The following is a 53,545-nucleotide window of genomic DNA, read 5'->3' as shown; positions in this document are numbered from 1 at the left end:
GCAACAGGATCCCGAAGCCTGGTTCCGCCAGGGCAATCCGGGCGAGGCCATCGATGCCGAGGCCATCGAGGCCTTGCTGGAGGAACGCCGCGCGGCACGCGCAGCGAAGGACTTCGCGCGTTCCGACGCCATCCGCGACCAGCTCAAGGAATGGGGTATCGCGATCGAAGACGGCGCCCAGGGGACGCGCTGGAGCGTGGTGAAGGCATGAACGCACCCGTCGAAACCAGCGCCCTCGAGGCACAGGCCGCAATCGCGGAGGAATTCGCGTTCTTCAGCGACTGGACCGAGCGCTACCAGTACCTGATCGACCTCGGCCGCCAGCTGCCGCCCTTCCCGGACGAACGCAAGACCGAGGAATACCGGGTGCATGGCTGCCAATCGATGGTATGGCTGATCCCGTCCGGCGACGCGTCGCGGATGCATTTCGACGCGGCCAGCGACTCGGCCATCGTCTCCGGGCTCATAGCCCTGGTGCTGCGGGTCTATTCGGACCGGCCGGCCCGGGAGATCGTGGAGACGGAACCGAGCTTCATCCAAGAAATCGGCTTGGCGAAGCATCTCTCGCCGACCCGGTCGAACGGCCTGGCGGCGATGCTTGCGAAATTGAAGGCCTACGCGGCCGAGGCCCTGGTGTAGGAGCGCGCAAAGCGCGCGACATGTTTTGGGGCCGAACCCCCAAGCTGACGCGCCAGCTCGGGGACGGGGGCTAAAAGCTGTCGCGCGCAGGCGCGCTCCTACAACGCGGCGTCAGTCGCCCATCTGCTTCTGCAGGTGTTCGCGGCGCTCCTGGGCGTCCAGGGACAGCGTGGCGATCGGGCGGGCGTCGAGGCGGTCGACGCCGATTTCCTCGTCGGTCTCCTCGCAGTACCCGTAACGGCCTTCCTCGATCCGGCGCAAGGCCTTGTCGATCTTGGAGATCAGCTTGCGGTAGCGGTCGCGGGTGCGCAGCTCCAGCGAGTTTTCGGTTTCGCGCGTGGCGCGCTCGGCTTCGTCGCCCACGTCACGGACTTCCTCGCGGAGGTTGTCCATGGTCTGGCGCGATTCCTCGACCAGCTGCTCGCGCCATTCCTTCAGCTTGTTGCGGAAGTAGGCGAGCTGACGGGGATTCATGTATTCCTCGTCGTCGCTCGGCCGGTAACCCTTGGGGAGGTCGATGACGGTGGAAGCAGGCAGGGCGTAGCGGCCGTCTTCGCGCGTGATGCCGTTGTCGGCGGTAGGGGTGGCAGTGCTGTTCATGCTGGCTTGAGCGGACTTCTCGTTTCTGGATGAGTTGGTGCCGGCCACCGCGGAGGCAGTCCGTGGCGGCGCGGCGGCGACGGCCGATGCCGTGCGCCCCTTTTCGGACGCGGCGGGTGCGGCCGTCGCGGTTTTCTTAGTTGCCGCCGGCGCGGGCGCCGGAGCGGGTGCGGCCTTTACCGGACCCGCGGATGCTTTCTTCGCCGCGGCAGGTGCGGGCTTCGCCGCCGCCTTGGGTGCGGGCTTTGGTGCAGCCGTCTTGGTCGCGGGCTTGGACGCGGCAACCGGCGCCTTGGCAGCCTTCGCCGGCGCCTTCTTGGCCGGTGCAGCCTTCACGGGCGTCTTGGCAGCCGGTTTTGCGGCAGCCGTCTTCGCGGGCGCGGGCGTGGCTTTCTTCGGAGCGGCCTTGGCAGCCGTCTTCGTGGGCGATTTCACCGCTGCGCGCGCCGCCGTCTTGACCGGCGCCTTCGCGGTCTTCACTCCGGCCGTTACCGTCCTGGCCTTCTTCACGTCGCCGGCTCCGCCCTTCTTGGCGGCTCCCTTGGCGGTTGCGGAACTACGAGCATTTTTCGCCATTTCCTTCACCTCGGTGGCCGTGGCGGCGGGGTGTTATAGCCCAGATGCGTTACCCCAGCAACCCGTCTTCTGGGATACTGTCGACTGGCCTACGCCGGTCGATACCGGACACACAGTGACCCGCCTCCTCCTATTCCTGCTGTCTCTCTACAAACGGTGGTTGAGCCCGATGCTCGGGGCCCGCTGCCGGTTCCATCCATCCTGTTCCGATTATGCACGGGTTGCCATAGCGCGCTTCGGGCCGCTGCGTGGCGGCATCCTCGGTGCATGGCGCATCCTGCGCTGCCAGCCGTGGTGCGAAGGCGGCATCGATCCCGTTCCCGAACATTTCGTCCTGCGCCGCTGCGGCGCCCAAGGAGCACATACCCATGACTGACGCCTGGCTCATCAAGAACGCCGAACTGGTCAACGAAGGACGGCGCTTCACCGCCGACGTCCGCCTGCGCGACGGAAAAATCGAGACGATCTCGCAGAGTCTGGAAAAAGTACGTGACGAAGAGGTTATCGACGCCACCGGCCTGTGGCTGCTGCCGGGCATGATCGACGACCAGGTGCACTTCCGCGAGCCGGGCCTCACCCAGAAAGCCGACATCGCCCATGAATCGCGCGCCTGCGCCGCAGGCGGCATCACCAGCTTCATGGAGATGCCCAACACGAAGCCGCCCGCGCTGGACAGCGCTTCGCTGGAAGCCAAGTACGCGCGCGCCGCCGAGACCTCGGTGGTGAACTACGCCTTCTACATGGGCGCGAGCAACGACAACCTCGAGGCGATCCGGGCACTCGATCCGAAAAGCGCCCCGGGCATCAAGGTGTTCATGGGCGCCTCCACCGGCAACATGCTGGTGGACAACCCGGAAACGCTCGACCAGATCTTCCGCGACGCGCCCACGCCGATCATCACGCACTGCGAAGACACGCCGATGATCGACGCCAACCACGAAAAGGCGCGGGAAAAGTACGGCGAAGACATTCCCGCCTGGGAGCACCCGCACATCCGCTCCCGCGAAGCCTGCATCAAGTCGACCAGCCTGGCCATATCGCTGGCAAGAAAGCACAACACCCGCCTCCACGTACTGCACATTTCCACCGCCGACGAACTTGCGCTGTTCGAGCCGGGCCCGATTGAGGGCAAGCGGATCACGGCCGAAACCTGCGTGCACTTCCTCCATTTCGGCGGCAAGGCCGATTACGACGAGAAGGGTTTCCTCATCAAGTGCAACCCGGCGATCAAGGACGAGGCCGATCGGGAAGCCATCACGAAGGCGCTGGCCGAAGGCCGCCTGGACGTGCTCGCCACCGACCACGCGCCGCACCTTCTGGAAGAGAAGCAGCAGAAGTACGACAAGGCACCCTCGGGCCTGCCTCTGGTGCAATTCGCGTTGCAGGCGGCGATCCAACGCGTGACCGAAGGAAAGCTCACGCTGGAACGCGTGGTGGAAACCGTGTGCCACAACCCGGCGAAGCTCTTCGATGTAAAAAACCGCGGCTTCCTGCGCGAGGGTTACGCCGCCGACCTGGTGCTGGTGGATCCGAACAAGCCGCACACCGTCACCCGCGAAGAAGTGCTGTCGAAATGCGGCTGGTCGCCGTTCGAAGGCATCACCTTCAGCAGCAGCATCGCCTCCACCTTCGTCAATGGACAGCGCGTGTTCGACGGCCGGAAGGTCGACGATTCCATTCGCGGGCAACGGCTGGCTTTCGATCGATGAGAAGATTCTTAGGCGTGCTCGTCACGCTCATGGGGTCCACCACGGCGATGGCCGCCACGGCCGCCCTGCCCGCCGCCGTATCGCAAGGCGCCCTGGTGATCGGCCACGCCATGCCCGGCACGCGGGTGGCCGTCGCAGGCAAGCCGGTGCACGTGGGTGACGACGGCGTCTTCGTGTTCGGCGTAGGGCGCGACGAGAAGGGCCCCGTCGTGGTGACGCTGGGCAACGACCGTCGCAACGTGCCAGTCACGCCACGCGACTGGCCCATCGAACGCGTGGAAGGCGTACCGCCGAAGACGGTGAACCCACCGCCGGCCCTCGCGGCGCGCATCGCCCGCGAGCAGGCCGAGGTGGTTGCGGCGCGGGACCGCGACGATGCCCGGGAAGATTTCGCCAAGGGTTTCATCTGGCCGGTGACGGGCCGCATCAGCGGCCGCTTCGGCAACCAGCGCATCTACAACGGCGATCCGAAGGCGCCTCATTCGGGCATGGACATCGCCGTGCCCGAGGGCACGCCGGTGAAGGCCCCGGCGGATGGGGTGATCACCTTCGCGAAGCCGGACCTCTATCTCACCGGCGGCACCTTGCTGCTCGACCACGGCTTCGGCCTGTCGTCGAACTTCCTGCATCTCTCGCGCATCGACGTGAAGGTGGGCCAGCACGTACGCCAGGGCCAGGTCATCGGCGCCGCGGGCAAGACCGGCCGCGCCACCGGCCCGCACCTGCACTGGGGCTTCAACTGGTTCGGCGTGCGGCTGGATCCCTTGCTGCTGCCCGGCATTCGCTGAGACTGCCTGCTGCCGCCCGGTACTGTAGGAGCGCGCACAGCGCGCGACAGCTTTTGGGGACGAGAGCTACAGGGCCTGCTGCTCTTGGCGAAAAGCGGTCGCGCGCAGGCGCGCTCCTACAGGGCGCCTGCGCATTTCTCTGTTCGTTAGCGGACTTTGGAGGCGAAGGCCACCGCGTCGTGCGGGTGCAGGCTTTCGTGGTGAGAGACGCGCAGGTGGAAGTCGGCGATGTTCGGATCGTCCGACAACGCCTTCTGGATGCGCCGCGCCGCGTCCTCGCAGAACATCAGGTTCTGCCCGTTGGCGAGCGCGAAGGCCTGCTCGTCGGCGCGCTTCACTGCCGTCTGCACGGGCGTGCCGAGGGCGGCTTCCACGTTGTCGATCATGCCGATCAGCGGGAACACGCCCTCACCCGCCGGCCGCACGCGAATGGTGGCGGTGCTGCGCTGGGCATGGGGCGTGGCGACGATGCCCTGCTCCGTGCCGAGCCACGCGAGGATCGTCTCGCGATCCAGCGGCTGGTCGGCGGAGAAGGTCTTCGCGAAATTGTCCTGGATCAGCTGGCGCGACAACGCCGCCGAAGCGGGACAGGTGGACGAATACACGACGTCGGTCGTGATCTCGATGCGGAAGGTACTGCCCGTGAGCGTGGCGTCGATCGTGATCGGATACGCCCGCCAGCCGCTGTTGTCGCTGCGCAGCGACTTGCGCCGCACCAGGTGCTCGAAGCCCACGGTGAGCCGCGCATGGTCGGAGAGGCCTTCATGCGAGGCCAGGAACGATTCCAGCAAGGCGCGAATGCCCGCAACGGTGAGCGGGCCGGCCGACAGTGCCTCCGAGACCAGGAGGTATAGCCGCGACATGTGGATGCCGCGCACCTCGGGCTTCACGAGGTTCACGAAGGCACCGACCCGGGCGCCGGTGGATCGGACGTCGCCGTCGCCGGCGTCGAACGCCACCGGCATTTCCATGCCATCCATGCCCACCCAATCGAGGGTGCCGATGGCCAGGGCATGTTCCTGTGAGGCGACATCGGGCAGAAGGCGGGTGGGGGAATCGTGGATGTACATCAGGGAATATCCTTGGGACGTGCCGTTATCCGGCTTACCGTGACCCACATGGGGTCCTGGGGAACTGGCTCAATGCTTAGTGCCGGGAAACGGTCCGTTCAGCCAAATCGTCCTGCATGACGCGCGGCCAGCCAGGCCCGGACCGCCGTGGCGGGTCCGGACAGCGATTGGCGCCGGTGCAGTTCGGCGAAGGGTTCAGCGGCCTTGGCGGCTCCCGTGGCCGTGGAAAGCGCGGTGCGGCCTTCGAGTCCACGGAAGGTGCTGAGCGGCTCGCCCAGCGCCAGCGCCTCGCGCAGGCCACCCGCCAGGTCCCGCAATTGCTCCCGCAAAGCTTCCCGGCGTGCGGGGGAATCGTCCTTCAACTGCGCGCGCGAAAGACCGTGACGGGCCAGGCGCGCCATCGGCAGGGGCAGGCGCTCGCTTTCCGCATCCAGCTCCAGCCGGGACAGGGCGAACACCAGGTGCGCCAGGGTCGCGATGCGCGCGGCGGATTCCGCCGGGGCGGCCTCGCCGAACCACCACGCGTTCTCGAGTACGGCCAGGGCCGCATGGAGCCCGCGCGAAGCCGCCACCTGGGCCGCGAAATCCGACGCCGTGCCCTGCTCCAGCTGGGCCATCGCCGCCAGGACGGGTGCCAGCCAGAGGGCCGCTGGAATGGCGCGGGCGCGTTCGCTCGCGAAGAGTGCCTGGGTGAGCGGATGCCGGCCGCCGCTTGCCGCCGCGCCGGACAGTTCCTCGGCCCACCATTGCAGCTTGGCCGCGGCCACCTGCGGCTCGCGGATGCCGTAGGCCGAGGCCACCAGTTCCTGTTCCAGGGCCGCCAGGGCGATGCGCTCGTCGCGCACCCGCTCATCGACGAAGCCAAGGGCTATCCGTTGCTGCGGCTGCACCGCCAGCCACTTGTCCACGAAGCTGCGGGTCGCGCCGTCGCTCACGCCGCGACCTCACCCACGCCCAGCAAGGCGGCGAGTTCGTCGGCACTGTCGAGCACGGCATCGGCACCCCAGCTCTCCGGATCGCCCCCGTCCAGGTAACCCCAGCGCACCGCCACGGTGAACATGCCCGCGGCGTTGCCGGCGAGGATGTCGCGGCGATCGTCCCCGACGAACACCGAGCGTGCGGGGTCGCAACCCGCGAGCGCGGCGGCATGCAGCACGGGCGCGGGATCGGGCTTCTTCACCGGCAGCGTATCGCCCGACACCACCGCGGCGGGCTGCCAGTGCGGCACGGCCAGCGGCAGAAGGGCATCGGTAAGGAAGCCCGGCTTGTTGGTCACGATCCCCCAGCGGATGCCCGCGGCGTCGAGCCCGGCGAGCATCGCCTCGATGCCGTCGAACGGCACGGTATGGCTGGCCATCCCCGCCTCGTAGATGGCGAGGTAACGTGGCACCAGCTTGAGCAGGTCGTCCGGATCGATGCCGGGAAACCCGGCGCCGATGATCGCACGCGTACCGCGCGAGACCACGGCACGCACGCGTTCGTACGGCGGCGGCTCGAGACCTTGCTCGGCGCACAGCACCAGAAGCCCGGCGTACAGGTCCGGCGCGCTGTCGAGCAGCGTGCCGTCGAGGTCGAAGAACGCGCCTTCCGGCTTGAACGGCAAGGCACTCACGCGGCCTTCCTCGCCGACAGCACGTAGTTCACCGAGGTGTTCGCCGAGAGGCTGGCGTTGCGCGTGAGCGGGTTGTACGAGAGGCCCTGCAGGTCTTCCAGCTCCAGCCCGAAACGGCGCAGCATCGAGGCGACTTCCGACGGCTTCAGGAACTGCGCATAATGGTGCGTGCCGCGCGGCAGCAGGCGCATGAGGTATTCCGCGCCCACGATGGCCGCACCGAACGCGGCCGGGGTGCGGTTGAGCGTGGAGAGGAACAGCTGGCCGCCCGGCTTGAGCATGGCCGACAGGTCGCGCACCAGCGCCAGCGGATCCGGCACGTGCTCGATCATCTCCATGCAGCACACGGCGTCGAACGAGGCCGGCTCGGCCTCGGCCAGTTCCGTGGAGGACTGCACGCGGTAATCGACCTGCAGGTTGGATTCGAACAGGTGCAGCTTCGCGATCTGGATCAGCTTCTCGCCGAGGTCGATCGCCGTGACGTTCGCCCCGGCGCGCACCAGCGCCTCGCTGAGCAGGCCGCCACCGCAACCCACGTCCACCACCTTTGCGCCGCGGAGGTTCGTGCGGCCGGCGATGTACGCGGCGCGCACGGGATTGAGGTCGTGGAGCGGGCGCGATTCGCCGTCCGGATCCCACCAGCGCGCGGCGAGCTTCTCGAAGCGCGCGATTTCTTCCGCGCTGACATTGCCCTGGTTCTGCATGGCGTTCACTCCTCCTTGCCGGGACGGCGTGCGCGCCACTCGTGGACGGTGAGCGTCGACGAGCCGGTGATGTGCAGCGGATCGCTGTGCACGATCTGCATGGCGGTCTCGAGGTCGGGCGCGCGCAGGATGTAGGCCCCGCCGCTGCTGTCGGTGAAGGGACCGGTGAGTTCGAGCAGGTCCTGCTCGATCAGGTCCTGGAGGAACGCCTGGTGCGAGACCCCGGCCTCGGCCTGGAATCCGGGCGTGCGCATGGCGAGCACGAGGTAGAGATGCAAGGGCTGGTTCATGCTGCGTCCTCCGCGGCGATGCGTTCGCGCCAGGCGCGCGCCTTCGCGCGGACGGCGGCGGTATCGATGTCGATCAGTTCCCCGGCGGCGAGCTTCCGCCGTCCGTCGATCCAGACGTCGCTGACCTGGTGCCGGCCCGTGGCGTACACCAGTTGCGATGCCACATGGTAAAGCGGCTGGGTTTCCAGCGCATCGAGACGCACGGCGGCGAGGTCGGCGCGCTTGCCCGGCTCGATCGACCCCACGCGCTCGCCAAGGCCGATGGCCTTCGCGCCGTTCAGCGTGGCGGCGCGCAGCGCGTACGCGGCGTCGAAGGCGGCGGCGTCGCCCGCCACGGCCTTCGCCAACAGGGCCGCGGTGCGCATTTCGCCGAACATGTCGAGGTCATTGTTGGAGGCGCAACCGTCAGTGCCGATGCACACGTTCACGCCGGCGGCGCGCAGCTTCTCCGCGGGACAGAAGCCCGAAGCCAGCTTGAGGTTCGATTCCGGGCAGTGCACGACCGAGACGCCCGCCTTCGCGCAGGCCGCGATTTCAGCGTCGGTGAGCTGGGTCATGTGTACGGCGACGAGGCGGTCGTTGACGAGGCCGAGCTTCTGCAGGCGCTGGAACGGACGGATGCCGTCCTTCGCCACGGCCTCTTCCACTTCGTGCGCGGTCTCGTGCGTATGCAGGTGCACGGGGATGTCGAGCTGGTCCGCGAGCACGCGGATGCGTTCGAAGTTCTCGTCCGAGACGGTGTATGGCGCATGCGGCACGAAGGCCGTGCTGAGCAGCGGCTCGCCACGCAGGCTGTCATGCACTTCCAGCGCGCGGCTGAAGTACTCGTCCGAGGTTTTCGCCCAGGCGGTGGGGAAATCGATCACCGGCAGGCCGATCACGGCGCGGAAGCCCATCGCGCGGTAGGTCGCGGCGATCACGTCCGGGAAGAAATAGTTTTCGTTGGCGCAGGTGGTCCCGCCACGGATCATTTCCGCCACGGCCAGTTCCACGCCGTCGCGGATGAAGTCCGGACCCATCACGCGGCCTTCGGCCGGCCAGATGTGGTCTTGCAGCCAGGTCATTAGCGGCAGGTCGTCGGCCAGGCCGCGCAGCAGCGTCATGGGGTTGTGCGTGTGCGCGTTGATCAGGCCCGGGATCAGCGCGTGTTCGTCGAGCACCACGCGCTCGCGGGGTGCATAGGCGGCACGCGCCTCCCCGATGGGCAGCAGGGCGACGATGGCCCCTTCATGCACGGCCACGGCATGGTCTTCGAGAACCACGGCGTGCGGTTCCACGGGGACGACCCAGCGGGCCTCCACGAGGAGATCGATTTCGGTGCGGCTGGCGGTCATCCGGGTCTCTCGGTGGGGAAGTCGGGAGCCTCAATGCAAGAGCGGCACGGCGCCCGAGGGGCTGCCGTGCCGCGAGAGAGGGGCGAATTGCTGGCCTTACTTGACGCGGCTGTCGTACTCGCCCGTGCGCGTATCGACCCGGATCACTTCGTCCTGATTGACGAAGAGCGGCACGCGGACCACGGCGCCCGTTTCCAGTTTGGCCGGCTTGCCGCCGCCACCCGAGGTATCGCCGCGCACGCCCGGATCGGTCTCGACGATCTTGAGTTCGACGAACTTCGGTGCCTGGACGGCGATGACCTGCGTTTCGTTGAACAGCGTGATGACGCACTCCTCGTCGCCCTTCAGCCACTTCCAGGCATCGCCCATAGCGGCCAGGTTGGCGCGGTACTGCTCGAAGGTTTCCGAGTGCATGAAGACCCACTCGCGATCGTCGCCGGAGCCCTCGATGTACGAGAAGGTGGCGTCGGTATCGACGGCGTTGGCCTCTTCGTACGAATCGCTGGACTTCAGGGTGAGCTCGGTGGTGCGCCCGGTCTTCAGGTTGCGCAGGTTGATGCGGGTGAACGCCTGGCCCTTGCCCGGCTTGATGAAGTCGGCCTCGGTGATGATCCACGGATCGCCGTTGTGAAGGATCTTCTTACCCGTTTTGACGTCATTGAGGCCAAGGGTCGCCATGCGAATCTGCTCCAGAGCTAAAATAGAGGCTGTCACGGGCCTCCGGGCCCGATCCAAGGTCCGCAATGATAACCGCAAGCCCCTCTTCCCGCCTATCGCCGCCCGTCCGGGACTGGCGTGAACTCTGGCGGGAATCCATCACTGATGCAGGTGAACTCCTCGCCGCCGTCGGCCTGGCCGAGCGCACCGACCTCCTGCCGCTGGACGATGCCGGCTTCCCGCTGCGCGTGCCGCGCGGGTTCGTGGCGCGGATGAGCCAGGGCGACCCGGCCGATCCGCTGCTGCTGCAGGTGCTCCCGAGAGCCGCGGAGCACGCGGTGACCGAAGGGTATGCGGTCGACGCCGTCGGCGACATGGCCGCCCGGGCCGGCCACGGCGTGCTGCACAAGTACGATGGCCGGGCCCTCCTGATCGCCAGCGGCAGCTGCGCGGTGAACTGCCGCTATTGCTTCCGCCGGCACTTCCCCTATGCCGAGGAGATCGCAGCGGCGGCCCAATGGCGCGAGGCGCTGGCCCACGTGCGGGGCGATACATCGATCCGCGAACTGATCCTCTCCGGTGGCGACCCGCTCTCGCTGGCGACGCACAAGCTCGAGGAACTGACCCAGGGGCTGGCCGAGCTGCCCCACGTGATCCGCCTGCGCATCCACACGCGCCTGCCGGTGGTCCTGCCAGAGCGGGTCGACGAGGCTTTCACGGCCTGGCTGAGCGCCGTGCCGCTGCAGAAGGTGGTGGTGCTCCACGCCAACCACGCCAACGAGTTCGACGCCGGCGTGGACGCGGCCTGTGCCCGCCTGCGCGCGGCCGGCGCCAGCCTGCTCAACCAGGCGGTGCTCCTGCGTGGCGTGAACGACGACGTGGGCGCGCTGGCGGCACTGGGCGAACGCGCCTTCGCCGCGGGCGTCCTGCCCTACTACCTGCACCAGCTCGACAAGGTCCAGGGTGCCGCCCACTTCGAGGTGGACGACGACCGGGCCCTCTGGCTCATGGAGGCCCTGCGTGCCCGTCTCCCGGGCTACCTGGTGCCCCGGCTGGTGCGTGAAATGCAGGGCGACCCCGCAAAGCGACCTATTGCTGATTTCGCGCGTTAGTATGGGCGGCGTCCGGTCAGCATGACCTGTCCGGGCCGCGCCATGGGGGGAACGAGCCGGTCATCCGGTTCGCGGGATGGGCAAGCAGCAACCGGAACGGCATGAAACACGACAACGTCATCAGGATCCTCTTCATCGAAAGTTCGGTGGAAGACGCCGAGCTCTTGATCAATGTCTTGCGCAACGGCGGCATCGCGGTGCGCCCCGCCCGGGCCACCAATCCCGATGAGATCAAGGCCTGTCTCGACGAGATCGTGCCGGACCTGGTGCTGATGAGTCCCACTGTCCCCGGCATCGATCCAGTGGCGGTGATGCGCCAGCTCGATGCCAGCGGACGCGACCTCGCGCTCATCGCCGTGGTGGAGAGCCTGCATGACGACGCCACGGCGGACCTGATCACCAGCGGCCTGCGCGGCGTGGCGCTGCGCAAGCGTCCGGACCAGGTGCTTGCCGTCGTCCAGCGCGAATTCGAGTCGCTTTCCACACGTCGCGCCGTCCGCCGGCTCGAAACCGCGCTGCGCGAGACCGAGCGCCGCTGCGACGCCCTGCTCGATTCCTCGCGCGATGCCATCGCCTACGTGCACGAAGGCATGCATGTGCGCGTCAACCAGGCCTACCTCGAGGCCTTCGGCTTCGCCGAGTTCGACGATCTCCTCGGCCTGCCCATCCTCGACCTGGTCGCCGGCACCCATGCCGATGAATTCAAGAACACCCTGCGCAGCCTCTCCAGGGGCGAGAAGGTACCGCCCGCGATGGAACTGCTGGCCCGTCGCGACGACGGCAGCACCTTCAAGGCGATGGTCGATTTCGCCCACGCCACGTTCGAAGGCGAATCCTGCCTGCAGATCGTGTTCCGCCAGCAGACCGTGGACGCGGCCCTCGTGGCCCAGCTGCAGCGCGATCCGGTCACCGGCCTGTTCAACCGCGCGCGCACCCTCGAGTACATCGACGAGGCGGTGGCCGCCGCCGCCGCGGGCAGCGCGGGCCAGGCCGTCATCCTGCTCGAGCCGGACAACTGGAAGGACATCGTTGCCAGCACCGGCATCGGCAACGCCGACCACCTCCTTGCGGCGCTTGCCGCGAAGGTCACGGAGTCGATCGACGAGGACGATATCGCCGGCGTGGTCGGCGACCATACGCTGGGCCTGATCCTCTCCTCCCGGGGCGACCTGGAGCACGCGGCGCTTACCGAGCGGCTGCGCACCACCATTGCCGAGACCATCTTCGATGCGGGTTCGCGTTCGCTGACGGTGACGATCACCATCGGCGGCACCTTGCTGGCCGAGAAGAACGCCAACACCGAAACCGTGCTCGACCAGGCGAGCGCGGCGCTGCGTGCGGCGCAGAACCAGGGCGGCAACCGCGTGGAACTGCACGACCCCAGCGCGCGCGAGAAGGCCGACGCGGAGCGCGAGCAGTACTGGCTGGACCTCGTGCGCGAGGCGCTGGCCAAGGACGGTTTGCGCCTGTACCACCAGCAGATCATCAGCCTGCAGGACGCGGCCGGCGAGTACTACGAAATCCTGGTCCGCATGCGCGGCCCGAAGGGCGACGTGCTGCCCTCGTATTTCTTCCCCGTGGCCGAACGCAACGGCCTGCTCCCCGCCATCGACCGCTGGGTGCTGGGCCATGCCATCGACGCCCTCGTCCATCGCGAGAACGACGGGCTAACCACCACCTACTTCGTGAAGATGACCCTGCAGTCGCTGGAAGACCCGGAATTGCTGCCGTGGCTGATCCGCCGCCTCGAAGCGGCGAACCTGCGCCGCAGCAAGCTGGTCATCGAGATGCCGGAGTCGAAGGTGCTGACCAGCCTGCGTCCTACGCAGGAGTTCGTCTCCGGCTGGCGCAAGGCCGGCGGCGGCTTCGCCATCGAGCAGTTCGGCTCGGGGCTCAACTCGTTCCAGTTGCTGACCCATGTCGAGACCGACTTCCTGAAGATCGACCGCAGCTTCATGACCGACCTGCCGCAGCATCCGGAAAACCAGAAGAAGATCGCCGAGATCTGCAAGGAAAGCCACGCCTCCGGCAAGCAGACGGTGGCCGAATGGGTCGAAGACGCCGTAAGCACGTCGCTGCTGTTCGCCTGCGGCGTGGACTTCATCCAGGGCAACTTTCTGCAGGAGCCGGCAAAGGTGCTGGCCGAGGAATACATGCCGGTGTAGGAGCGCGCCCTGCGCGCGACATCTTTTGAGGCCGTGACCCGGAGCTGGCGCGCGAGCCTGGAGACTGGTGCGAAAAACTGTCGCGCGCAGGCGCGCTCCTACAGCAGCTCTGGCGCACTCCAAACATGCCGCGCCAGAAATCAGCCGTGCCAAACAAAAAGCCCGCGATCGCTCGCGGGCTTTTCTTTCACCTTGCGCCAGCCGGTTACTCGGCGGTGGCGGCCTTCTTCGCGGCCTTGGCGGCAGCGGCGGCGGCGACGTCTTCCTTGATGCGGGCGGCCTTGCCTTCCAGGCCACGCAGGTAGTACAGCTTCGCGCCGCGGACCTTGCCCTTGCGCTTCACTTCCACCGAGTCGATCGCGCGGCTGTGCGACTGGAACACGCGCTCGACGCCGGTGCCGTGCGAGATCTTGCGCACGGTGAAGGCGGAATGGAGGCCGCGGCTGCGCTTGGCGATGACGATGCCCTCGAACGCCTGGACGCGCTCGCGGTTACCTTCCTTCACCTTCACGTTGACGATCACGGTATCGCCAGGACCGAAATCCGGCAGCTGGCGGGTGATCTGCTCGGCTTCGAACTGTTGGAGGAGTTTGTTCATGGCGCACCTGTCGTTGTAGCGTTTAGCCGTTCATAGTCACGGCGGAATTCATCCAGCAATGCCCTCGACTCGTCGTCGAGCGCACGCTGCGTTAGCAGATCCGGCCGGCGCAGCCAGGTACGACCCAGCGACTGCTTGCGACGCCAGCGGCGAATGGCCGCGTGATCGCCGGAAAGCAGCACCTCCGGCACGCCGCCCAATGCATCGTGATGCACGGGACGGGTGTAATGCGGGCAATCCAGCAGGCCATCCGAGAAGGAGTCCTGCTGGGCGGACTGCGCGTCGTTCAACGCGCCTTCCTGTAGACGACCCACCGCATCGATGATCACCGCTGCGCCGAGTTCCCCGCCTGACAGCACATAATCGCCGATTGAGAGCTCCTCGTCGACCTCGTGCTCGAGCAGGCGTTCGTCCACACCCTCGTAACGTCCGCAAATCAGGGCGATTCGCGGCATCTTGGCCAGCGCTTCCACCCGTTTCTGCGTCAGCCGCGCACCTTGCGGGCTGAGATAAATCACATGCACCGGCTCCGGTGCCGCCCCGCGGATCGCCTTAAGCGCCGCTCTCAGGGGTTCGACCAGCATCACCATGCCGGGGCCCCCACCGAAGGGACGACCATCCACGGTGCGGTAATTGTCGGTGGCGAAATCGCGAGGGTTCCAGGTTTCCACCTGCAACAGTTCGCGCTCCTGCGCCCTTCCGACCACCCCGATCGCGGCCGACTGGCGGACGAAATCGGGAAACAGCGAAACCACGTCGATGCGCATGATCTTCAGGCTTCGCCGTTCAGAACTCGGGGTCCCAGTCCACCACGATGCGCCCGGCGTCGAAATCGACCGAATGCACGTAGGGGCCCTGGACAAATGGAACCAGTCGCTCCCTGTCGCCGTCCTTCACCACCATGACGTCGTTGGCCCCGGTGGAAAACAGATGGCTCACCCGGCCCAGCATCGCGTCCTCCATGGTGACGACCTCGAGGCCTTCGAGATCGGTCCAGTAGAACTCGCCCGGCGCGGGCGGCGGCAGCGTGTCGCGCGAAACCGTGATTTCGCAACCGACCAGGGCGGCCGCCTGGTCGCGATCCTCGATGCCCGGCAGGGTGGCGACGATGCCTTTGCCCTGCGCGCGACCGCGGATCCCGTTCATCTCCCTTTCCACGCCCGGCGCGGTCAGCAGCCACGGCTGGTAACGGAAGATCTGGATGCGGGGTTCGGTCCAGCTTTCGAGCTTGACCTGTCCCTGCACGCCGTGGAGCCCGACAATGCGCCCTACGCGGACGCGCTTCCCGGACTCCGCTGACATCAAGCCGCCAGCTTGCCGGCTTCCTTCACGAGGGCACGGACCTTGTCGGTCAGCTGCGCGCCCTTGGCCACCCAGGCCTGGACCTTGGCGACGTCGAGCTCCAGGCGCTTGTCGGCGCCGGCAGCGACCGGGTTGTAGTAACCGACGCGTTCGATGTTGCGACCATCGCGCGGCGCGCGCTGATCGGTCACGACGACGTGATAAAACGGACGGCCCTTGGCGCCACCGCGCGAAAGACGAATCTTGACCATAAGTTACGAGCTCCAGAGTGCCGCTTACCGGCAAGGCGCGCGCGAGAAGCGGGCGCGGTAAAGCCGAACATTTTAGCGAAAGTTTCCCAAAATGGAAGGGGTTTCAGCGCGGAGGCATCATCCCACCCATGCCGCCCATGCCCTTCATGGCGCCGCGCATCTGCCGCAGGAGGCCCTTGCTGCCGCCCTTGGACAGCTTGGACATCATTTTTTCCATCTGCATGTACTGCTTCAGCAGGCGGTTCACGTCCGCCGGCTGGGTGCCCGAGCCCCGCGCCACGCGGGCCTTGCGCGACCCGTTGAGCAGGTCGGGGTGGCGGCGTTCCTTCTTGGTCATCGAGCCGATGATGGCGACCATGCGCTTCAGCTCGTTGTCGTTGACCTTGGATTTCACGCTGTCGGGGATGCTGCCCATGCCCGGGAGCTTGTCCATGAGGCCGGCCAGGCCACCCATGTTGGTCATCTGCTCGAGCTGGTCGCGCATATCGTTGAGATCGAAGCGCTTGCCCTTGATGACCTTCTCGGCCAGCTTCTGGGCCTTCTCCTGGTCCACCTTGCGCTCGACCTCCTCGACCAGCGACAGGACGTCGCCCATGCCGAGAATGCGCTGGGCCACGCGGTCCGGATGGAACGGCTCGAGGGCGTCGCTCTTTTCGCCGGCACCAAGGAACTTGATGGGACGGCCGGTGACGTAGCGCACCGACAGGGCGGCACCGCCACGGGCGTCGCCGTCGGTCTTGGTCAGCACCACGCCGGTGAGCGGCAGCGCGTCGGCGAAGGCCTTGGCGACGTTCGCGGCGTCCTGACCGGTCATGGAATCGACCACGAACAGCGTTTCGATCGGGTCCAGCGCGCCGTGGAGGGCCTTGATCTCCTCCATCATCGCCTCGTCGACGTGCAGGCGACCGGCGGTATCCACCAGCAGCACGTCGATCACTTCGCGGCGGGCCGCGGCCACGGCGGCCCTGGCGATATCGACCGGATTCTGGCCGGCCTCGGAGGGGAAGAAGGACACCTCGACCTGGCTGGCCAGGGTGCGCAGCTGCTCGATGGCGGCCGGACGGTAAACGTCGCAGCTCACGACCATCACGCGCTTCTTCTTGCGCTCCTTGAGGAAGCGGGCCAGCTTGCCGACGGTAGTGGTCTTGCCCGCGCCCTGGAGGCCGGCCATGAGCACGACGGCCGGCGGCTGCGCGGCGAGGTTCAGCTCGCTGTTGGCCGCGCCCATGAGGGTGGTGAGTTCGTCGCTGACGACCTTCACCAGGGCCTGGCCCGGCGAGAGGCTCTTCAGGACTTCCTGGCCCACGGCGCGCACCTTCACGCGCTCGACCAGTGCCTTCACCACCGGCAGGGCCACATCGGCCTCCAGCAGGGCGATGCGCACTTCGCGGAGGGTCTCGCGGATGTTTTCCTCGGTCAGCCGGCCGCGGCCACGCAGGCGGTTGACGGTGTCGGACAGGCGCTGGCTGAGCGATTCGAACATGGGGAATTCGGTTCGTGATGCGATAAACCACCGATTATAGCGGATGCCGACCCGCCGCATTCACGCCCCGCAGCGGCTATGCCACACTGCGCCTCCATGATCGTCACCGCCCTCTCCCTGGCCGCCGTCGTCCTGTACCTGTCCGCCGCCGGCGTCCTCGCCAGGCCGCTCGCCACGGGCGGCCAGCCGCTGGCGCGCTGGGGCATGACCCTGGCGACTTTCGCTGCGCTGGCTCACGGCGCGCTGCTGCTCACCGCCCATCGTGGCACGCTCGACCTGCACTTCTTCGCCGCGCTTTCGCTCGTCGCCTGGATCGCCTCGGCGCTCACCCTGGTGGTGAACCTGTCGCGCCCCGTCGCCGGCCTGGGCATCCTCATCTTTCCGCTGTCGGCCGCCTTCCTCGCCGTGGATGCGTTCCTCGCTCCGCGCACCGCGCCGCAGTCGATGACCTGGCAGATCGAACTGCACGTGACCATCGCGGTGTTCGCCTTCGGCATCCTTTCGATCGCCGCCGCGCTGGCGATCCTCCTCGCCATCCAGGAACGCGCCCTGCGCCGCAGCCGTTTCGGCCACTGGCTGCGCGCCCTGCCCCCGCTCACGCTGACCGAAGTGCTGCTGTTCCGCCTGATCGCGGTCGGCTTCGTGCTGCTCACCCTCACCCTCGTCACCGGCGCGCTGTTCGTCGGCGATCTGTTCGGCCAGCACCTCGTGCACAAGACGGTGCTGTCGATCATCGCGTGGATCGTCTTCGGCGTGCTGCTCTGGGGACGCTGGCGCTACGGATGGCGCGGCATCCGCGCGGTCTACCTCACGCTGATCGGCATGGGCGTCCTGCTGCTGGCGTTCTTCGGCACCAAGGCGGTGCTTGAGCTGATCCTGCACCGCGCCCCATAACAGCACTATTCGCGACTGGCGTCGATCGCCTGTACGCGCTTACGCACACTCGCCAGTTGCTCAAGCAACTTGGGGAGTGCCGATTTCACGGTATCCCACACCAGATCGAGATTGATGTCGAAATAGCCATGGGCAATGCGATTGCGCATGCCGCGCATGCTGCGCCAAGGCACCTCGTCATGGGTGGCTGCGAACGCGGCATAGCCGTCCATCACTTTCGTGGCAGCCTCGCCTATGATGATGAGACTCATAACAACGGCCTGCTGAGTGCGCTTGTCCGTAAGAAAGTCTTGTCTGGTCAACCCTTCCACGAAGCCACAAGCATCCGTGGCAGCCTGATGCATGTGATCGAGATAGTCCGAGAGACGGCTTTCACTCATACCGGACGTGCTTCCGCAAGCACCTTGGCGCGGAAATCCGGCGGCAGATCGGCCGGAGTGAGGAGATCGACGTGAAGACCCAGCAGAGACTCCAATTCGTCCTGAAGCCCGCCAAGGTCGAACAAAGTGGCGCCCGGCAGCGCATCGACGAGAAGATCGATATCGCTACCGTCTTGATCGGTACCATGCAGCACCGAGCCGAAGACCCTGGGATTTATCGTGCGAAAGCGGCTCACTGCTTCGCGCACAGCGCTTCGTTTCAGGTCGAGCACGACGGATGGCCGCATGGATATCCCTTCTGATTCGAAACTGGGTGTGATGGTATGTAATAGGGGATCGGCTTTCCAGCGCCATTCGTAAAGTGACACGATCGCCGAGCCTACTCCCGGCTGGCGTCGATCGCCTGGGACAGGCGTTCGACGCCGATGATTTCCATCTCGCCCACGCGGCCGCGCTTCGGCGCGTTCGCGGCGGGCACTACCGCGCGGCGGAAACCGTGGGTGGCTGCTTCCTTCAGGCGCTCCTCGCCGTTGGGCACGGGGCGGATTTCCCCCGAGAGGCCCACTTCGCCGAAGGCGATGGTCTTCTCCGGCAGCGGGCGATCGCGCAGGCTCGAAAGCACGGCCATCAATACCGGGACATCGGATGCGGTTTCCTGTACGCGGATGCCGCCCACTACGTTGACGAAGACGTCCTGGTCATAAGCGGCCACACCGCCGTGCCGGTGCAACACGGCGAGCAGCATCGCGAGACGGTTCTGCTCCAGGCCGAGCACAACCCGGCGCGGATTGCCGAGCGAGGACTGGTCCACCAGTGCCTGCACTTCCACCAGCAGCGGCCGCGTGCCTTCGCGGGTGACCATCACGGCGCTGCCGGGCGTCGGCCCGGAGTGCGCGGAGAGGAAGATCGCCGAGGGATTCGGCACTTCGCGCAGGCCCTTATCGGACATCGCGAACACGCCAAGTTCGTTCACCGCGCCGAAGCGGTTCTTGAACGCGCGCAGCACGCGGAAGCGGCTGCCCGACTCGCCTTCGAAGTACAGCACCGCATCGACCATGTGCTCCAGCACGCGCGGGCCGGCGATGCCGCCTTCCTTGGTGACGTGACCGACGAGGAACACCGAGGTGCCGGTTTCCTTGGCGAAGCGCGTGAGCTTCGCCGCCGATTCGCGCACCTGGCTCACGGAGCCCGGCGCAGCGGTAAGCAGTTCCGTCCAGATGGTCTGGATCGAGTCGATCACAAGCACCCGCGGACGCGCGGACGCGGCCTGCTCGAGGATGCGTTCGATGCAGGTTTCCGCCAGCGCATGCAGCGGCCCGAGCGGCAGGTCGAGGCGCTGCGCGCGGCCTGCGACCTGCCCCAGCGATTCCTCGCCGGTGACGTAGAGACTGGGCAGGCTCGCACCCAGGGTCCCGAGCATCTGCAGCAGCAGGGTCGATTTGCCGATGCCTGGATCACCGCCGATCAGCACCACCGAGCCGTCGACGAGGCCGCCGCCGAGCACGCGGTCGAGTTCGCCTATGCCAGTATTCGTACGCGCCTCGGCCGTCAGGAGCACTTCGGTGAGCGGCGTGATCTTCGGCGCACCCGCGGCCTCGCCGGCATAGCCGCCGCGACGCGCACCCGTCGAAACGGCATTCGGCTTCGCCGGCTGCACCATGAATTCGGACAACACGTTCCATTCGCCGCATTCGGCGCACTGGCCCTGCCATTTGCTGTGTTCGGCGCCGCACTGGGTGCAGACGTAGGCGGTCTTGGCCTTGGCCATCGTTCGGTGTTCCTCAGGCGAAGCGGGATGTATAGCGCGGATGCGTCGCAAGGGACGCGATCAGGCCTCGTCTTCGACGAACAGGACGCGCCGGGTCATGCCGCAGGTGAGATCGTAGGAGATCGTGCCGGCCGAGGCAGCCACCGTTTCCACGGGCAGGCCTTCGCCCCAGAGCGTCACCTTGTCGCCCACGCGCGCATCCGGCACCCCGCGCAGGTCCAGCGTGATGAGATCCATGGATACGCGCCCCACCAGCGGCGCGACGCGGCCGTTGACCAGCACCGGGGTGCCCGCGGCCGCACTGCGCGGATAACCGTCGCCGTAGCCGATGGCGGCGACGCCCACGGCCATGTCCTCCGGACACTCGTAGGTCCCGTTGTAGCCAACGCGCTCGCCCTTCGCGAGACGATTGATCGCCACCAGCCGCGTGCTGAGCGACATCGCCGGACGGAAGCCGAAGTCGGCGCCCGACCGCCCTTCCACCACGGAGAGGCCGTAAAGCAGGCCACCGGTACGGACCCAGTCGCCGCGCGCATCCGGCCAGCCCAGCACGGCGGCCGAGTTGGACAGGGCCCGCGGGCCCTCCAGCCCCTCGGTGGCCTCGCGGAAGCGGGCGATCTGCAGCGCGGTGTCGCGGCCCTCGAATTCCTCGGACGAGGCGAAGTGGGTCATGAGTCCGACCTCCCCTTCGACCACGGCCATGGCCCGCAGGCTCGCATGGACCTCCCGTGCCCGCTCCGGCGCGAAACCGAGGCGGTGCATGCCGGTGTCGACCTTGATCCAGACTCGCAGCGGTCCTCGCGCCGGATCGGCCCTGGCCAGCCAGGGGAGCTGGGTCTCGTGGTGGATCAGCGCATCGAGGCGCAGGCGCTGCATTTCCACGAGGTCCGACGGCGAGTCCGGCCCCGACAGCACGACGATCCGCTGCCGGTGCCCGGCCGCGCGGAGGCGAAGCCCGTCCGCGATGGCGGCCACGGCGAAGGCTTCGGCTTCGCCATCGAGGGCGCGTGCCACGCGTTCCAGACCGTGGCCGTAAGCGTCCGCCTTCACTACCGCCATGACCCTGGCTGGCCCCGCCAGCGCACGAACGCGGGCAAGGTTGTGGCGAAGGGCGCCGAGGTGGACGGTGGCGACGGTAGTGCGGCTCATGGCGTGGGAATGATCGGGTGGTGACAACTGACCGCCCAGTCTATCCGCAACAAGCGGGCAAGCATGGGGCAACGAAGAGGCAGGCTGCCGAGGGCGCCCGCCGGTGCCTTCACTTGAGAGCCAGTGCCTTGTCGATGGCCGACTGCGCAAGTGGGGCCATCACCTCATAACCCGCGGCGTTCGGATGGAGGCCATCGTCGCTGAGATCCTTCTTCAACATGCCGCGTGCGTCGACCATCGCCGTGTAGTAGTCGAGGAAGACGAGGTGCTCGCGCGCGGCGTACGCCTTGATCCAGGCGTTGAGCGCACGAACGGTCTCCGGCGGCCGTTGCGCCGTCTGGTCCTTCACGACATCGTCGTGCACGGGCATCACCGAGGCCATGACCACGCGTATGCCATGTGCCCGGGCCAGGTCGGCCATCGAGGCTAGGTTGTCCTCGATCATCGCCAGGCTCGCAGGACCGGTGTTGCCGGCAATGTCGTTGGTACCGGCGAGGATCACGACGACCGCGGGCTTGAGCGCGATCACATCCGCACGGAAACGGATGAGCATCTGCGGCGTCGTCTGCCCGCTGATGCCGCGGTTAACGTACGGCCGCCCCGGGAAGAACTTTCCGACGGAGCGCCCCCAGAAGTCCGTGATCGAGTCGCCCATGAAAACGACGCGCTCCTCGCCGGGCTTTGGTGGCGCCAGCGCGGCATTGTCCTTGGCGTAACGGTCGAGGTCCGGCCAGTCGTTGAGCAGCTTCTCGATGTCCGCGCGCTGGCCGGCCGCAGGATGTTCTGGGAGAACGATGCGATGCGACGCCAGGGCACTAGCCGCGAACAGGCACGTAATGAAGACCAGACAGGCACGGAACATCGATACTCTCCGGAATGTGGTGCCCCCGAGACTACCTCCTTTCGTGTGGTGCGGTGCTTACGAGAGGCTCAGCGCCGGATCCTCGATCGGCGCTCGCAGCAATGTCCTTCGATCCCACTCGTAGCGATGGCTCACGCGCCACGGTCCTTCCCTGCCCTGCCGTGGCATCGACGCTTCGCCGCGCGCCACGTAGCCGGCACGCAACTCGTCGAGGATGCACACATCGAGCGCCTCGTCCTCCGGCGCGCGCGGCGTTGCCGTCGTGGCGCCACGCTCGTCCATATGGCGCAACAGGCGGCACACGTATTGCGCGGCCAGGTCGACCTTCAACGTCCACGATGCGTTGATGTAGCCGAAAAGCACGGCGAGGTTCGGGATGCCGTCGAGCAGAACGCCCTTGTAGGTGAGCGTCTTTCCGGGATCGCGCGGCACGCCGTCGACCTCGACGCGCATGCCGCCGAGGGCCTGGAGATTGAAACCCGTGGCGCTGATGACGATGTCCGCTTCCAGGACATTCCCCGAGGCCAGGCGGACCGCGTTGCCTTCGAAACCCGCGACCTCATCGGTCACCACGGAGGCCTTGCCCGCGCGCAAGGTCTTGAACAGGTCGCCATCGGGCACGACGCACAGGCGCTGGGTCCATGGCGCATAAGCCGGGGTGAAATCGGCGATCGGAGCGCGGTCGCCAAGCTGGCGCCGGACGGCGCCGAGCAGGAGCTTCCGCATACGCGAAGGCCAGCGCATCGCCGCCTTGTAGAGCACACGCTGCAACAGGATGTTCCGCCGTCGCGCGAGTGCGTAAACGAGTTTACCGGGCAGCAGACGCAGGAGCGCGGCCGAGATCGCATCGCGCGAAGGCACGGAAAAGAGGTACCCCGGCGAGCGCTGCAGCATCGTCACGTGGGCAGCCTGCTCCGCCAGCGCCGGCACCAGCGTAATGGCCGTGGCGCCGCTGCCGATCACCACCACGCGCTTGTTCCGCCAATCCAGATCGACCGGCCAGTGCTGCGGATGAACGATCCGCCCGGTGAATTCGGCAAGGCCCGGAAAGTCGGGCATATGACCGCAGTCGTAATCGTAGTAGCCGGTTGCGCCAACGAGGAAGCCGCAGGTGAAGACGCGCGCCGAACCGTCGTCGTGCCGTGCGTGGACGGTCCAGCGGCGTTCCGCGGACGACCAGCTGGCACTGACCGTGCGCAGGCCGAACAGGATCTTGTCCTCGATGTCGAACTCGCGGGCCGTGTCGATCACGTACTGCCGGATCGAGGGGCCATCGGCCAGCACCTCCAGTTCGTTCCAGGGGCGGAAACCGAAGCCGAACGTGAACATGTCGGAGTCCGAGCGCACGCCCGGGTAACGGAACAGGTCCCACGTGCCACCCATGGCCTTGCGCCGCTCGACGATGCCCACGCGCTTATCCGGGCAGGCCAGGGCCAGCCGGCAGGCCATGCCGATGCCGGAAAGGCCGGCGCCGATGATGAGGACGTCGTAGTGCTGATCCATGGCGCACCTCCGTAAGGCTGGAGGTTACGCTCCCGGGATGCTTGCCGCGAGCACCCCCATCGCCGCTGAAGCGGCTCCCGCACCGTCAGTCGAAACTGCCTACGTAGGAATCGGGAGCCCAGTTCTCGAACTTCGTGTAATGGCCGAGGAAGGCCAGCTTGACGGTATCGGTGGGGCCGTTACGCTGCTTGCCGATGATGATCTCGGCCAGGCCTTTGTCCGCCGATTCCTTGTTGTAGTACTCGTCGCGGTAGATGAACATGATCACGTCCGCGTCCTGCTCGATAGCGCCGGATTCGCGCAGGTCGGACATCATCGGGCGCTTGTCGGCGCGCTGTTCCAGCGAGCGGTTCAGCTGCGACAGCGCGATCACCGGCACGTTGAGTTCCTTCGCCAGGGCCTTCAGGCCCCGGGAGATCTCCGAGATCTCCGTGGCGCGGTTCTCGGAGTTGCCCGGCACCTGCATGAGCTGCAGGTAGTCGATGACGATGAGGCCCAGGCCGTGCTCGCGCTGCAGGCGACGCGCGCGCGAACGCATTTCCACCGGCGACATCGCAGGCGTGTCGTCGATGAAGATCTTCGCGTCGGACAGCATCGTGATCGCCGAGGTGACGCGCGGCCAGTCCTCTTCCGCGAGATCGCCGTTGCGCAGGTGCTGCGCGTGCACGCGGCCGAGCGATGAAATCAGGCGGAAGGCCAGCTGCGAGGCCGACATTTCCATGGAGAACACCGCGACGGCCTTCTTGCCGCGCATGGCGGCTGCCTCGGCCAGATTCAGGGCGAACGCCGTCTTGCCCATCGACGGACGCGCCGCGATGATGATCAGGTCGGACGGCTGCAGGCCCGAGGTGAGTTCGTCGAGGTCGGTGAAGCCGGTGGACAGGCCGGTGAGCTGGCCGCGCTTTTCGTAGCGTTCGGTGAGCATGCGGAACGCCTCAGCCGTGGCCTCGCGCACCGACACGATGTCCTTCCTTCCGCGAGCGCCCGACTCGGCGATGCGGAACACGCGCTGCTCGGCGAGCTCCATCACTTCCTGGACGCTCTTGCCCTCGGGGCGGAAGCCGTCTTCGGTGATCGACGTGCCTGCATCGATCAGCTGGCGCAGCACGGATTTCTCGCGAACGATGTCGCCATACGCGCCGATGTTCGCGGCGCTCGGCGTGGAGTTCGCCAGCTCCATGAGGTAGGTGGCCCCACCGACCATTTCGGCCATGTCGTTGGCAATGAACCAGTCGCCTAGCGTGATGGCATCGCAGGGCATGCCCTTGTTCGCCAGTTCGTTGATGGCCCGCCAGATGAGGCGATGGTCGCGGCGATAGAAATCGTCGTCGGTGAGCTTGTCGGCCACCTTGTCCAGCGAATCCGGCGAAAGCATCAGGCCACCCAGCACGGCCTGCTCGGCCTCGATGGAATGCGGGGGGATGCGCAGCGCGTCGATGGCGGACGGCTCGCGCCGGCGCTTACGCTCGCCGCGCTCGCTTCGCTCAGGATTAAAGGACATGGATTACCTCGTGTTGCGGACGGCACCCAGACCGGGACGGCAGGCCGTGAGGGTGATCATACGCGGACCCGTCTCAAGCGTTGAGAGGATAAGTCTGTGGATAACTTGTGCGTAGAAACGAAAACGGGCGCCTTTCGGCGCCCGTCCGGTATCGCAGGTGGTGCGGAGCTTACGCGCCGACGACCTTGACCTTGACCGTCTGCTGCACGTCGGCGTGGAGGACGATGACGACCTCGTACTCGCCAGTGTTGCGGAACGGGCCTTCGGCCTGGATCACTTCGCTCTTGTCGACGTCCAGGCCCTTGGCCGTGAGGGCCTCGGCGACGTCGCGCGGGGTGACCGAACCGAACAGCTTGCCTTCCGGCGAAGCGTTCACTTCGATCGTGACCTCGGCGCCTTCCAGCTTCGCGGCACGGCCTTCGGCACCGGAGAGCTGCTCCTTGGCCTTGGCTTCGTACTCGGCGCGGCGGGCTTCGAACGCGGCGATGTTGTCGGCAGTGGCACGCGCGGCCTTGCCGGTCGGAAGGAGGAAGTTACGGCCGTAGCCCGGCTTGACGTTGACCTTGTCGCCGAGGTTGCCGAGGTTCTTCACCTTCTCGAGGAGGATGAGTTCCATGGGATGTTCCTTTTCGTTAGCACGGGATGGGCCCCATGCAGCCAGGATTGGTTGTCCGAGTGTCTTTCACCGGGCGCCCGTCCACGAATGGAAAGGGCGCGCGACGATCAGACGTCGTGGTTGTCGGTGTACGGCAGCAGCGAGAGGAAGCGAGCGCGCTTGATCGCGGTCGCCAGCTGGCGCTGGTAACGGGCCTTCGTGCCGGTGATACGGCTCGGGACGATCTTGCCGTTTTCCGTGATGTACTGGCGGAGGGTGTTGAGATCCTTGTAATCGATCTCCTTCACGCCCTCGGCGGTGAAACGGCAGAACTTGCGGCGGCGGAAAAACTTGGACATGGCTGTGATCCCCGATTAGTCGTCGCTGTCGCGATCGTTGTCGTTGTCGCGACCGCCACGGCGGTCGTCGCCGTCGTCGTCACGGCGGCGCGAACCCTTCTGCTCGTCCTTTTCCTTGCTCTTGAGGATGAAGGACTGCTCGGTGTCGGCTTCGTCGCGACGGATCACGAGGTGGCGCAGGACGGCGTCGTTGAAACGGAAGCCCGTCTCGAGCTCGTTCAGGGCGTTCTGCGAAACCTCGATGTTCAGCATCACGTAGTGAGCCTTGGCGAGGTTCTCGATCGGGTAGGCCAGCTGGCGGCGGCCCCAGTCTTCGAGGCGGTGGATCTTGCCGTTATCGCCTTCGATCAGCGTCTTGTAACGCTCGATCATGGCGGGCACCTGTTCGCTCTGGTCCGGATGGACCAGGAACACGACTTCATAATGACGCATGGTGGCTCCTTGTGGATGCACCCCTGTTCGGGGATGGCAGCCTCCCGCGCGAAGGCGGTGAGGCAAGAAGACCCTCCTTCTCAGAGGGCCAGCCGCGCATTGTAAGGAGAAACCGGGGCTTAGGGCAAGCCCGCCTCGTAGGAGCGCGCCTGCGCGCGACATGTTTTGAGGCCGTGCCCTGGAGCTGGCGCGCCAGCTTGGGGACTGGTGCGAAAGACTGTCGCGCGCAGGGCGCGCTCCTACGGGGGCGCTGCCGCTAGGCGACGGTGAAGGATTCGCCGCAGCCGCACTCGCCCGTAGCGTTGGGGTTGTGGAACACGAACGAGGCGTTCAGGCCCTGGCGCTGGAAGTCGATGAGGGTGCCGTCGACCAGGGGCAGGCTCTTGGGATCCACGACGACGCGGATGCCGTCGATGTCGAGCACGCGGTCGTCCGCCGCGATCTCGCCGGCCAGGTCCACCACGTAGCCGAAGCCCGAGCAACCCATGCGTTTCACCGCGAAACGCACGCCCGCGGCCTCGGGGGCGCGGGCCAGGAAGCTGCGCATGCGTTCGGATGCTGCGGGGGTGATCTGGATCATGAAAACGTTTTCTGCCCGTGTTATATGAATGAACGGTGCCGTTCACGCGACCCTTACATTATCATGCAGGGTCGTGCTTCTTACGCGCCTTTAGATGCGGCGCCCTTTCCGGAGTTTCAATCGATGACGGTGGTAAGCGTCAAGCAGGCTCTCGCCGGCGGCACGGCCGCAGGCGAACACGAGGTCACGGTCCGCGGCTGGGTACGCACCCTGCGCGAGTCCAAGGGTGGACTCTCGTTCGTGAACGTGAGCGATGGCTCCTGCTTCGCCCCCATCCAGGTGGTCGCCACCGCCGATCTCGCCAATTATGAGACGGAGGTCAGGCGTCTGTCCGCCGGTGCCGCCGTGATCGCCACGGGCAAGCTCGTGCCCTCGCAGGGCAAGGGCCAGGCTTTTGAGATCCAGGCCACGCGGATCGAGGTCGCCGGTTTCGTGGAGAATCCGCTCACTTATCCGATCCAGCCCAAGCAGCACTCGATGGAGTTCCTCCGCGAGGTCGCCCACCTGCGCCCGCGCACGAACCTCTTCGGCGCCGTCACCCGCGTTCGCCACACGATGATGACGGCGATCCACCGGCTGCTCACGGAGCAGGGCTTCTTCTGGGTCAACACGCCGATCATCACTACGTCCGACGCCGAAGGCGCGGGCGACATGTTCCGCCTGTCCACGCTGGACCTGGCCAACCTGCCGCGCGACGACAAGGGCGCCATCGACTTCCGCAAGGACTTCTTCGGCCGCGAAGCCTTCCTCACCGTCTCCGGCCAGCTCAACGTCGAGGGCTACGCCCTGGCGATGAGCAAGGTGTACACGTTCGGCCCGACGTTCCGCGCCGAAAACTCCAACACCACGCGCCACCTGGCCGAGTTCTGGATGGTCGAACCCGAGGTCGCCTTCGCCGACCTCGGCGACATCGCCGACCTGTCCGAGCTGTTCCTCAAGGGCATCTTCAAGGCCGTGCTCGACGAGAGGCCGGACGACATGGCGTTCTTCGCCGAACGCGTGCAGCCGGATGCCATCGCGCGCCTGGAAGCCTTCATAGCCAAGCCGTTCGAGCGCATCGACTACACCGAGGCGGTGTCGATCCTGCAGAAGTCGGGCAAGAAATTCGAGCACGCCGTCGCCTGGGGCGTCGACCTGCAGACCGAGCACGAGCGCTACCTCGCCGAGGAACATATCGGCCGGCCCGTGGTCGTCATGAACTATCCCGAACAGATCAAGGCCTTCTACATGCGTCTGAACGACGACGGGAAGACCGTTGCCGCCATGGACGTGCTCGCGCCCGGCATCGGCGAGATCATCGGCGGTTCACAGCGCGAGGAACGCCTCGATTACCTTGATCGCCGCATGGACCAGTTCCATCTCGACAAGACCACGTACGACTGGTATCGCGACCTGCGCCGCTACGGCACCGTGCCGCACGCCGGCTTCGGCCTCGGCTTCGAGCGCCTGCTGGTCTATGTCTGCGGCCTGGCGAACATCCGCGACGCCATCCCCTATCCCCGTGCGGCAGGGAGTGCCGACTTCTAGCAACGAAAAAAATCATGATGCCCCCTTCCCTGCTCCGCCTGCTGCTCCTCGTCCTCGCCCTCGTGGCGCTGGGCGCCTGCCGCTCCATCGTGCCGCCGAACCTCCGTCCACCGGAGAATCCGACGAACACGATCGACATCGCGCGGAAGACGCTCGAAGGGGCGTCTCCCTGCTGCGGCAGCTTCGCCGACCTGTCCTACCAGGACATGCTGCCGTGGCAGCCGCAGCGGTTCGAGCTGAACAAGGACAGCCCGGTGGCGAGCCTGAACGGCGACCGCAGCTACTTCCTCGCCTTCCGCCTGCCGCAGGGGGCGCAGCTGCCCTACACCATCGCGATGAAGTCGGAGCTCAACGGCCGCTGGCTCAGCTCAAGCTACCTGTTCGCGCCGACCGTGGTGTTGCTGGACGACGCTTTCCAGCCGCTGCATTCGGAAGACATCCAGCTGTGCGAATACATCGGCTGGACCAGCGAAACCACGGGTGCCTTCGGCAAGTTCAAGGTGGTGGACGACAAGGCGCGCTACCTCGTGGTGTATTCCTCGGCGAAGCAGCAGCAGAGCCAGACCTACTGGGAGCAGTCGCCCACCACGTTCTCGGCCGAAGCCCCGGTAAAAATGAATCCCGCCGGCAGCTTCAAGATCTCCCACGGCCCGGACGGCGTCTTGTTCATCGGCATGCAGAACGACACATACAAAAAGGCGATCAACAACGCCGTATGCTCCAAGGCGCAGCAGGGCAATGGCGTGATCTCCACCATCCGCAGCGTGGTCACCACCGATCTCCTCGGTGAAGACCCGGAAAAGAAGAACAAAGACAAAGAAAAGGGCAGCTGATCCCCATGCAGACCGCGGTCTATCTCTACCTCCTTCTCCTGCTGGGCGCGGTCGCTTTCTTCATCCTGCATTTCGTCGCGCAGTGGCGCTTCACGGCGCTGCTGCGCAAGCGCTATCCGGACCAGTGGAAAACCATCGTCGAGGCCGACACCGGCCGCCCGAACGGCATGGCCGACTGGCTGCGCGTGCGCCGCGTGCTGCGCTCCGACGCGCCGGCGCTGTTCAACGACGACGACCTGAATCGCTGGCAGCGCCTGTGGCGCCTGGCGCCTTGGTTCGCCTGGCCGTGCTGGTTCATCGCGATGGCGATACAGTGGTGGGCGATGAAACAGGGCTGATCTGCCCTTCCCAGGAGCGCTTATGGATCTTCGTCTCACCGGTCGTCACGCGCTGGTCTGCGGGGCCTCGCAAGGCCTGGGCCGGGCCACGGCCTTCGAACTGGCCGAGCTCGGTGCCAGCGTCACCCTCCTTTCCCGCTCCGCCGACGCGCTGGCCGCGCTCGCCGCCGAACTTCCGGCCGGCCAGCCCGGCCAGAAGCACCGCCACGCCGCCGTGGACATGCTGGACACCGGAGCCCTCGCCGCGGTCGTCGCCGAGATCGTCGGCGACCACGCCGTGCACATCCTCGTGAACAACAGCGGCGGCCCGCCGCCCGGCCCTGTCTGGAATGCCGAGCCCGACGCCTTCCTCACCGCCTACCGCCAGCACGTGGTCGCCGCACAGGTACTCACCCATGCCTGTTTGCCCGGCATGCGCGAGGCGCATTACGGGCGCATCGTGAACATCATTTCCACGTCGGTGAAAGAGCCGATCCCGAACCTGGGCGTCTCCAACACCACGCGCGCGGCCATGGCCGGCTGGGCGAAGACGCTGGCGGCCGAAGTCGCGGCCGACGGCATCACCGTCAACAACGTGCTTCCCGGCTATACGCGCACGCCACGCCTCGAATCGCTGGTGGAAGCGAGCGTGAAGACGGGCCGTACCCGCGAGGAAGTGGAGAAGGGCCTGCTCGCGAGCGTCCCCGCAGCGCGTTTCGCCGAACCCGCGGAAGTCGCCGCGATGATCGCATTCCTGGCCAGCCCTGCCGCCGGCTATGTCAACGGCGTCAGCATCGCCGTCGACGGCGGGCGCACCCGCGCACTGAACTGAGGCAGCCATGCTGGTCTTCTCCAACCTGGTCGACGGCAGGCAGTGTCCACCGCTCGGCGGCGGCTACCTCGATGTCATGGAGCCGGCCATCGGGCGGCCGTTCGCCCGCTGCCCCGACTCCGGCGCGGACGACGTGGCCGTCGCCGTCGCCGCTGCATCGCGCGCTGCCCCGGCATGGGCGCGGCTTCCCGCCGAGAGTCGCGCCCGCTGCCTGCAGCGGCTTGCCGACGGCATCGAGAAGCGGCTCGATGCCTTCGCCGAAGCCGAATCGCAGGACAGCGGCAAGCCGCTCGCCCTCGCCCGTTCGCTCGACATCCCCCGAGCCGTCGCCAACCTGCGCTTCTTCGCCGCCGCGGCTGGCCAGTGGAGCGGCGAGTCGCATGCCATGGAACAGGGCGCCATCAACTACACGCTGCGCCTGCCGCTCGGCGTGGTGGGCTGCATCAGCCCCTGGAACCTCCCCCTCTACCTCTTCACCTGGAAGATCGCGCCGGCACTGGCGGCCGGTAACGCGGTCGTCGCCAAGCCGTCCGAAGTCACCCCGTACACGGCGTGGCTGCTGAGCACGCTCGTCGAGGAGGCGGGTTTTCCGGCGGGCGTGCTGAACATCGTGCACGGCACCGGTCCCGCCGTCGGCGAAGCCATCGTCACGCACGAGGAGGTCAAGGCCATCTCCTTCACCGGCAGCACGCGCACGGGCATCGCGATCGCCACCGCCGCCGCGCCGCGGCTGAAGAAGGTGTCGCTGGAACTCGGCGGCAAGAATCCCGCGATCGTCTTCGGCGATTTCGATTTCGACGACGCGTCGATGGCCACGATCGTCCGCTCGGGCTTCGCCAACCAGGGCGAGATCTGTCTCTGCGGCTCACGCTTGCTCGTGCAGCGTTCCATCTACGAACGCTTCCGCGAAGCCTACCTGCAGCGCGTGCGCGCCTTGCGCGTCGGCGATCCGCAGGAGCCGGCCAACGACCTCGGCGCCCTCGTGTCGCAGGCGCATTTCGAGAAGGTGCGCGGCTGCATCGAGCGGGCCCGTGCCGAAGGCGGCACGATCCTCACCGGCGGCGGGCGTGTCGAGCTGGGCGGTCGCTGCGCCGATGGGTGGTTCATCGAACCCACGGTCATCGAAGGCCTGGCGCCGGACGCTGCGACGAACCAGGAGGAGATCTTCGGGCCTGTGGTCACGTTGATCCCCTTTGACACCGAAGAGGAGGCCCTCACCATCGCGAACGGAACGCCGTACGGCCTCGCGGCCTCGGTGTGGACACGCGACGTGTCGCGTGCGCACCGCTTCGCGGCGAAGCTGGAATTCGGCATCGTCTGGGTCAACTGCTGGATGCTGCGCGACCTGCGCACGCCGTTCGGCGGCAGCAAACAATCCGGCGTGGGCCGCGAAGGCGGCTTCGAAGCCATGCGTTTCTTCACCGAAGCCAGGAACATCTGCATCGACCATGGCCAATGACATCATCCGCGTCGAAGGCGCCCCCGCCCCGGTCGGTGCCTATCCGCATGCGCGCCGCGTAGGCCAGCTGTTGTTCCTCTCGGGCATCGGGCCGCGCGAGCCGGCGACGAATGCCATCCCGGGAAACGTGATGGATGCGGACGGCAACCTGCTTTCCTATGACATCGAGGCGCAATGCCGGCAGGTGTTCGCCAACGTGCGCGCGGTGCTGGAGGCCAGCGGGGCACGCTTCGAAGACCTGGTGGACGTCACCGTCTACCTCACCGACATGACGCACGATTTCGCGACGTACAACCGGCTTTATGCCGAGGCCTTCGCCGGCGTGGATGCATGCCGGACGACGGTGGAGGTCAACGCCCTGCCGACGCCGATCGCCATCGAACTGAAGTGCGTGGCGGCCCTGTAGGAGCGCGCCTTGCGCGCGACATCTTTTGAGGCCGTGTCCCAAAGCTCGCGCGCCAGCGTCAGGACTGGCGCGAAAGGCTGTCGCGCGCAAAGCGCGCTCCTACAATGTCGGCCCGCGCGCGCGGTCAAGGCAGACCTTCAGCATCTCGCCGATCAGCAGCTGCACGTTCGCCGCCTTTGCCGGCAGGTATTCGAACGAGTCCTCGTCCATGTAGTTGAGCTGGGCGAGTTCCAGCTGCACGGCGTCGATGCCCTGTTCCGGCCGGCCATAGTTGCGGGTGATGTAGCCGCCCTTGAAGCGGCCGTTCACGGCGTGGGTGTAGTCGCCCTGGCGTTCCAGCAATGCGGCGAGCCGTGACTGCAGCTCAGGCGAGCAGCTCGCGCCATCGGCCGTGCCGATGTTGAAGTCGGGAAGACGGCCCTCGAACAGCATCGGCACGTGGCTGCGGATGGAATGCCCTTCCCACAGCACCACGCGGCCATGCTCCTTGCGCAAGCGGTTCAGTTCGTCGGCCAGCGCGCGGTGGTACGGCTTCCACCAGCGCTTGACGCGGTCCGCGATCTCGTCCGCCGCCGGCTCCGCGCCGGGACGATAGATCGGCTCGCCGCTGAAGAGGATCGTCGGCACCAGACCGGTCTCGTTCTTGCCGGGGTAAAGCGCGTGGCCGTCCGCCGGGCGGTTGAGGTCGACCACGTACCGCGAGGCGACCGGGCGGATGACGCTGGCACCCATGTTGCGGGCGAAGTCGTAAAGCTCCGCCACGTGCCAGTCCGTATCCGGCGAGCGTCGCGCCGGGCGTTTCATGCGCGCAGCGAGGTCGTCCGGAATGAGGCTGCCGTTATGCGGGAGGCTGATCAGGAGCGGCGCGGTGCCGCGATGCAGGGTATACGGGCTCATGCAGGCAGTGTACCGCTCATCCGGGCACGCGATCCCCCATCAGCACCATCTCTTCGGCCACGGTGGGATGGATGGCCAGGGTGGCGTCCAGGTCGGCCTTGGTCGCGCCCATCTTGATGGCCACGGCGAAGCCCTGGAGGATTTCGTCCACGCCCGGGCCCAGCATCTGCATGCCCACGATGCGCGAATCCTCGCCCACGCAGATCAGCTTGAACCGGGTGGTCATCGGCCGCTGCGCCAGCGCGAGGTGCATCGGCACGAACGACTGCTTGTAGAGGTGCACGTCGGCACCGTAGTGCTTGCGCGCCTGCTCTTCGGACATGCCTATGGTGCCCAGCGGCGGGTGCGAGAACACCACGCTGGGAATGTTGTGGTAATCCAGCTTCGCTTCCGGCTGGCCGCCGAACAGCCGGTCGGCCAGCTTGCGCCCCGCCGACACCGCCACGGGGGTCAGCGCCATGCGCTGGGTCACGTCGCCGACCGCATAGACCCCCGGCACGTTGGTGTTCTGGTAGTCGTCGACCTCCACATGCCCGTGGTCGCCCGTGCGCAGGCCGATCCGGTGGATATCGAGCGCCGCCACGTTCGCGTGCCTGCCGACCGCCAGGATCATGCAATCGTAGGGGCCGGGATGGTCGCCGCGGTTGCAATCGAGCAGGAACACGCCGTCCTTCTCATGCAATGCTTCGATCTCGCAGCCGTAGTTGATCCGGATGCCGTGCTGACGCATTTCCTCGCCTAGGCCGACCGCCATTTCCTCGTCGAATCCGCCCATGAGGCGGCCGCGCACGTACATGTCCACGTCGCCACCCAGTGCGCGCAGCACGCCGCCGAGCTCCGCGGCGATGTAACCGCCCCCGATGATCGCCGTACGGCGCGGGCATGCGCGCAGGTCGAAGAACTCGTCGGAGGTGATCGCCCGGTCGAAGCCGGGCTTGTCCAGCCGGTTCGGCGCGGAACCCGTGGCGATGACCACGTGCGGCGCGGTCAACTCGCGGGATCCGGCCTGGATTCGATCGCGGGCGACGAAGCGGCCGGCCTCCCTGATGACGGTGACATGGCCCAGGTCCAGCAACTGCTTGTATTTGACGTGGATGCGGTCGACGTAGGCCTGGCGGCGCTCGATGAAGCGCGGCCAGTCGAGGCTGCCGGGCTTGTCGTGGAAGCCGTAGTCGACCGCGATGTATTGCGCCTCGGCCATCTGCGCCGCGTACCACATCGCCTTCTTCGGCACGCAGCCGGCGTTGACGCAGGTGCCGCCGAGCTCGCGGGGTTCCAGCAACGCGACCTTCGCGCCATGTTTCGACGCGCGGATCGCCGCGGCCAGCCCGCCTGAGCCGCCGCCGATGACGATCAGGTCGAAGTGTTCCACCGTCATGCCTTTCTCCAATGCATTCAAAGACCGAATCGCGCAGGCGAATACGGCAAGGGGTCCAGGGTAGGCGCCGGGCCGGCGAGCAGGCTCGCAAGCAGCTCGCCTGTCGCGGCCGACATGCTGATGCCTAGCATGCCGTGCGCGGTGGCATACGCGAGGTTCGACCAGCGCGTGCTCGGTCCGATGATCGGTACCTCGTCCACGCTCATCGGGCGCCAGCCCCACCACGGCGTGACTTCGCCGCGGCCCTCGGGCTCGTGCAGGTAGGTGGCCGCGCCGCGCCGCAGCGCTTCGATACGTACTTCGTTGAGGCCTTCCTCGAAACCGGAAAATTCCATGGTGCTGCCCAGGCGGTAGCCCGATTGCCACGGCGTCACGCAGACCGCCGCTTCGCGCAAGACCAGCGAGTGACGCGGCGCGCGTCCGGGCGGGCGTTCCCAGGTCAGTGAGTAGCCCTTGCCGGGCTGCATGGGCAGCCGGATGTGGAGCAGTTTGCCGACCAGCGGCGACCACGCGCCCAGCGCCATCACGACATGCCCGCCGCTGAACACGCCTCCCGTCGTGCGCACGTGCGAAATCCGTGCGCCGTCGAAGACGAACTCGTCTACCCGGGCACCGGTTTCGATGGCGCCACCGAGTTCGCGTACGCGGCGCGCGAGTTCGGCGACGAAGCGGTCGGGGCGCAGGCGCGCATCGCCGGGGTGCAACAAGCCACCCACCACGCCATCGCGCAGAACGGGCTCCAGCGCCATCGTCTCGTCGCCGTCGAGCTCGCGCACGTCCATGCCGAGATCGCGCAGCAGCTTCACGTGCCGCCGATCGGCGCGCAACGAGCGTTCCTCCCGGTACACATACAACTCGCCCACCGCTTCGAACTCGCAATCGAGCCCGTCGGTGGCGACGAGTTCGTCCAGCAAGGCGCGGGAACGGGCCAGGATCGCGCCGCGTGCCTCGCCCGCCCGTTGGAAGTCGCGCCAGTTGCAGTGCCGGGCGAAACCGAGCAACCACCGGGCCCTAGCGCCGTCCGGCCGGGGATTCACGTAGAGCGGCGCGTCGCGCCGCAGCAGCGAACGCAGGGCGGTGCCGACCATGCCGGGCATCGTCAGCGGCGCCGCGTGGCTGGGTGTGACGGTGCCGCAATTGCCATGCGAACTGCCGCTGCCGGGAAGTCCCTGCTCCAGTATCCGCACGCTGGCTCCTGCCTTCAGCAGGTAGAGCGCGCAGGCCAGGCCGATCACGCCCCCACCCATGATCAGCACGTCGCTTCGGGATCTGTCCATCCGGACATTCTACCGCCCCTGTCCGTTGAGTAAATTCGTGCGGTTTGGCAGGTATTCCCTGCAACTTATTGAATTGCTATCCTCATTCCGACCCGATCCGTCAGGGAGCGCTCGATGATCCCAGCCCAGCACCGCCCCCGCTTCCGCACCTGCTCCGGTTTGCTTGCCGTCACGGCCACGGCGATTCTCCTCGCCGCCTGCGGCGGCGCTCCGCACAAACCGTCGTCCTCGCAGCGCCGCAACCCGGCCTCGGCCGTGCCCATCGCGAAGAACCTGAGCTGGTCGATGACACCGGCAGCCGCACCGCCGGCCGATGCCGCCAACGACGTCCTCTTCCGTGCCATCGGCCTGGTCGGCACGCCCTACCGCTGGGGCGGCAACACGCCCCAGGGCGGCTTCGATTGCAGCGGGCTGATCAATTACATCTACATGACGTCCACCGGGCTGCGCCTGCCGCGCACGTCCGCCGAGATGGCCGACCTCGACAAGCCCAAGGTGCGTGAAGACGAACTGGCCAGCGGCGACCTGGTTTTCTTCGGCCATGGCCACATTACCCATGTAGGCGTCTATGTCGGAAAAGGCCGTTTTGTCCATGCGCCCAACTCGGGCGGCACGGTACGCTTGGACGATCTGGACGGCGCCTACTGGAAACAGAACTTCGCCTATGGCCGGCGCGTTCTGAACTGACTCATCCGACTGGGACATCACGATACGCTTGGCGAATCGCGTCCACTCGAACAGAGACTCCACCCTCACCCAAGGACAGCATATGAGCAACATCTCGAAGGTACAGAAGATTCTCTACACGGCGCATGCCAAGGTCGAAGGCGGCCGCGAAGGCCACGGCGAGACCGATGATGGCCAGATCAAGGTCGACCTGCGCCTGCCGAAGGAAATGGGTGGCAACGGCGGCGGCACGAATCCCGAACAGCTCTTTGCCGTCGGCTACGCCGCCTGCTTCGAAGGAGCCGTTCGCTTCGTCGCCGGCCAGAAGAAGGTCAAGGTCGATGGCGCCTCGATCGCGAGCAGCGTCGGCATCGGCCCGCGCGAAGGTTCAGGCTTCGCCATTCAGGCGAAGCTGGAAGTGAGCCTGCCGGGCGTGGACGACGCGACCGCCCAGGACATCGTGAAGAAGGCGCACGAGGAAGTCTGCCCGTATTCGCACGCCACCCGCGGCAATATCGATGTCGATATCTCGGTTAACGGTAAGAAAGTCGTCTGAGCCACGCTCACTGCGAGACGAAGAAGAACGGCGCCCTCGGGCGCCGTTCTTCTTTGTAGCAGTTGTGTATGCGTGGCTGATAACGCGGGCCGCTGCATCCTCGCGCGATAAGTCACTGGGTCCCTGCCTTCGCAGGGACGAAGAACGATCGTCATTCCTGCGAAGGCAGGAATCCAGCGCCTCATCGCTCTCGCAAGGACGACGCTCAGTGCGCCCCGTCGCCGTTCGGATGGGCGTGGCCGTGGGCGATCTCTTCTTCCGAGGCGTCGCGCACGGTCTGCACGTCGACGTGGAAGTTGAGGGTCTTGCCCGCCATCGGGTGGTTGAGGTCGACGTCGACCACACTGGAGCCCACCTTCTTCACCACGACGACGCGGTTGCCGCCTTCCTTCAGCGAGAGGACGGTGGTGTCGCCGGCTTTCAGGCCCTTGCCCTGCTGCGGGAAGTACTTCTTCGGCACGCGCTGGGTCAGGCCTTCCTGGCGCGGACCGTATCCCTGCTCCGGGGCGATCTCGACGTCGAAGGTGTCGCCCACCGACTTGCCTTCCAGACCCGCTTCCAGTCCCGGAATCAGCTGGCCGTGGCCGAGCAGGATCCACAACGGTTCACCGCCTTCGATCGAGCTTTCGACCTTCTCGCCGTCCACGGTGAGGGAGTAATGGAACGAGACGACCTTGCCCTTGCCAGCCTGCATGTTGGTTTCCACCAGAGGAAAACGGGGGATTTTAGCCGTGCCCGGCCCCGCCGTCACCCGGCGCGCGGGCCCGGCCGAAGCCCACGCCGCGCGCCTCCGGCCCCAGCCAGGCCAGCACGGCCAGCAGGATCGCCACCGCGGCGATCCAGGTGGACATGGCGAAGGCGAAATCCCCGCCGCGCCGCTCGGCCAGCCAGGTCTGGGCGGTGGCCGTGATCGCGGCCAGCAGGTTGCCCATCTGGTAGGCGAATCCCGGCAGTGTCCCGCGTACCGCGTCGGGGGCCAGTTCGTTGAGGTGGGTGGGCACCACACCCCACGCGCCCTGCACCATCACCTGGATCAGGAAGGCACCGAGACCGAGAAGCAGCAGCGAGCCGCCGTAGGTCCATAGCGGAATGACCGGAATGGCCAGCAACGCGGCGATGATGATCGCCTTCCGGCGCCCGATCTTCTCCGACAGCGAACCGAAGGCGAGGCCGCCGGCAAGTGCGCCCAGGTTGAGCAGGGCCGTCAGCATGAACGCGGTACCCGAGCCGGCGGGAATCTTTAGCTGGGTCTGGATGAAGGTGGGATACATGTCCTGCGAGCCGTGGCTGAACATGTTGAAGGCCGCCATCAGCAGCATGAGGTAGACGAACAGCTTCCAGTACCCGCGCATCGACACGAAGACGCTTTCGCGCGCCTGGTGGCGGCGCCCTTCCCACACCGGCGACTCGGGCACCTTGCGCCGGATGTACAGGACCAGCAGCGCGGGAAGCGCGCCTACGACGAACAAGCCACGCCAGCCGATCGCGTCCACCAGCAACCAGTTGACCAGCGCGGCGAGGAAGAACCCGCAGGGATAACCGCTTTGCAGCAGCCCCGAAACGAAGCCGCGCGACCGTGCCGGAATCGACTCCATGGCCAGCGAGGCGCCGATGCCCCACTCGCCGCCCATAGCGATGCCGAACAGGAAGCGCAGGCCGAGCAGCACGCCGAGGCTGGGCGAAAAGGCGCAGGCCAGCTCGAGCACCGAGAACAGGACGATGTCGATCATCAGCACCGGACGGCGCCCGTAGCGATCCGCCAGCCGGCCGAAGAGGAGCGCCCCGATCGGGCGGGCCGCCAAGGTCAGGAACAGGCCGTAGGTGACCTCCTGCTTCGGCACGTTGAATTCGTGCGCCACCGCGAGGATGACGAAGGTGAGCAGGAAGTAATCGAAGGCGTCGAGCGTCCAGCCGAGGAAGCTGGCGAGGACGGTATGCCGTTGCGTGTGATCGAGTTCGCGCAGCGCGGCTGGTAGCGGCATTGAGAATTTCCTCAAGCGATCGGGCGCGCCGAGGCTAACACAGCGCTACTATCCAACGGGCGCCTCACGGCGCCATGACAGTGTCCCGTTACACTGACCTTCTCACGACAGACGGAGGACTCGATGAAGTACTCGCGATCGATCGTTTCATTCGCACTGCTGGCCAGCGTCGCCACCGGCGCGGCTTTTGCCCGACCCGCACCGCCGCAGGATCAGTCCGGCAGCAGCAGCGGCGCACCGTCGTTTTCGGAACTCGACAAGGACAACAAGGGCTACATCAAGCGTGGCGACGTGCCCAAGGATGTCGAGGCACTGAAGACGCTCCGCGCCCACTTCCCCGAGGCCGACAAGAATCACGACGGCAAGGTGGACAAGGGCGAGTATGACGAGTACGTCAACAAAGACAGCGCCCGGCCGCAGCCGCAGCGCTAGCCTCGGTGGCCGGGACGATCGTCGTCCCGGCCCTCCCGACCGACGGACGGAGATCCGCATGATTCCCGATAGCCGCACGAGGCGACGCATCGCCGCCCGGTTCAGTCGCCGCGGCGACCGGATCTACATCCACGGCAAGCTGGCTACCGATCCCGTCTACGGGGCCACCGCGAGGGCCATCGCCGGGCGCCGGCTGCCCGTGCTGGACATTGGCTGCGGTTTGGGCCTGCTGGGTCACTACCTGCACGCCTGCAATGTCCTCGATGGCTATCTCGGTCTCGATCACGACAGCCGCAAGATCGCCATGGGCCGCGACGCGGCGGAACGCGCGGGGCTGGGGGACGAGATCGCCCTGCACCAGACGGACGCAGCCACGCCGCAACCCGTGCGTGGCCATGTGGCGATGCTCGACGTACTGCATTACCTGCCGCGCGAACGCCAGTCCGAGCTGCTCGCTTTTGCCGTCGACCATCTTGCCGACGACGGCTTGCTGATCCTGCGCAACGTCATCCGCGACGGCTCGTGGCGTTACCGGGCCACGGTGTGGGAGGAGAAGTTCATCAAGGCGGTAGGGTGGATCCCCGGCGGAGCGCAATATTTCCCGACCGAAGACGATATCCGCGAGGTGCTCGAGCCCCGGGGCATCCGTGTCGATTTCCAGCCGCTGTTCGGCCGCACGCCGTACAACAGCTGGTTGATGACCGCTTCAAGGCAGGCGCAGTCGTAGAGCCCGCGCGCTAGCTTTTTGCAGGAGCGCGCCCCGCGCGTTGTAGGAGCGCGCCTTGCGCGCGACATCTTTTGGGGCTGTGAGTGGGGGGGCTGGCGCGCCAGCTTGGAAACCGGGGCGAAAGACTGTCGCGCGCAAGGCGCGCTCCTACAGTGGCGTACATTGTGCGTCGCAATACGGTATACTCCCCGGGTCGTGCCTGCGCTCCGACTCCCTTGCGGACCCCCGGCGTGGAGATTCTCCCGCCCGTTCCCCCACCTCCGGAAGCGCGCGCGACACCGGCCAGCCTGCTGTCTTCGTCATGGCTCGCGGCCGCCAAATCCATAACTCGCAGCGCGGTTCCAGGGAACGCTCGAGTCACGCAGGAGTTGTTCCATGTCTTTCGATTCGCTGGGCCTTGCGCCCGCGTTGCTGCGCGCGCTTTCCGAGGCCGGCTATGAGAAGCCCACGCCCATCCAGGCCGCCGCCATCCCGGAGGTGCTCGCCGGCCACGACCTGATGGCCGCCGCGCAGACGGGTACCGGCAAGACCGCCGCGTTCTCGCTGCCCTTGCTCCATCGCCTCTCCCGGGAGGCACGTACCGAGGGCCGCCGTCCGATCCGCGCCCTGATCCTCACGCCTACCCGCGAACTCGCCGCCCAGGTGCAGGAAAACCTGCGCGATTACGGCAAGCACCTGCGCCTTTCCAGCACCGTGATCTTCGGCGGCGTCGGCATGGGCAACCAGTTGCAGGCGCTGCGCCGCGGCGTCGACATCGTGGTGGCCACCCCGGGCCGTCTGATCGACCACATGCAGCAGCGCTCGGTGGACCTGTCGAAGGTGGACGTGCTTGTGCTCGACGAAGCCGACCGCATGCTCGACATGGGCTTCCTCCCGGCGCTCAAGCGCATCCTCGCCGCGCTGCCGAAGCAGCGCCAGACGCTGCTCTTCTCGGCTACCTTCGCGCCGGAGATCAAGGCGCTCGCTCAGCAGTTCATGCGCGATCCGCGTGAAGTCTCGACCACGCCGGCGAATACCGTCGCCAACACCGTCACCCACGTGGTGCATCCGGTGGATGCGGCCAACAAGCGTGACCTGCTGCTGCACATCCTCGCCCAGGACAGCCGTCGCCAGACCCTGGTGTTCAGCCGGACCAAGCACGGCGCCGACAAGCTCGTGCGCCATCTCGAGCAGGCCGGCATACGCGCGGCCGCGATCCATGGCAACAAGAGCCAGAACGCACGTACGCGCGCCCTGTCGGACTTCAAGAGCAGCCGCGTCACCGTGCTGGTGGCGACCGATATCGCCGCGCGCGGCATCGACATCGACCAGCTCCCGGTGGTGATCAACTTCGACCTGCCGATGGTTGCCGAGGATTACGTGCACCGCATCGGCCGTACCGGACGCGCGGGCGCGGAAGGCGAAGCGATCTCGCTGGTGAGCCACGACGAGTCCGGCCTGCTCCGCGACATCGGCCGCCTGCTGAAGACCGATCTCTCCATCCGCAACATGTCGGGCTTCGAACCCAGCACGCCGTTGCGCCTCGACGCCGGTGCCCCGCGCCCGAAGCAGCAACAGCGCCAGGGCGGCGGCCAGGGCCGGCCCGGCGGCAACAGCGCCCGCCAGGGTGGCAGCGGTGGCGGCCGTCCGCCTTCGCACCGTCCGCACGGCCATTCCGCCGCGGGCAGCGGCGAAAGCACCGGCAGCCACAAGCGTCGCCGTCAGCGCCGCGGACCGGCCACGAACAAGGCCTGATGGCCTAGCCGCATGGGCAATAGCTCGCTCATGCGGCAATCGGGATCATGCGGGATGGCAGGCCATCCCATCCAGGTAGTACCCGCATGTCCCGACTTTACCGTTACAGCGTCGTCGTGCTGCGCACGATTTTCGGCGCGTTCTTTACCTTTTCCGGCCTGAACCACATCTTCGCCTTCTGGCAGCCGCCCGCGCCGCACACCGCGGCGGGGCGTGCCTTCCTCGCCGGCCTCGAGGCCAGCGGCTTCGTCGAACCGCTGATCGGCGTGATCTTCGTTTACGCCGGCGTAGCGCTCATGGCGGCGCGGCTCGTGCCGCTCGCGTTGCTGCTGCTGGCCGCACCCGTCGTCGTCATCTTCGGTTACTCCTTCGTTACCGAAGGACAGACGCTCGGCCCGCACGTGCCGTTGCTCGCGATCTATCTGCTGCTGGCGTGGGAAGAACGCGGCGCGTGGCGCGCGCTGTTCTCGGCGGGGCACCACTCAGCCGTTCGCGCGGATCTTCGCGGTGAGGACGTGGTCCTCCCATAAACCGTCGATTTTCAGATAGCGCTTCGCGAAGCCTTCCTTCTCGAAGCCAAGGCGTTCGAGCAGGCGGCCGCTGCGTTCGTTGCGCGGCATGTAGTTCGCCATCACCCGATGGAAGTCCAGCGGGCCAAACGCGTAGCGCACGGCGGCGTCGAGGGCCTCGAACATGAGGCCCTTCCCTTCGTGCCTGGCCGCGATGCCATAGCCGAGGTGGCAGGCCTGGAAGACCCCGCGCACCACGTTGGCGAAGGTGAAGCTGCCGATCATCTCGGAGGCGTCCGGCGTCAGCACGGCGAATGGATAGCCACGGTCGGCACGTGCCGCCTCGAGTCCGGCCTCGATCGCCATCCGGCAGCCGTCCAGCGAATAATGCGACTCCGTCCGCAACGGCTCCCAGGGGGCGAGGTGCTCGCGGTTTTCCAGGCGATAACGCCGCAACAGTTCCGCATCCTCCACGTCGAGCAGGCGGATCACGGTGCGCACGGTGCGCATGCGGATCGGTTCGCTCATGCGCTCAGCGCTTTCGCGTGGTGGCGCAGGTGGTCCTCCACGAAGGTCTGGATGAAGTAATAGCTGTGGTCGTAGCCCGGGTGCATGCGCAGTTCGAGCGGCTGTCCCGCCTTCTCGCATGCGGCCTCGAACCGCTGCGGCTGCAGCTGGTTGACGAGGAAACCGTCCGCCTCGCCCTGGTCGACGAGGATGCTGCCGTCGAAACGCGCACCGCTCCTGACCAGCGCGGTGGCGTCATGACGTTCCCAGGCCTTGCGATCCTCGCCGAGGTAACGCGAGAAGGCCTTCTCGCCCCACGGCACGAGTGCCGGCGCGACGATGGGCGCGAATGCCGAGACGGAACGGAAGCGGCCGGGATTGCGCAAGGCGATGGTCAGCGCGCCGTGACCGCCCATCGAGTGGCCGAAGATGCCCTGCCGTCCCATGTCGACGTGGAAACGCTCCGGGAGCAGGCGCGGCAATTCGTCCACGACGTAGCTGTACATGCGGAAGCGTTCGCTCCACGGTGCCTCGGTGGCGTCCAGGTAGAAGCCGGCCCCTTCGCCGAACTCCCAGTCGCCCGTGGCGCCCGGCAGGCCGGTGTCGCGCGGGCTCGTGTCCGGCATGACCAGGGCCAGACCCAATTCCGAGGCGAGGCGCTGCGCGCCCGCCTTGATCGTGAAGGTCTCCGCGGTGCAGGTGAGGCCCGCGAGGTACCAGAGCACCGGGACCGGCCCCTGTTCCGCGGCCGGCGGCATGAAGACGGCGAAGCGCATGGGTCCGCCGCATGCCTCCGACACGTGCGTATAAAAGCCCTGGGTGCCGCCGAAGCAGCGCTGTTCCGAAACCGTCTCGATGGCCGTCATGGGACCGCTCCCTTACGCAAAGCTGACCGGAGAGTGTAGCGCCGACGCGACATACGGCCACGACCCCCGGCGAACCTCGCGCATCGCTGCTACAATAGGCGTACTGCCCGGCGCCGAATGTCGCCGCCGCGCCCCTCCCTGAGGTCGCCATGCCATCCCCCGATATCGACAACGCTCCGGCCCTGCCCGGTTTCAGCGCGCTTGCCCTCGACGCCAACGTCGTGCGCGCGCTGACCGAGGTGGGCTATGAGACCCCCTCCCCCATCCAGGCCGCCACCATTCCGGCCCTGCTCGAAGGCCGCGACGTGATCGGCCAGGCGCAGACCGGCACCGGCAAGACCGCTGCCTTCGCCCTGCCCATCCTCTCGCGCCTCGACCTCAGGGCCGGCAACAAGCCGCAGGCCCTGGTCCTCGCGCCCACGCGCGAGCTGGCCATCCAGGTGGCCGAGGCGTTCCAGAAGTACGCCACCTACCTGCCCGGCTTCCAGGTGCTGCCCATCTACGGCGGCCAGAGCTACGGTCCGCAGCTGCAGGGCCTGAAGCGCGGCGCCCAGGTCATCGTGGGCACGCCCGGCCGCGTCATCGACCACCTCGACAAGGGCACGCTGGACCTTTCCGGCCTGCGTTTCATGGTGCTCGACGAGGCCGACGAGATGCTGCGCATGGGCTTCATCGACGACGTCGAGAAGCTGCTCCAGGCCACGCCGGAAGGCCGTCAGGTGGCGCTGTTCTCCGCGACCATGCCGGCGCCGATCCGGCGCATCGCGCAGACGTACCTGAAGGACCCGTCCGAGGTCACGATCAAGAACAAGACCACCACCGCGGCGAACATCCGCCAGCGTTACTGGTGGGTCAGCGGCGTGCACAAGCTCGACGCCCTGACGCGCATCCTCGAAGCCGAGAGCTTCGACGCGATGATCGTCTTCGCCCGCACCAAGCAGGCCACCGAGGAACTCGCCAGCAAGCTGCAGGCGCGCGGCTTCGCCGCGGCGGCCATCAACGGCGACATCGCCCAGGCCCAGCGCGAGCGCGTGATCGACCAGCTCAAGACCGGCAAGCTCGACATCCTGATCGCCACCGACGTGGCCGCGCGCGGCCTCGACGTGGAGCGCATCAGCCACGTGCTCAATTACGACATTCCGCACGACACCGAGTCGTACGTGCACCGCATCGGCCGCACCGGCCGTGCGGGCCGCAGCGGCGAGGCGATCCTGTTCGTCACCCCGCGCGAGCGCAACCTGCTCCGCCAGATCGAACGCGCCACGCGCCAGCCGATCGAGCAGATGCAGCTGCCCACGATCGAGGCGGTGAACGACACCCGCGTGACCAAGTTCAACCAGCGCATCACCGATACGCTGGCCACCGGCGACCTGGGCCTGTTCCAGCAGCTTGTGGAGAAGTACGAGCAGGAGCACAACGTGCCGGCGATCGAGATCGCCGCCGCGCTGGCGCGCATCGCGCAGGGCGACCAGCCGCTGCTGCTGGAGCCGCCGGCGAAGCGCGAATACAGCGAGCGCCCGCCGCGCGAACACGACCGCGAGCGTCCGCAGCGCGACTTCGACCGTCCCTCGCGCGACGGCGGCGATTTCAGCGATCGCCGGCCCGTGCGTGAAGGCATGCGCCAGCCGCGTCCGCACGTCACCGAGGCCGGCAAGCGCACCTACCGCATCGAAGTCGGCCACGAGCACGGCGTGAAGCCCGGCAACATCGTCGGCGCCATCGCCAACGAGGGCGGCGTGGAAGCGAAGTTCATCGGCCGCGTCAGCATCCGCGACGACTACAGCCTGATCGACCTGCCCGACGGCATGCCGGCGGAGACCTTCAACCACCTGAAGAAGGTATGGGTCGCGCAGCAACAGCTGAAGATCCGCGAATGGGACGGCACCGAAGCGCCGCAGAGCGGCGCCCCGCCGCGCCCCCGCGGCAACTTCCGCCCATCGGGCAACCGCCCCGGCGGCGCCAAGCCGCCGCGCAAGAAGCGCGACTACTGATCCACCCGGCAAACCGCCGCGATGGTAGGAGCGCGCCCTGCGCGCGACATGTTTTGAGGCCATGAGCAACAGGTCCTGTGGCTCTTCGCGAAAAGCTGTCGCGCGCGATGCGCGCTCCTACACGAAAATCCGCCGCATCAGGGCACTATGCTCAGCGCACGCGTTGCGCGCTCCTACACGAAATCCGCCGGCGTCAGGGGGACCATGCCATGCCTGATCCGCGCCTTGTCGCACTGCGGGCTCGGCGTACCGTCTTCCCAGGCGGGCTTGAGGTCGTGGCACGGCGAGGGACGCACGGCGTAGACGCCGCAATGCGCGGCCACACCGACCTCGCCCACGAGCGACCTGCAACGCGGTTCATACGCGTTCGTACCGTGCATCGCCACGCGATGCGGATCGAGGTGTTCGGTGAGTGCGGCCGGCGTGATGCCGCCGGCCGTGTCCGTTTCAAGCCAGTGGAAGGCGACGCGGTAGGTGGCGCAGCATGCGCCACAGCGCAGGCAAGGGTGAGTCATGGATCAGATCGCGCCCGAGAACGTGTTGCACTTGCCGACATCGCCGCTGTCCAGTCCCGTGCGGAACCAGCGCACACGTTGCGCCGAGGTACCGTGCGTGAAGGAATCCGGCACCACCCTTCCCTGTGACTGCTCCTGCAAGGCATCGTCGCCAATGGCCGTGGCGGCATTGATCGCCGACTCGATATCCCCTTCCTGCAACCAATGCTGGCGCTGCTGTGAATGGTTCGCCCATACGCCCGCGAAGCAGTCCGCCTGCAATTCCTGGCGCACCGACAGGCCAGTCGCGCCTTGCAGGCTCGCGCCGCGCCGGCGCGCGTCGTTCACCTTGTCGAACACGCCCACCAGGTTCTGCACGTGGTGGCCGACCTCGTGGGCGATGACATAGGCACGGGCGAAATCACCGGCTTCGTGGAAGCGCGATTGCATCTCCTGGAAGAAGCCGAGGTCGAGGTAGACCTTGTGATCGCCGGGGCAATAGAACGGACCGACCGCCGAGGACGCGGACCCGCAGGCCGTGCGCACGCCATTGCGGAACAGCACCAGCTTCGGTTGTTCGTACTGCTGGCCGTCGGCCGCGAAGATCTCACCCCAGGTGTCCTCGGTCTCGCCGAGGATGGCGCGGACGAAGTCCACCTGCGGATCGTTGGCCGCCGCCGGATGCGGCGCCGCCTGCTGGCTCTGCGGCGCCACGGAGGCGCCCGGGTCGCCCTGGCCCAGGAGGGCCGTGGGGTCTTTGAAGAAAACCAGGCCGAGGATCGCCAGGATGACGATGCCACCCAGGCCCAGCCCCCGGCCACCGAACGACGGCCCGCCGCCGCGGCCTTCGCCCGCATCTTCCACGTTGTCGCTTCTACGGCCTTTTTGCCAGAGCATCGCCCATCCTCCCGTTCGATGCGCCCCAAGCGAGACGCGGTAGGCATGATCGCATGGACGGTTGCCGGTAGACTTCGCGGTTGAAGTCGTCCCGCGGATCATCCATGACCAGCCAGCTCCCTGCCGTCGTCACCCTGCTAACCCTGCTCCTGATGTTCGCAACTGTCTGGATGGTAGGCCGGGCGCGTGAACGTTATGGCATCAAGGCCCCCTCCATCTCCGGCGATCCGGCTTTCGAGCGCGCCTGGCGGGTGCAGATGAACACCTTGGAGAACGCCGTGATGTTCATCCCGGCGCTGTGGCTGGCGTCGCAGTACGTCGATCCGCTGTGGGCGGGCATCGCCGGGCTGGTCTGGCTCGCCGGCCGCGTCTGGTACGCCCTGGCCTACCTGCGCGACCCGACCCGGCGCGGCCCCGGCTACATGGTGTCGATGATCGCCTGGGCGGCGCTGATGCTGATGGCCGCGGGCGGCATCGGCATGGCCATCATGGAAAACAACGCGGCGCCGCCGACCGAGGATGCCGCCGGGGTGTAGGAGCGCGCCCTGCGCGCGACAGCTTTTGAGGCCGTAAGCAGCAGGTCCTGGAGTTCTTCGCGAAAATCTGTCGCGCGCAGGGCGCGCTCCTACATGGAGCTGGGGTCCAGCCAGCGCAGGCGCGAGCGTGGCGTGGGGTCCATCACCTGGCGTTCCGCGGCCGCGCGGGTCAGGCCGGACGCCGCGAGTTCCTTCTCCACTTCCTCGAGTTTCGGTGCCAGGTGCTTCGACAGCGTGGCGTCGTCGCGCACCACGCCGAGCCAGACGAGCCAGGGGCCGTCGGTACGCACGGGTAGCTGCGGGAAATTGTTGGGTACGTCCAGCGTCACCAGGACGCCCGCCGGATGCACGCCGTCCATCGCATAGCGCTTGAACGCCGCTTCCGCCTTTGCCGCGAAAGCCTCCTCGCTGCCTTTCCTTACCGCGAAGATCTGCGCCACCACGACGCCACCGGCGCCCTTTGGTTCGAGCACGGGGTCCACCGCGGGGAGCACGGTGACGCCACCGTCCGCATGCAGCGGACGCATCAGCATCACGTTGTCGCTATCGGGCAGGATGGCGTTGACCTTGAGGCGGTGCTCGCGCCACAGCGGTCCGTAATAGAAGGCGGCGTTCACTACCGGCCGCGCGTTGAGGTCGTGGAACCCCCGCAGCCAGGTGAAATGGTTCGGATGTCCGCGGTCGGCGAACTGGCCGAACACCATGGCGCCGAGCTGTTCGAAGGCTTCCGGGAAATAGGTGTCGAAGTAGGCGACGAAGTGCGCCCGCTCACCGTCCTTGGTGACATAACGGCGGAATTCGATGACCTGGTAGCTGTCCAGATGGGCCACCGTACCCATGGGCGCATGCGCCGTCGTGGCGGGTCCGGCGCTTGCCGGCAACGCGATGGCGGTAAGCAGGACGGCGCCCGCGAGGCTCGGAAATTTCATGGAGGATCTCCATTGGCGTCCGACGCACCTTAAGAGATAAACAGGTCAGTTTCCGCCCTGATTCCGCCCTAGAATCGCTCCATGGCCGCTCCGACCACCCGTGTACTAGCCGTCCTGGAGTTGCTCCAGGCGCATGGCCGCATGAGTGGGCCAGAGCTGGCGGCGCGCGTGGGCGTGGATGGGCGCACGCTGCGCCGCTACATGGCCACGCTGGAAGACCTGGGCATCCCCGTTACCACCGAGCGCGGGCGGCATGGCGCGTACATGCTGGTGGCCGGCTTCAAGCTGCCGCCGATGATGTTCACCAACGACGAAGCGGTCGCGCTGTCGGTGGGTATGGTGGCCGCGCGCGGACTGGGCCTAGCCGAGGGAGCGCCGGCACTGGAAAGCGCCCATGCCAAGCTTGCGCGAGTGATGCCCGAGGGCCTGAAGGGACAGGTAGGCGCGATCAGCGACACGATACAACTTGAGCATCTGCCTACGTTGAGCACGCCCGCGAGCAATGCCGCGTTGGTATCCCTGATCGCGGCGGCCCAGCGCCGCTCGCGCGTGCGCATGGGTTACCTTGCTCCCGGCGGCGGAAGAACCGAACGCGATTTCGATCCCTACGGGATGGTCTGGCGAGCGGGTGCCTGGTATGCCGTGGGCATGTGCCACCTCAGGCACGGCCTGCGCTCGTTCCGCGTGGACCGCGTCGCAGGCGTCCAGGTGCTGGCGACCACGTTTTCGCGGCCGCACGACTTCGATCCGCTCGCCCAGCTGATGCGCAGCATCGCCACCTTGCCGCACGGCCGCGTGATCGAAGTGCTCCTGCATGCGAACCTCGACACCGCCACGCGCGCCTTCAGTCCCGCGATCGGGCTGTTCGAACCCGTCGCCGATGGCGTGCTGTTGCGCAGTAGCGCCAGCGACGGCGACATGGGCTGGTTCGCCCGGCAACTGGCCGGGCTGGGCTTCGACTTCGAAATCCTCGCGCCGAACATCCTGCGCCGCGAACTGGCGAAGCTGGCGGCGAGACTAAGGACGATCGCTACGGAACACGCGACGGACATGTAGGAGCGCGCAAAGCGCGCGACATCTTTTCGCGAGGAGCAACAGGCCCTGCTGCTCACAGCCTCAAAGGCTGTCGCGCGCGTTGCGCGCTCCTACATGTCTTCTTCTTTGTCGAGGGCCATGACGCGCACGCGCTGGATGCGCGCGCCTTCCATCGCCGTCACCTCGAACTCCAGCCCGTCGGTCTCGAAACGGTCGCCCGGCGTCGGCAGACGGCCCAGCTGCTGCAGCACGAAGCCCGCGAGGGTGGAGAAGCTGGCATCGGCTGCGCCTGGCAGGCGATGGCCGAGCAAGTGTTCCACACGCCGGGCATCGAGGCTGGCATCCAGCAACCACGCGCCGTCCGGCTCGCTCACGGCGGAAGGGTCGCCCTCGCTGGTTTCGTTCGGGAACTCGCCCGCGATCACCTCGAGCACGTCGGCCGGCGTGACCAGGCCGAGGATGCTGCCGTATTCGTCCACCACCAGCGCCACCTGGAGCGGCGCGCGGCGGAACTCGTCGATCAGGCGCAGGACGCTCAGCGATTCCAGCACGGTGATCGGCTTGCGGACGAAGGCGGCGGTGTCGAGGCGGCCATGTTCGGTGAGGCTGGCAAGCAGGTCGCGCGACGACACCACGCCGGCCAGTTCGTCCAGGTCGCCGTACGCCACGAGCAGCCAGTGGTGCTGCGCCTCGCGCGCTTCGGTCAGCAGCACGCCCAGGTCCTCTTCGGGATCGACCCACGCGATCTCGGTGCGTGGCGTCATGATCGAGCGCACGGGCCGCTGCGACAGGTCGAGCACGCCCTGCACCATTTCCAGCTCGTCCTTGCCGAAGATGGCCGTTTCGGCGGTCTCGGGAGCAACCTCGCCTTTGCCGCCGTCGGCATCGTCGTCCGACCTCCCGCCGAGCAGGCGCAGCACCGCCCGGGCCGTGCGGTCGCGCATGATCCGGCCACCGACCAGCAGCGAGCGGCGGCGATTGCGCCGCATCGTCTGGTTGAACACCTCGATCATGATCGAGAAGCCGATGGCGGCGTAGAGATAACCCTTCGGGATATGGAACCCGAAGCCTTCCGCGATAAGGCTGAAGCCGATCATCAGCAGGAAGGAAAGACAGAGGATGACTACCGTCGGCCGCGCATTGACGAACACGGTGAGCGGCTTGCTCGCCGTGATCATCAGGGCCATGGCGACCACGACGCCGATCATCATGATCGACAGGTGATCGACCATGCCCACGGCAGTGATCACGGAGTCGAGCGAGAACACGGCGTCGAGCACGACGATCTGCGCGACCACCAGCCAGAAGCTGGCGCGGCGGCCGTTCCTGCCGTCGTCGTGTTCGGAGGCCTCCAGCCGTTCGTGCAGCTCGAGGGTCGCCTTGAACAGGAGGAAGGCACCGCCGACGATCAGGATGATGTCGCGCCAGGAAAGGCCGAAACCCGCCCACTGGAAGATAGGCCGGGTGAGCGTCACCAGCCAGGACATGGCGGCGAGCAGGCACAGGCGCATGATCAGCGCGAGGCCGAGACCCATGAGCCGCGCGTGGTCGCGCTGGCGGGCGTGGAGCTTGTCGGCGAGGATCGCGACGAATACGAGGTTGTCTATACCGAGCACGATCTCCAGCACGATCAACGTGAGAAGACCCGCCCAGGCCGAAGGGTCGGCTAGCCAGTCGAATGCGAACATGGGTCGGCGCGTCGTGGCGCCCGCTTTCCTCCTTTAAGGGGGGTCAACTATACAGGGCCTTGATGACGGCCTGTGCCGGAAGCGTCGTTGCGGGCCCGGCCGCCCGTCGGCTAGGGTGCCTCATGACCCACGATTACCTTCCCGCCTCCCCCTCCCCGATCGCCCAGGCGCCCGCACGGCCCCCGGGCGTGTTCGAGACGATCCTCTGCATCGCCGCCTATTTCGTCCTTCAGTTCGCCTTCGGAGGGTTGTTCGGGGGCATCTCGATGCAGATCGCCCGTTACTTCCCCGACCGGGTGCCCCAGGCTCCCGACCGGCTCATCGTGGTGGTGATCCTCACCGTGCTCTGCTCGGCGGCCGTGGCGTCGTGGCTGATGATCCGGCGCTGGGGCGCGGAGCGCGCCATGGACCCGGGCCCGGCCGGACTCGGGTTCACCCCGCCGGCCGGGCGGTTCATCGTCATCGCGACGGCGCTCGGCATCGCGGCCCCGGTCTTCGGGGGGCTGCTCACCCAGCTCCTGGCCGGCGATCACGCGGTGAGCCAGGCGGTAAGCGACATTGCCGACAAGGCGCACTTCGGCATGCGCGTGGCGCTGTTGCCCGTGGTCGTCCTGATCGGTCCGGCCGTGGAGGAACTGCTGTTCCGCGGCGCCCTGCTGTCCATCCTGCGTACCCGCCTGGGCGACGGGTGGGCGATCGGGCTGTCGGCGCTGATCTTCGGCACCGTGCATCTGCCCGATCTTGCCTGGCTCTGGTACGCCGTGCCGAACCTGGTCCTGGTAGGCGTGTTCTGCGCCTGGCTGCGCGTGCGAAGCGGCTCGATCTGGCCCGCCTTCGTCACCCACGCCGCCAACAATGCCCTGGCGACGATCGCCTGGTTCACCGCGACAGCAGGGTCCTAGAGCCGCTCCAGCGAGGCTACGTGGCGGGCCAACCGTGGGCTGGCGTAGCACTGCGAACCGACCGGAATGAGGCCCGCTTCGCCGAAGGCCTCGCGGTACCAGCGCGCCGGCCGGCCATGGAAGCCTTCGCGGTCGCCGCCGGGATCGTCCTCGCGGGTATAGACCTCGAGGAAGGCGAGCCCTTCGACCATTTCCCCGATGCCGATGAGCCCGGCGCGGATCTCGGCCGGCTTCAGGTAATGCAGTACGTCGGTGCAGACGATGAGGTCGAAGCGCGTGTCGAAGCGCAACTCGGCGAGCTGGCCGAAACGCGCGTAACCGATGTTGCGCGAACGTCCGTACCGGGCGACCGCGTATTCGCTGGCCTCCAGCCCCCGGTACTTGATGCCCGGCCGCAGGCGGCGCAGTTCGGCCCGCCACGGCGCCTCCCCGCAGCCCACGTCCAGCACGTTGCGCACGGGACGGCCCAGGTAGAATTCGGCCTGGCCGAGCACCATCGCCACCTTGCGCCGGAGCTCGGCGGGCGAGCGCACGGCGTGCCCGGCGCTGCGGTACCACTTGTCGAAGTAGGCCTGGTCGTAGGTCTTGGGCATGGGGATGGGCGCCGAAAACGTCAAACATCCATGGTAGCCGGGGCATACACTTCTGGCATACATCTCACGCGCCAGCATTGGTCATACCCGGCCCAGGAGGACTCCATGCCCCGCATCCAGCTCCGCATCACCGGCGACCGCGACGTGTTCGACGACGTGGTCACCGCCATCCATGGCGTCGACCGCGTCGAACGGGTCGAGGAAATCGACGATTTCATGAACGATTTCCGTGACGATTCCAGTTCGCAAAACCTCTCGGACGACATGAGCTCGAGGACGTATACGGTCGAGGTGGAAGTGCCCAACGAGAAGGTCGGCGAACGCGTGCGTGAACTCGCCGAGGAAACCGCGGGCACCCGCGAGGCGGCCATCGAATTCATCGGACCGGACGAGAACGAAATCTGACCGGCAGCGCTCGCACGAGGCTGCACGCACCATACGAGAAACAACGGCCACCGGGTAGGAGCGCGCACCGCGCGCGACCGCCTTTCGCGTCGGTTGGCCCGCTGGCGCGTGCCCATGTCTTAAGCGGCTTCGCCGCAGGGAGCGTTGCCGCGGGCTCGGCTATCGCCATCGCGCTTGGTTTTGGGCGTGGCGGCGGGTCGCCGGCGCCTGCCGTTTTTCTCGCTAAGTCCTCGTCCGGCCTACGCCTCCCTGCGGAA

At 67.0% G+C, this 53,545-nt stretch carries 61 protein-coding genes (1 of these 61 cut by a window edge); 25 read left to right on the top strand and 36 right to left on the bottom strand.

Features of this window, described 5'->3' with window-relative positions:
* On the top strand, positions 1–211 hold the 3' end of the coding sequence (gene cysS / locus ACR9ZH_RS06685) for a cysteine--tRNA ligase (protein WP_481289982.1). The gene continues 1,169 nt to the left of window position 1, outside the view; only the last 211 of its 1,380 coding nucleotides appear in the window; the start codon falls outside the window, past its left edge; it ends in the stop codon at positions 209–211.
* The gene (locus ACR9ZH_RS06680) at positions 208–639 is read left to right on the top strand and encodes a SufE family protein (RefSeq protein WP_481289981.1); all 432 of its coding nucleotides are present in this window, start codon (positions 208–210) and stop codon (positions 637–639) included. The genes cysS and ACR9ZH_RS06680 overlap by 4 nt, the downstream gene beginning before the upstream one ends.
* 111 nt (positions 640–750) lie before the next feature.
* On the opposite strand, the gene dksA is transcribed toward ACR9ZH_RS06680, so the two are convergent.
* Entirely contained in the window at positions 751–1,815 is a 1,065-nt protein-coding gene (gene dksA / locus ACR9ZH_RS06675; RefSeq protein ID WP_481289980.1) for an RNA polymerase-binding protein DksA, read from the bottom strand.
* Positions 1,816–1,984: 169 nt separating this feature from the next.
* Here dksA and yidD point away from each other — a divergent pair, with 169 nt between their 5' ends.
* From yidD to ACR9ZH_RS06660, 3 genes are read left to right on the top strand one after another with little or no spacing between them, the layout of a single operon-like run.
* Complete coding sequence (gene yidD / locus ACR9ZH_RS06670) at positions 1,985–2,191, top strand: membrane protein insertion efficiency factor YidD (RefSeq protein WP_481290018.1); 207 nt, start codon at positions 1,985–1,987, stop codon at positions 2,189–2,191.
* Complete coding sequence (locus tag ACR9ZH_RS06665; RefSeq protein ID WP_481289979.1) at positions 2,184–3,524, top strand: dihydroorotase; 1,341 nt, start codon at positions 2,184–2,186, stop codon at positions 3,522–3,524. Before yidD ends, ACR9ZH_RS06665 begins: the two co-directional genes overlap by 8 nt.
* 29 nt (positions 3,525–3,553) lie before the next feature.
* On the top strand, positions 3,554–4,312 hold the full coding sequence (locus ACR9ZH_RS06660) for a M23 family metallopeptidase (protein ID WP_481290017.1): 759 nt from the start codon (positions 3,554–3,556) through the stop codon (positions 4,310–4,312).
* 146 nt (positions 4,313–4,458) lie between these two features.
* On the opposite strand, the gene folE2 is transcribed toward ACR9ZH_RS06660, so the two are convergent.
* The 7 genes from folE2 to efp form a co-directional block, all read right to left on the bottom strand.
* On the bottom strand, positions 4,459–5,382 hold the full coding sequence (gene folE2 / locus ACR9ZH_RS06655; protein WP_481289978.1) for a GTP cyclohydrolase FolE2: 924 nt from the start codon (positions 5,380–5,382) through the stop codon (positions 4,459–4,461).
* 98 nt (positions 5,383–5,480) lie between these two features.
* Positions 5,481–6,317 carry a squalene/phytoene synthase family protein gene (locus ACR9ZH_RS06650; protein ID WP_481289977.1) on the bottom strand — a complete coding sequence of 279 codons (837 nt, stop codon included), beginning with the start codon at positions 6,315–6,317 and terminating at the stop codon, positions 5,481–5,483.
* A complete protein-coding gene (locus tag ACR9ZH_RS06645; protein ID WP_481289976.1) occupies positions 6,314–6,994 on the bottom strand; it encodes an HAD family hydrolase in 681 nt (226 codons plus the stop codon). Before ACR9ZH_RS06645 ends, ACR9ZH_RS06650 begins: the two co-directional genes overlap by 4 nt.
* Complete coding sequence (gene ubiG / locus ACR9ZH_RS06640) at positions 6,991–7,698, bottom strand: bifunctional 2-polyprenyl-6-hydroxyphenol methylase/3-demethylubiquinol 3-O-methyltransferase UbiG (RefSeq protein ID WP_481289975.1); 708 nt, start codon at positions 7,696–7,698, stop codon at positions 6,991–6,993. The genes ACR9ZH_RS06645 and ubiG overlap by 4 nt, the downstream gene beginning before the upstream one ends.
* A gap of 5 nt (positions 7,699–7,703) precedes the next feature.
* On the bottom strand, positions 7,704–7,988 hold the full coding sequence (locus tag ACR9ZH_RS06635) for a YciI family protein (RefSeq protein ID WP_481289974.1): 285 nt from the start codon (positions 7,986–7,988) through the stop codon (positions 7,704–7,706).
* Positions 7,985–9,322, bottom strand: a complete 1,338-nt coding sequence (locus ACR9ZH_RS06630) for a TRZ/ATZ family hydrolase (protein ID WP_481289973.1) — start codon at positions 9,320–9,322, stop codon at positions 7,985–7,987. The genes ACR9ZH_RS06635 and ACR9ZH_RS06630 overlap by 4 nt, the downstream gene beginning before the upstream one ends.
* A 96-nt stretch (positions 9,323–9,418) precedes the next feature.
* The gene (efp, locus tag ACR9ZH_RS06625) at positions 9,419–10,000 is read right to left on the bottom strand and encodes an elongation factor P (RefSeq protein ID WP_481289972.1); all 582 of its coding nucleotides are present in this window, start codon (positions 9,998–10,000) and stop codon (positions 9,419–9,421) included.
* A gap of 65 nt (positions 10,001–10,065) precedes the next feature.
* On the opposite strand from efp, the gene epmB reads away from it, so the two are divergent.
* Both epmB and ACR9ZH_RS06615 read left to right on the top strand, forming a co-directional pair.
* Complete coding sequence (gene epmB / locus ACR9ZH_RS06620; RefSeq protein ID WP_481289971.1) at positions 10,066–11,091, top strand: EF-P beta-lysylation protein EpmB; 1,026 nt, start codon at positions 10,066–10,068, stop codon at positions 11,089–11,091.
* 101 nt (positions 11,092–11,192) lie between these two features.
* Positions 11,193–13,256 carry a GGDEF/EAL domain-containing response regulator gene (locus ACR9ZH_RS06615; RefSeq protein ID WP_481289970.1) on the top strand — a complete coding sequence of 688 codons (2,064 nt, stop codon included), beginning with the start codon at positions 11,193–11,195 and terminating at the stop codon, positions 13,254–13,256.
* 205 nt (positions 13,257–13,461) lie between these two features.
* Here the strand turns inward: ACR9ZH_RS06615 and rplS are convergent, their stop codons facing one another.
* The 5 genes from rplS to ffh all read right to left on the bottom strand — a co-directional run bounded on the left by rplS (position 13,462) and on the right by ffh (position 16,890).
* A complete protein-coding gene (rplS, locus tag ACR9ZH_RS06610) occupies positions 13,462–13,854 on the bottom strand; it encodes a 50S ribosomal protein L19 (protein ID WP_481289969.1) in 393 nt (130 codons plus the stop codon).
* Positions 13,851–14,621 (bottom strand): tRNA (guanosine(37)-N1)-methyltransferase TrmD, encoded by a 771-nt coding sequence (gene trmD, locus ACR9ZH_RS06605; RefSeq protein WP_481289968.1) that lies wholly within the window; start codon positions 14,619–14,621, stop codon positions 13,851–13,853. The genes rplS and trmD overlap by 4 nt, the downstream gene beginning before the upstream one ends.
* 19 nt (positions 14,622–14,640) lie before the next feature.
* Complete coding sequence (gene rimM / locus ACR9ZH_RS06600; RefSeq protein WP_481289967.1) at positions 14,641–15,156, bottom strand: ribosome maturation factor RimM; 516 nt, start codon at positions 15,154–15,156, stop codon at positions 14,641–14,643.
* Positions 15,156–15,407: a 30S ribosomal protein S16 gene (rpsP, locus tag ACR9ZH_RS06595; RefSeq protein ID WP_481289966.1), complete on the bottom strand. Its 252-nt coding sequence runs from the start codon at positions 15,405–15,407 to the stop codon at positions 15,156–15,158. The genes rimM and rpsP overlap by 1 nt, the downstream gene beginning before the upstream one ends.
* 103 nt (positions 15,408–15,510) lie before the next feature.
* Positions 15,511–16,890, bottom strand: a complete 1,380-nt coding sequence (ffh, locus tag ACR9ZH_RS06590; RefSeq protein ID WP_481289965.1) for a signal recognition particle protein — start codon at positions 16,888–16,890, stop codon at positions 15,511–15,513.
* Between the two features lie 96 nt (positions 16,891–16,986).
* On the opposite strand from ffh, the gene ACR9ZH_RS06585 reads away from it, so the two are divergent.
* A complete protein-coding gene (locus tag ACR9ZH_RS06585) occupies positions 16,987–17,784 on the top strand; it encodes a cytochrome C assembly family protein (RefSeq protein ID WP_481289964.1) in 798 nt (265 codons plus the stop codon).
* Between the two features lie 5 nt (positions 17,785–17,789).
* Here the strand turns inward: ACR9ZH_RS06585 and ACR9ZH_RS06580 are convergent, their stop codons facing one another.
* The 11 genes from ACR9ZH_RS06580 to ACR9ZH_RS06530 form a co-directional block, all read right to left on the bottom strand.
* The gene (locus ACR9ZH_RS06580) at positions 17,790–18,164 is read right to left on the bottom strand and encodes a HepT-like ribonuclease domain-containing protein (protein ID WP_481289963.1); all 375 of its coding nucleotides are present in this window, start codon (positions 18,162–18,164) and stop codon (positions 17,790–17,792) included.
* Complete coding sequence (locus tag ACR9ZH_RS06575) at positions 18,161–18,451, bottom strand: nucleotidyltransferase family protein (protein ID WP_481290016.1); 291 nt, start codon at positions 18,449–18,451, stop codon at positions 18,161–18,163. Before ACR9ZH_RS06575 ends, ACR9ZH_RS06580 begins: the two co-directional genes overlap by 4 nt.
* Before the next feature lie 92 nt (positions 18,452–18,543).
* Positions 18,544–19,932 (bottom strand): DNA repair protein RadA, encoded by a 1,389-nt coding sequence (gene radA, locus ACR9ZH_RS06570; RefSeq protein WP_481289962.1) that lies wholly within the window; start codon positions 19,930–19,932, stop codon positions 18,544–18,546.
* Between the two features lie 60 nt (positions 19,933–19,992).
* The gene (gene alr, locus ACR9ZH_RS06565) at positions 19,993–21,081 is read right to left on the bottom strand and encodes an alanine racemase (protein ID WP_481289961.1); all 1,089 of its coding nucleotides are present in this window, start codon (positions 21,079–21,081) and stop codon (positions 19,993–19,995) included.
* 109 nt (positions 21,082–21,190) lie between these two features.
* The gene (locus ACR9ZH_RS06560) at positions 21,191–21,943 is read right to left on the bottom strand and encodes an SGNH/GDSL hydrolase family protein (RefSeq protein WP_481289960.1); all 753 of its coding nucleotides are present in this window, start codon (positions 21,941–21,943) and stop codon (positions 21,191–21,193) included.
* Between the two features lie 57 nt (positions 21,944–22,000).
* A complete protein-coding gene (locus ACR9ZH_RS06555) occupies positions 22,001–23,446 on the bottom strand; it encodes a flavin-containing monooxygenase (RefSeq protein ID WP_481289959.1) in 1,446 nt (481 codons plus the stop codon).
* Positions 23,447–23,531: 85 nt separating this feature from the next.
* Entirely contained in the window at positions 23,532–24,947 is a 1,416-nt protein-coding gene (locus tag ACR9ZH_RS06550) for a replicative DNA helicase (protein ID WP_481289958.1), read from the bottom strand.
* Positions 24,948–25,116: 169 nt separating this feature from the next.
* Positions 25,117–25,563, bottom strand: a complete 447-nt coding sequence (gene rplI / locus ACR9ZH_RS06545) for a 50S ribosomal protein L9 (RefSeq protein WP_481289957.1) — start codon at positions 25,561–25,563, stop codon at positions 25,117–25,119.
* A 107-nt stretch (positions 25,564–25,670) separates the two neighbouring features.
* Entirely contained in the window at positions 25,671–25,901 is a 231-nt protein-coding gene (gene rpsR, locus ACR9ZH_RS06540; RefSeq protein ID WP_045830959.1) for a 30S ribosomal protein S18, read from the bottom strand.
* A 15-nt stretch (positions 25,902–25,916) separates the two neighbouring features.
* A complete protein-coding gene (gene rpsF, locus ACR9ZH_RS06535; protein ID WP_481289956.1) occupies positions 25,917–26,333 on the bottom strand; it encodes a 30S ribosomal protein S6 in 417 nt (138 codons plus the stop codon).
* A gap of 256 nt (positions 26,334–26,589) precedes the next feature.
* Entirely contained in the window at positions 26,590–26,913 is a 324-nt protein-coding gene (locus ACR9ZH_RS06530) for a HesB/IscA family protein (protein ID WP_481289955.1), read from the bottom strand.
* Positions 26,914–27,036: 123 nt separating this feature from the next.
* On the opposite strand from ACR9ZH_RS06530, the gene asnS reads away from it, so the two are divergent.
* Genes asnS through ACR9ZH_RS06500 form a run of 6 tightly spaced genes read left to right on the top strand, consistent with a single transcriptional unit; the run spans position 27,037 to position 32,287 of the window.
* On the top strand, positions 27,037–28,440 hold the full coding sequence (asnS, locus tag ACR9ZH_RS06525) for an asparagine--tRNA ligase (protein ID WP_481289954.1): 1,404 nt from the start codon (positions 27,037–27,039) through the stop codon (positions 28,438–28,440).
* 14 nt (positions 28,441–28,454) lie between these two features.
* Positions 28,455–29,273 (top strand): MalM family protein, encoded by an 819-nt coding sequence (locus ACR9ZH_RS06520; protein WP_481289953.1) that lies wholly within the window; start codon positions 28,455–28,457, stop codon positions 29,271–29,273.
* Positions 29,274–29,278: 5 nt separating this feature from the next.
* Entirely contained in the window at positions 29,279–29,611 is a 333-nt protein-coding gene (locus ACR9ZH_RS06515) for a hypothetical protein (protein WP_481289952.1), read from the top strand.
* Between the two features lie 22 nt (positions 29,612–29,633).
* Positions 29,634–30,422 (top strand): SDR family oxidoreductase, encoded by a 789-nt coding sequence (locus ACR9ZH_RS06510; protein ID WP_481289951.1) that lies wholly within the window; start codon positions 29,634–29,636, stop codon positions 30,420–30,422.
* A gap of 7 nt (positions 30,423–30,429) precedes the next feature.
* Positions 30,430–31,881, top strand: coding sequence for an aldehyde dehydrogenase (locus tag ACR9ZH_RS06505; protein ID WP_481289950.1), 1,452 nt, complete (start codon positions 30,430–30,432; stop codon positions 31,879–31,881).
* Positions 31,871–32,287: a RidA family protein gene (locus ACR9ZH_RS06500; RefSeq protein WP_481289949.1), complete on the top strand. Its 417-nt coding sequence runs from the start codon at positions 31,871–31,873 to the stop codon at positions 32,285–32,287. Before ACR9ZH_RS06505 ends, ACR9ZH_RS06500 begins: the two co-directional genes overlap by 11 nt.
* A 99-nt stretch (positions 32,288–32,386) precedes the next feature.
* Here the strand turns inward: ACR9ZH_RS06500 and hutG are convergent, their stop codons facing one another.
* From hutG to ACR9ZH_RS06485, 3 genes are read right to left on the bottom strand one after another with little or no spacing between them, the layout of a single operon-like run.
* The gene (gene hutG / locus ACR9ZH_RS06495) at positions 32,387–33,184 is read right to left on the bottom strand and encodes an N-formylglutamate deformylase (protein ID WP_481289948.1); all 798 of its coding nucleotides are present in this window, start codon (positions 33,182–33,184) and stop codon (positions 32,387–32,389) included.
* A gap of 16 nt (positions 33,185–33,200) precedes the next feature.
* Positions 33,201–34,562, bottom strand: a complete 1,362-nt coding sequence (gene gorA / locus ACR9ZH_RS06490) for a glutathione-disulfide reductase (protein WP_481289947.1) — start codon at positions 34,560–34,562, stop codon at positions 33,201–33,203.
* 17 nt (positions 34,563–34,579) lie between these two features.
* The gene (locus ACR9ZH_RS06485) at positions 34,580–35,839 is read right to left on the bottom strand and encodes an NAD(P)/FAD-dependent oxidoreductase (RefSeq protein ID WP_481289946.1); all 1,260 of its coding nucleotides are present in this window, start codon (positions 35,837–35,839) and stop codon (positions 34,580–34,582) included.
* 114 nt (positions 35,840–35,953) lie between these two features.
* Between ACR9ZH_RS06485 and ACR9ZH_RS06480 the strand changes: the two genes are divergently transcribed.
* Both ACR9ZH_RS06480 and ACR9ZH_RS06475 read left to right on the top strand, forming a co-directional pair.
* A complete protein-coding gene (locus tag ACR9ZH_RS06480) occupies positions 35,954–36,526 on the top strand; it encodes a C40 family peptidase (protein ID WP_481289945.1) in 573 nt (190 codons plus the stop codon).
* Between the two features lie 82 nt (positions 36,527–36,608).
* Positions 36,609–37,061 carry an organic hydroperoxide resistance protein gene (locus tag ACR9ZH_RS06475; protein WP_481289944.1) on the top strand — a complete coding sequence of 151 codons (453 nt, stop codon included), beginning with the start codon at positions 36,609–36,611 and terminating at the stop codon, positions 37,059–37,061.
* Between the two features lie 205 nt (positions 37,062–37,266).
* On the opposite strand, the gene ACR9ZH_RS06470 is transcribed toward ACR9ZH_RS06475, so the two are convergent.
* Positions 37,267–37,755, bottom strand: coding sequence for an FKBP-type peptidyl-prolyl cis-trans isomerase (locus tag ACR9ZH_RS06470; protein ID WP_481289943.1), 489 nt, complete (start codon positions 37,753–37,755; stop codon positions 37,267–37,269).
* Positions 37,756–37,786: 31 nt separating this feature from the next.
* The gene (locus tag ACR9ZH_RS06465; protein WP_481289942.1) at positions 37,787–39,043 is read right to left on the bottom strand and encodes an MFS transporter; all 1,257 of its coding nucleotides are present in this window, start codon (positions 39,041–39,043) and stop codon (positions 37,787–37,789) included.
* 123 nt (positions 39,044–39,166) lie between these two features.
* Between ACR9ZH_RS06465 and ACR9ZH_RS06460 the strand changes: the two genes are divergently transcribed.
* From ACR9ZH_RS06460 to ACR9ZH_RS06445, 4 genes are all read left to right on the top strand, one after another.
* Positions 39,167–39,475, top strand: a complete 309-nt coding sequence (locus ACR9ZH_RS06460; RefSeq protein ID WP_481289941.1) for an EF-hand domain-containing protein — start codon at positions 39,167–39,169, stop codon at positions 39,473–39,475.
* 58 nt (positions 39,476–39,533) lie between these two features.
* Positions 39,534–40,202: a class I SAM-dependent methyltransferase gene (locus ACR9ZH_RS06455; protein ID WP_481289940.1), complete on the top strand. Its 669-nt coding sequence runs from the start codon at positions 39,534–39,536 to the stop codon at positions 40,200–40,202.
* Positions 40,203–40,577: 375 nt separating this feature from the next.
* On the top strand, positions 40,578–41,936 hold the full coding sequence (locus ACR9ZH_RS06450) for a DEAD/DEAH box helicase (protein ID WP_481289939.1): 1,359 nt from the start codon (positions 40,578–40,580) through the stop codon (positions 41,934–41,936).
* An 86-nt stretch (positions 41,937–42,022) separates the two neighbouring features.
* Positions 42,023–42,466: a hypothetical protein gene (locus ACR9ZH_RS06445; protein ID WP_481289938.1), complete on the top strand. Its 444-nt coding sequence runs from the start codon at positions 42,023–42,025 to the stop codon at positions 42,464–42,466.
* Here the strand turns inward: ACR9ZH_RS06445 and rimJ are convergent.
* Together rimJ and fghA are read right to left on the bottom strand one after the other, a co-directional pair.
* Positions 42,419–42,973, bottom strand: a complete 555-nt coding sequence (gene rimJ / locus ACR9ZH_RS06440; RefSeq protein WP_481289937.1) for a ribosomal protein S5-alanine N-acetyltransferase — start codon at positions 42,971–42,973, stop codon at positions 42,419–42,421. The genes ACR9ZH_RS06445 and rimJ overlap by 48 nt on opposite strands.
* Positions 42,970–43,818 carry an S-formylglutathione hydrolase gene (gene fghA, locus ACR9ZH_RS06435; protein WP_481289936.1) on the bottom strand — a complete coding sequence of 283 codons (849 nt, stop codon included), beginning with the start codon at positions 43,816–43,818 and terminating at the stop codon, positions 42,970–42,972. The genes rimJ and fghA overlap by 4 nt, the downstream gene beginning before the upstream one ends.
* A 149-nt stretch (positions 43,819–43,967) precedes the next feature.
* On the opposite strand from fghA, the gene ACR9ZH_RS06430 reads away from it, so the two are divergent.
* A complete protein-coding gene (locus ACR9ZH_RS06430) occupies positions 43,968–45,809 on the top strand; it encodes a DEAD/DEAH box helicase (protein ID WP_481289935.1) in 1,842 nt (613 codons plus the stop codon).
* A gap of 173 nt (positions 45,810–45,982) precedes the next feature.
* On the opposite strand, the gene ACR9ZH_RS06425 is transcribed toward ACR9ZH_RS06430, so the two are convergent.
* Positions 45,983–46,324, bottom strand: a complete 342-nt coding sequence (locus tag ACR9ZH_RS06425) for a YkgJ family cysteine cluster protein (protein ID WP_481289934.1) — start codon at positions 46,322–46,324, stop codon at positions 45,983–45,985.
* A 3-nt stretch (positions 46,325–46,327) separates the two neighbouring features.
* On the bottom strand, positions 46,328–47,200 hold the full coding sequence (gene ypfJ / locus ACR9ZH_RS06420) for a KPN_02809 family neutral zinc metallopeptidase (protein ID WP_481289933.1): 873 nt from the start codon (positions 47,198–47,200) through the stop codon (positions 46,328–46,330).
* A gap of 104 nt (positions 47,201–47,304) precedes the next feature.
* Between ypfJ and ACR9ZH_RS06415 the strand changes: the two genes are divergently transcribed.
* The gene (locus ACR9ZH_RS06415; RefSeq protein WP_481289932.1) at positions 47,305–47,736 is read left to right on the top strand and encodes an MAPEG family protein; all 432 of its coding nucleotides are present in this window, start codon (positions 47,305–47,307) and stop codon (positions 47,734–47,736) included.
* A gap of 89 nt (positions 47,737–47,825) precedes the next feature.
* Here the strand turns inward: ACR9ZH_RS06415 and ACR9ZH_RS06410 are convergent, their stop codons facing one another.
* Complete coding sequence (locus ACR9ZH_RS06410; protein WP_481289931.1) at positions 47,826–48,665, bottom strand: NIPSNAP family protein; 840 nt, start codon at positions 48,663–48,665, stop codon at positions 47,826–47,828.
* An 81-nt stretch (positions 48,666–48,746) separates the two neighbouring features.
* Here ACR9ZH_RS06410 and ACR9ZH_RS06405 point away from each other — a divergent pair, with 81 nt between their 5' ends.
* On the top strand, positions 48,747–49,721 hold the full coding sequence (locus ACR9ZH_RS06405) for a helix-turn-helix transcriptional regulator (RefSeq protein ID WP_481289930.1): 975 nt from the start codon (positions 48,747–48,749) through the stop codon (positions 49,719–49,721).
* 89 nt (positions 49,722–49,810) lie between these two features.
* Here ACR9ZH_RS06405 and ACR9ZH_RS06400 read toward each other — a convergent pair whose 3' ends face one another.
* Positions 49,811–51,388: a TerC family protein gene (locus tag ACR9ZH_RS06400; protein ID WP_481289929.1), complete on the bottom strand. Its 1,578-nt coding sequence runs from the start codon at positions 51,386–51,388 to the stop codon at positions 49,811–49,813.
* Between the two features lie 122 nt (positions 51,389–51,510).
* Between ACR9ZH_RS06400 and ACR9ZH_RS06395 the strand changes: the two genes are divergently transcribed.
* Positions 51,511–52,290 carry a CPBP family intramembrane glutamic endopeptidase gene (locus ACR9ZH_RS06395; protein ID WP_481289928.1) on the top strand — a complete coding sequence of 260 codons (780 nt, stop codon included), beginning with the start codon at positions 51,511–51,513 and terminating at the stop codon, positions 52,288–52,290.
* Here the strand turns inward: ACR9ZH_RS06395 and ACR9ZH_RS06390 are convergent.
* Positions 52,287–52,883, bottom strand: a complete 597-nt coding sequence (locus ACR9ZH_RS06390; RefSeq protein ID WP_481289927.1) for a class I SAM-dependent DNA methyltransferase — start codon at positions 52,881–52,883, stop codon at positions 52,287–52,289. The genes ACR9ZH_RS06395 and ACR9ZH_RS06390 overlap by 4 nt on opposite strands.
* 105 nt (positions 52,884–52,988) lie before the next feature.
* Between ACR9ZH_RS06390 and ACR9ZH_RS06385 the strand changes: the two genes are divergently transcribed.
* A complete protein-coding gene (locus tag ACR9ZH_RS06385) occupies positions 52,989–53,288 on the top strand; it encodes a hypothetical protein (protein WP_481289926.1) in 300 nt (99 codons plus the stop codon).
* The last annotated feature ends 257 nt before the right edge of the window (positions 53,289–53,545 follow it).

This window comes from Luteibacter sp. SVR4-7G, assembly GCF_056755555.1.
The sequence above is the reverse complement of the archived record's forward strand: the minus strand, read 5'-3'. Positions and strand labels throughout refer to the sequence as shown.

Coding starts and splice junctions, on each gene's coding strand:
- ACR9ZH_RS06680 (WP_481289981.1), top strand. CDS start 208: ATGAACGCACCCGTCGAAACCAGCGCCCTCGAGGCACAGGCCGCAATC.
- dksA (WP_481289980.1), bottom strand. CDS start 1,815: ATGGCGAAAAATGCTCGTAGTTCCGCAACCGCCAAGGGAGCCGCCAAG.
- yidD (WP_481290018.1), top strand. CDS start 1,985: ATGCTCGGGGCCCGCTGCCGGTTCCATCCATCCTGTTCCGATTATGCA.
- ACR9ZH_RS06665 (WP_481289979.1), top strand. CDS start 2,184: ATGACTGACGCCTGGCTCATCAAGAACGCCGAACTGGTCAACGAAGGA.
- ACR9ZH_RS06660 (WP_481290017.1), top strand. CDS start 3,554: ATGGGGTCCACCACGGCGATGGCCGCCACGGCCGCCCTGCCCGCCGCC.
- folE2 (WP_481289978.1), bottom strand. CDS start 5,382: ATGTACATCCACGATTCCCCCACCCGCCTTCTGCCCGATGTCGCCTCA.
- ubiG (WP_481289975.1), bottom strand. CDS start 7,698: ATGCAGAACCAGGGCAATGTCAGCGCGGAAGAAATCGCGCGCTTCGAG.
- ACR9ZH_RS06635 (WP_481289974.1), bottom strand. CDS start 7,988: ATGAACCAGCCCTTGCATCTCTACCTCGTGCTCGCCATGCGCACGCCC.
- ACR9ZH_RS06630 (WP_481289973.1), bottom strand. CDS start 9,322: ATGACCGCCAGCCGCACCGAAATCGATCTCCTCGTGGAGGCCCGCTGG.
- efp (WP_481289972.1), bottom strand. CDS start 10,000: ATGGCGACCCTTGGCCTCAATGACGTCAAAACGGGTAAGAAGATCCTT.
- epmB (WP_481289971.1), top strand. CDS start 10,066: ATGATAACCGCAAGCCCCTCTTCCCGCCTATCGCCGCCCGTCCGGGAC.
- ACR9ZH_RS06615 (WP_481289970.1), top strand. CDS start 11,193: ATGAAACACGACAACGTCATCAGGATCCTCTTCATCGAAAGTTCGGTG.
- rplS (WP_481289969.1), bottom strand. CDS start 13,854: ATGAACAAACTCCTCCAACAGTTCGAAGCCGAGCAGATCACCCGCCAG.
- trmD (WP_481289968.1), bottom strand. CDS start 14,621: ATGCGCATCGACGTGGTTTCGCTGTTTCCCGATTTCGTCCGCCAGTCG.
- rimM (WP_481289967.1), bottom strand. CDS start 15,156: ATGTCAGCGGAGTCCGGGAAGCGCGTCCGCGTAGGGCGCATTGTCGGG.
- rpsP (WP_481289966.1), bottom strand. CDS start 15,407: ATGGTCAAGATTCGTCTTTCGCGCGGTGGCGCCAAGGGCCGTCCGTTT.
- ffh (WP_481289965.1), bottom strand. CDS start 16,890: ATGTTCGAATCGCTCAGCCAGCGCCTGTCCGACACCGTCAACCGCCTG.
- ACR9ZH_RS06585 (WP_481289964.1), top strand. CDS start 16,987: ATGATCGTCACCGCCCTCTCCCTGGCCGCCGTCGTCCTGTACCTGTCC.
- ACR9ZH_RS06580 (WP_481289963.1), bottom strand. CDS start 18,164: ATGAGTGAAAGCCGTCTCTCGGACTATCTCGATCACATGCATCAGGCT.
- ACR9ZH_RS06575 (WP_481290016.1), bottom strand. CDS start 18,451: ATGCGGCCATCCGTCGTGCTCGACCTGAAACGAAGCGCTGTGCGCGAA.
- radA (WP_481289962.1), bottom strand. CDS start 19,932: ATGGCCAAGGCCAAGACCGCCTACGTCTGCACCCAGTGCGGCGCCGAA.
- alr (WP_481289961.1), bottom strand. CDS start 21,081: ATGAGCCGCACTACCGTCGCCACCGTCCACCTCGGCGCCCTTCGCCAC.
- ACR9ZH_RS06560 (WP_481289960.1), bottom strand. CDS start 21,943: ATGTTCCGTGCCTGTCTGGTCTTCATTACGTGCCTGTTCGCGGCTAGT.
- ACR9ZH_RS06555 (WP_481289959.1), bottom strand. CDS start 23,446: ATGGATCAGCACTACGACGTCCTCATCATCGGCGCCGGCCTTTCCGGC.
- ACR9ZH_RS06550 (WP_481289958.1), bottom strand. CDS start 24,947: ATGTCCTTTAATCCTGAGCGAAGCGAGCGCGGCGAGCGTAAGCGCCGG.
- rplI (WP_481289957.1), bottom strand. CDS start 25,563: ATGGAACTCATCCTCCTCGAGAAGGTGAAGAACCTCGGCAACCTCGGC.
- rpsR (WP_045830959.1), bottom strand. CDS start 25,901: ATGTCCAAGTTTTTCCGCCGCCGCAAGTTCTGCCGTTTCACCGCCGAG.
- rpsF (WP_481289956.1), bottom strand. CDS start 26,333: ATGCGTCATTATGAAGTCGTGTTCCTGGTCCATCCGGACCAGAGCGAA.
- ACR9ZH_RS06530 (WP_481289955.1), bottom strand. CDS start 26,913: ATGATCCAGATCACCCCCGCAGCATCCGAACGCATGCGCAGCTTCCTG.
- asnS (WP_481289954.1), top strand. CDS start 27,037: ATGACGGTGGTAAGCGTCAAGCAGGCTCTCGCCGGCGGCACGGCCGCA.
- ACR9ZH_RS06520 (WP_481289953.1), top strand. CDS start 28,455: ATGATGCCCCCTTCCCTGCTCCGCCTGCTGCTCCTCGTCCTCGCCCTC.
- ACR9ZH_RS06515 (WP_481289952.1), top strand. CDS start 29,279: ATGCAGACCGCGGTCTATCTCTACCTCCTTCTCCTGCTGGGCGCGGTC.
- ACR9ZH_RS06510 (WP_481289951.1), top strand. CDS start 29,634: ATGGATCTTCGTCTCACCGGTCGTCACGCGCTGGTCTGCGGGGCCTCG.
- ACR9ZH_RS06505 (WP_481289950.1), top strand. CDS start 30,430: ATGCTGGTCTTCTCCAACCTGGTCGACGGCAGGCAGTGTCCACCGCTC.
- ACR9ZH_RS06500 (WP_481289949.1), top strand. CDS start 31,871: ATGGCCAATGACATCATCCGCGTCGAAGGCGCCCCCGCCCCGGTCGGT.
- hutG (WP_481289948.1), bottom strand. CDS start 33,184: ATGAGCCCGTATACCCTGCATCGCGGCACCGCGCCGCTCCTGATCAGC.
- gorA (WP_481289947.1), bottom strand. CDS start 34,562: ATGACGGTGGAACACTTCGACCTGATCGTCATCGGCGGCGGCTCAGGC.
- ACR9ZH_RS06485 (WP_481289946.1), bottom strand. CDS start 35,839: ATGGACAGATCCCGAAGCGACGTGCTGATCATGGGTGGGGGCGTGATC.
- ACR9ZH_RS06480 (WP_481289945.1), top strand. CDS start 35,954: ATGATCCCAGCCCAGCACCGCCCCCGCTTCCGCACCTGCTCCGGTTTG.
- ACR9ZH_RS06475 (WP_481289944.1), top strand. CDS start 36,609: ATGAGCAACATCTCGAAGGTACAGAAGATTCTCTACACGGCGCATGCC.
- ACR9ZH_RS06470 (WP_481289943.1), bottom strand. CDS start 37,755: ATGCAGGCTGGCAAGGGCAAGGTCGTCTCGTTCCATTACTCCCTCACC.
- ACR9ZH_RS06465 (WP_481289942.1), bottom strand. CDS start 39,043: ATGCCGCTACCAGCCGCGCTGCGCGAACTCGATCACACGCAACGGCAT.
- ACR9ZH_RS06460 (WP_481289941.1), top strand. CDS start 39,167: ATGAAGTACTCGCGATCGATCGTTTCATTCGCACTGCTGGCCAGCGTC.
- ACR9ZH_RS06455 (WP_481289940.1), top strand. CDS start 39,534: ATGATTCCCGATAGCCGCACGAGGCGACGCATCGCCGCCCGGTTCAGT.
- ACR9ZH_RS06450 (WP_481289939.1), top strand. CDS start 40,578: ATGTCTTTCGATTCGCTGGGCCTTGCGCCCGCGTTGCTGCGCGCGCTT.
- ACR9ZH_RS06445 (WP_481289938.1), top strand. CDS start 42,023: ATGTCCCGACTTTACCGTTACAGCGTCGTCGTGCTGCGCACGATTTTC.
- rimJ (WP_481289937.1), bottom strand. CDS start 42,973: ATGAGCGAACCGATCCGCATGCGCACCGTGCGCACCGTGATCCGCCTG.
- fghA (WP_481289936.1), bottom strand. CDS start 43,818: ATGACGGCCATCGAGACGGTTTCGGAACAGCGCTGCTTCGGCGGCACC.
- ACR9ZH_RS06430 (WP_481289935.1), top strand. CDS start 43,968: ATGCCATCCCCCGATATCGACAACGCTCCGGCCCTGCCCGGTTTCAGC.
- ACR9ZH_RS06425 (WP_481289934.1), bottom strand. CDS start 46,324: ATGACTCACCCTTGCCTGCGCTGTGGCGCATGCTGCGCCACCTACCGC.
- ypfJ (WP_481289933.1), bottom strand. CDS start 47,200: ATGCTCTGGCAAAAAGGCCGTAGAAGCGACAACGTGGAAGATGCGGGC.
- ACR9ZH_RS06415 (WP_481289932.1), top strand. CDS start 47,305: ATGACCAGCCAGCTCCCTGCCGTCGTCACCCTGCTAACCCTGCTCCTG.
- ACR9ZH_RS06410 (WP_481289931.1), bottom strand. CDS start 48,665: ATGAAATTTCCGAGCCTCGCGGGCGCCGTCCTGCTTACCGCCATCGCG.
- ACR9ZH_RS06405 (WP_481289930.1), top strand. CDS start 48,747: ATGGCCGCTCCGACCACCCGTGTACTAGCCGTCCTGGAGTTGCTCCAG.
- ACR9ZH_RS06400 (WP_481289929.1), bottom strand. CDS start 51,388: ATGTTCGCATTCGACTGGCTAGCCGACCCTTCGGCCTGGGCGGGTCTT.
- ACR9ZH_RS06395 (WP_481289928.1), top strand. CDS start 51,511: ATGACCCACGATTACCTTCCCGCCTCCCCCTCCCCGATCGCCCAGGCG.
- ACR9ZH_RS06390 (WP_481289927.1), bottom strand. CDS start 52,883: ATGCCCAAGACCTACGACCAGGCCTACTTCGACAAGTGGTACCGCAGC.
- ACR9ZH_RS06385 (WP_481289926.1), top strand. CDS start 52,989: ATGCCCCGCATCCAGCTCCGCATCACCGGCGACCGCGACGTGTTCGAC.